This window comes from Vibrio sp. YT-19(2023) (assembly GCF_033337395.1).
Map to the genome: position 1 here is coordinate 57672 of NZ_JAWOQN010000008.1, position 57671 is coordinate 115342.

Genomic DNA, 57671 nt, shown 5'->3' on the forward strand with positions numbered 1-57671 from the left:
CAACAAGCCAAGTTCATCACAAAGGTTATAAAAGGTTTCACTCTCGTACTGACCACCGCCCCATACGCGAATCATGTTCATGTTGGCGTCAACCGCACTTTGCAAAAGGTTGCGATAACGTGTTTCGTACTCTCGCCCCGGCATTGCGTCAATAGGGATCCAGTTGGCACCTTTAGCATTAATCGGTACGCCATTGACGATAAATTCCATTGCAGAGCCGTGCTCATCAGCTTGGTTATTTAGGGTTAACTGACGCAAACCAATGTTGTGCGTTAACTTTTGCTCTCTGCAAGAAATGGTAATGGGATAGAGATACGCTTCGCCATAACCCGATGGCCACCAGCGTTGAGGCTCCAAAATGTGGAACTGGCAATGATAGTGACCACTTCCTTTTGTTTGAATACATTGACGCTCACCATTAAATTCAACCATCACTTCATGGCGTTGACTGTCCGTTTCCACTTCAACTACTACATCAAGAAACACACTCCCATCGGCTTGCCATTGCTGCTCTGTCGAGAAGCCTTTGAGCCAAAGCTCATTCACAATGTCGATTTGAATGGGGTCGTAAATACCCGATACCATCAAGCAAATGCCCCAGTCCCATCCGGAATGGCATTGTGTTTTGCGGATCAAGTTCATGTGTGGAATTTGGTTGTTGCCCATTGCCGATGGAATAGGAAATGGCAGTTTTTTTGCTCTTGCGATACCTTCTAAATCCACCCGAGCAAACTCAACCCGAATCGTGTTAGTACCTTGCTTTAAATGCGGTTTAATATCCACACGTTGCTGGGTAAACATGTTGCTGCAAGTTAGTGCTAACTCACCATTAACATAGAAGGTTGCCAATGTATCGACACGAGTTAGCGTCATCCAAATTTGCTTGGCAGACAACGTAAACGCGTCGACGTCAAACTCACGTGAGATATGCCACTCACACTCTTCAATCCATCGAACTTTGTTTTCATTATCGGCAAAATAAGGATCTGGAATCTGCTCTGCTTGTAAAAGCGCCGACACATTATCGCCCGGAATAAACATTGGAATTTCAAGATTGGGACGCTGTGGCGAGGTAAGCATCCACTGCCCGTTAAGTTCGAAGTGAGCCATCGAGTTAAACCTTAGCTTGGGAAAAACATGTTTTCTCAATGTAATCCTGACAATCCCATGCAAAAATAATGGAAATGTTAATTACATACGAAATGCGGTGCATTTCACGTAAAAACTCTTTCTTTTGATCTCTACCCAAAAATCAGCAACTTGGCTAACCTGTTAAAAATTAATCGAAATCTAAGGTTATATTTGCAACTTCGACATGTTAACATCATCGGCTTTTTGAACATCCTCACACTTTTCGTTGAAACGATGTGAGGGGAAATGCACGGCTTCATAGCCCTAAAAAGCGAAGTAATTATGTCAAATATGACGAATGCCGCCTCCCACACAGCGCCTATTCAGGATGCTGACTATTCTGCTATTCATCCCCCATCTTTACTCAAGCGCCTCGAACTCACCAATCCTGTCTTTTGGTTAAGTGGTAGCTTCCTCACTCTATTCGTTTTACTTGCTCTAACGAATACCGACTCTCTAACCGCAATGGTTAACACCGGCTTCGGCTTTGCTACTAAATATTTCGGAGCTTACTGGCAAGTACTGCTTCTTCTGAATTTCCTAATTGGTTTGGCTCTTGCGTTTGGTCGCACTGGTTATGTGCGCCTAGGTGGTCTAGCGAAACCTGATATTGATAACTTTAAGTGGTTGTCAATCGTACTCTGTACTCTACTTGCAGGTGGTGGTGTGTTCTGGGCCGCAGCTGAGCCTATCGCCCACTTTGTGACTGCTCCGCCTCTATACGGGGAAGCTTCACCGAAAACTGCCGCAATCAATGCCCTATCTCAGTCTTTTATGCACTGGGGCTTCTTAGCTTGGGCGATCCTTGGTGGTCTATCTTCCATTGTCTTAATGCACTTGCATTACGATAAAGGCCTGCCTCTTAAGCCGCGTACTCTGCTTTACCCTGTTTTTGGTGATAAAGCCATTAAAGGCTGGATTGGTGATGTTGCTGACGCATGTAGCATCATTGCAGTAGCAGCAGGAACCATCGGTCCTATCGGCTTCTTAGGTTTACAAATTAGCTACGCGCTAAACTCATTGTTTGGCCTGCCAGATACGTTCGTAACGCAAAGTATGGTTATTATGGCGGCGATCCTGATGTATACCCTTTCCGCACTGAGCGGTTTGAGCAAGGGTATTCAAATCGTCAGTCGTTACAACATCATTTTGTCTGTACTGTTAATTGGTTACATCCTGTTCTTCGGGCCGACAAGCTTTATCGTTGATGGCTACGTGCAAGGCGTTGGTCGTATGGTGGATAACTTCTTCCCTATGGCACTTTACCGTGGTGATACAGGCTGGCTAAGCTGGTGGACAGTATTCTTCTGGGGTTGGTTTATCGGTTATGGCCCAATGATGGCGATCTTTATTGCTCGTATCTCTCGTGGTCGTACAATTCGCCAATTAATCATGTCTATTAGCATCGCGGCACCGCTGATTACTTGCTTCTGGTTTAGTATCGTTGGTGGCAGTGGCCTTGCGTTTGAACTTGATAACCCTGGTTTGATTTCATCTGCGTTTGAAGGCTTTAACTTGCCTGCAGCACTGCTAGCGATTACTGGTGAATTACCTTACCCAATGATCATTTCGGTTCTGTTCCTGATCTTAACGACAACATTTATCGTGACGACGGGTGACTCGATGACTTACACAATCAGTGTAGTGATGACGGGCTCAACAGAACCAAACGCAGTGATTCGCTCGTTCTGGGGGCTGATTATGGGTATTGTCGCTATTGCGCTTATCTCAATGGGCTCTGGTGGTATTTCTGCATTGCAGTCTTTCATTGTAATTACTGCCGTGCCTGTGTCTTTCATTTTGCTGCCAAGCATTTGGAAAGCACCCGGCATCGCAAGCAGAATGGCAAAAGAGCAAGGCCTCGTTTAAACCGCCTCTCTAACCAATATGCGAAAAAGAGCCCTTCATTGGGCTCTTTTTAATTCTGCGCTTTATCCTACGCTATCAATGCGAATCATCACTGCGTCTGGACGCCAATACTCGAATTCGCAGTCCATTAAATGCCCATCTTGTTTGTAGTTTACCCGCCGAATTTTCAGAACGGGTTGTCCTTCAGCTAGGTTCAACGCCTTAGCGACATGAGCAGGAGCTGACGTGGGAATCACATCAAAACGAGAGCGCTTTGTCTCGTAACCATACTTCTCACGATAAATGCCCGTCAGGGACATTGTGAGGTTCTCAGACAATATCCCCTCAAACAGTGCCGCTTTGAGCACGTTCTCAACAAACAATACCGCTCGCCCATCAATAAAACGTAACCGTTCAATCACATAAATTGGGGTAATTCGCTCCACCTCTAACGATTTGGCATACTCACCTGCGGCCATTTCACTTCGCACGTTGAGTAGCTTAGTTTCTGCAATACGATGCTGCTCTCGAATCATCTGATGGAAGTGAGAACGAGACAACGGGTTGTAACAGATACGCTCAGGAGATACATACCAACCCCGGCGCTCTTCTCGATAAATAAGACCTTCCGTTTCCAAAGACACCAACGCATCTTTGATAGTGATTCGAGTCGTAGAAAACAGCTCACTGAGCTCTCTCTCTGACGGCAGTTTTTGTCCTTCCGACATGATGCCGGAAAGAATCTGCTGTTTTAAGCTGCTTCTAATTTTTCCTAATTGGGTACCAAATTGTCCGGTGCCTGTCGCTCTCATTCTGATCTAGTCCAAGGATAATTTGACGAATAACATAAGGCGTTTACGTAACAAAAATATGACATTAATCAACAGAACACATACTGAACGTATGAAATATAAGTGCCATATAAAATCAGTAAAACTGTCAAATTACTTGCGCTAAATCGTCACATTCCATCCATAGCATACAAAGCGAACTTACTGACCTAGTCCAGAAGGATGGAGACAATGAAAACTTTGCTAAGTCGTTCAATTACCGTACCAGCGGCAATCATTGCGGTAACACTCGCTACGCCAACAGTAGCGAAAGAAGCCGATATTGAATCTTTGGTAGCAGCAGCACAAAAAGAAGGGGCGGTTTACAGTGTGGGTATGCCTGACAGTTGGGCAAACTGGAAAGACACTTGGGCTGATTTAAAGTCAAATTACAACCTTAAGCACCAAGACACGGATATGAGCTCGGCTCAAGAAATCGCAAAATTCGAAGCTGAGAAGAAAAACGCGACCGCAGACATTGGTGACGTAGGCTTTGCCTTCGCACGTGTAGCGGTTAAAAAAGGCGTCACTCAGCCATATAAACCAACAACTTGGAATGACATCCCAGATTGGGCAAAAGACGAAGATGGTCATTGGGCACTTGCTTACACTGGCACTATTTCTTTTATCTCCAACAATAACCTCGTAAAAGACGCGCCAAAAACGTGGGATGACCTATTAAAAGGCGACTACAAAGTGACCGTAGGTGACGTAGGCGTAGCAGCACAGGCAAACAACGCGGTTCTCGCCGCAGCGTTCGCCAACGGTGGGGACGAATCCAACCTCAAGCCTGCGCTCAAATTCTTTTCTGAACTCGCGAAGCAAGGTCGTCTTTCATTTACCGATCCGAACATCGCCAACCTAGAAAAAGGCGAAGTGGAAGTGGCGATCATGTGGGACTTCAATGCATTGAACTACCGCGACAAAATTGACCGCGACCGCTTTACAGTGAGCATTCCTCAAGATGGCTCTGTGATTTCTGGTTATACAACCATAATCAATAAATACGCGAAGAACCCTAATGCAGCAAAGCTTGCTCGTGAATACATCTTCAGCGATCAAGGGCAAATCAACTTAGCAGAAGGTTATGCGCGTCCAATCCGCACCAACATCACACTGCCTCAAGCAGTGCAAGACAAGCTAATTGCTAATGACCAATACAGCAATGTTCACCCAGTGACTGACTTCTCAGCTTGGGAAAAGTCCGCACGTAAGCTGCCACGTCAATGGCAAGAAAGTGTCTTAATCCACCAGCAATAAGAGTAAGTCGTTATGAGCAATAAGGTCATCCTTGTTGTTCTAGATGGACTGAACTATCAGGTAGCCCGTGATTGCATGGGCTACCTCAATGGTCTTCTAGAACAAAGTCGTTCCCAACAAGAAACTCGCGCAACGCTTTATCCTGTGCAGTGTGAGCTACCCTCTATGTCTCGCCCACTTTATGAGTGCATTTTAACGGGCGTTCGCCCTGTAGAAAGCGGCATCGTAAACAACAATATCGTTCGTCTATCCAAACACGATTCCATTTTCAGTTTGGCAAAAGCCCAAGGAAAAGTGACCGCTGCGGCTGCCTACCACTGGGTAAGTGAGCTTTATAATCGCGCGCCATTTGAACCTGTTCGCGATCGTTTCACGCATGATGAAACCCTGAATATCCAGCACGGCTGCTTTTACCATTGGGATCATTATCCTGATGAAGCCTTGTTCCTGGACGCAGAGTATTTACGTCGAAACTATAAACCTGATTTCTTATTGATCCATCCGATGAATATCGACGATACAGGACATAAGTTTGGCCTAGACTCTCGCCAATACCGTAATTGTGCGCGAGGTGCAGATATTATTCTTTCCAACTACATCGATCAATGGCTTGCTGATGGGTATCAAATCATTGTGACCAGCGATCATGGCATGAACAACGATCTTTCTCACGGTGGGATTTTACCTGAAGAACGAGAAGTTCCCCTGTTTGTCATTGGTGATAAGTTTACCCATCAAGATTGTCATATTAAGCAAACTGATATTTGTGGCACCGTTTGTCAATTGCTAAACCTTGACCACACGAAGCCATACACTCAGGAATTGTTAGCACTATGAGCAGTTCAGTCCTCTCCCCAAGCTCTAGCGAATCACGCTCAAATTTGGCAAGTACTTGGTTAAAGCGCTTTAAGCCAGCCATTTGGTTGGTGCCTTTCGCGCTGTTTTTCTACCTATTTCAACTCGCACCGATGATTTGGGTGCTGTTAAACAGCTTTATCTACGATGGCGAGTTTGCCTTCGATAACTACATTGAAGTGCTCGACTCCGCCTTTATGATGCAGGCGTTTGGCAACAGTTTGTGGTTAGCCATATGGTCGAGCATTTTTGGCTTAGCCATTGCGACTCTGTTGGTCTCTTCTCTACGTAGAGTCGATTCTAAAGTCCGCGACGGTGTGATTGCGTTTACGAACATGAGCAGCAACTTTGCAGGCGTACCTCTGTCATTCGCTTTTATTATTATTTTGGGCACCAATGGGGCGATTACCCTTTTGCTCAAGCAGTATGGCTTACTCGGTGATTTCGACCTTTATGGTAAATGGGGCCTGCTGGCCATTTACATCTACTTCCAAATCCCGCTGGCGGTGTTGTTGCTCTACCCTGCGTTCGATGCGTTGAGTGATGATTGGCAAGCAGCTGCTGCGCTACTGGGAGCCAAAACATCACAGTATTGGGCGAAAATCGCGCTGCCAGTGCTCTCACCAGCCTTATTCGGTACCTTTATTATCTTAATAGCCAACGCAATTGGCGCATATGCGAGTGTTTATGCGCTGACCTCCGGTAACTATAACGTCATCACAATTCGAATTGCGAGTCTGGTATCGGGAGACCTGTTCCTTGAACCTAATCTCGCCGCTGCAATTTCGGTGATTCTAATGGCGTTACTTGCCTTTATCACAGTGATTAACCAATGGCTCATTTCGAAAAGCTATGCAGGTAGGAAGTAGTCATGAACAACGTTAATACTCGATTCCATAAAACGGTGGTTTATTCCATTGTTGGGATCATGCTCATCCCGATTTTAGCGACCTTTGTCTATTCGCTTTCATCACGCTGGGGTGCCACGGTGCTTCCAGATGGTTTCACTTTTGATTGGTACGTTAAATTGCTGACCGACCCACGCTTTTTGCAAGCGTTTGGGCGTTCGCTGTTTATTTGTATTGCTTCGCTAACCCTCAGTGTGCTTCTGGTTCTGCCAGCGATATTCGTGGTGTTTTACTACTTTCCGAAGCTCGATAAGCTCATGAACGTATTGATTTTGCTACCATTCGCTGTACCACCAGTGGTGTCCTCCGTCGGCTTGCTTCAACTTTATGCTGACAGTGAAATCTCCCTTATCGGTACTCCTTGGATTCTAGTAGGTACTTACTTCACCATAGCGTTACCGTTCATGTATCGTGCGATTTCTAATAGCTTCGAAGCAATTAACCTTAACGATTTAATGGACGCTGCACACTTGCTAGGAGCAAGCACAACCAAAGCGTTTTTGATGGTCATTTTACCTAACCTCAAAAAAGGACTGATGGCATCGCTTTTCCTTTCATTTTCATTTCTATTGGGAGAGTTTGTGTTCGCCAATATTTTAGTCGGCACACGTTATGAAACCCTGCAAATCTACTTGTATAACATGCGTCAGACGAGCGGCCACTTTACGTCTGCCTTAGTGATGACCTACTTCCTATTTATTTTTTTACTGACTTGGTTGGCAAGTCGTTTCAGCCGAGGAGTCAAACAATGAGCTACGTAACAGCGAAAAATCTAACTAAACGTTTTGGTGATAACACCGTATTTGAGGATATTCACTTTAACATCGAGCAAGGTGAATTCATTACGCTTTTGGGCCCTAGCGGTTGTGGTAAATCGACACTACTTCGCAGCCTTGCTGGGCTTAACCCTGTCGATGGAGGCGAGATTTGGGTAAACGGAGAAGATATCACGCATCAAGTCCCGCAAGAGCGTGGTATTGGGATGGTCTTTCAATCGTATGCGCTGTTTCCCAATATGACCGTCGAAGGCAACATTGCATTTGGCTTAAAAATGAAAAAGCTTGCGAATGATGATATTCGACGTGAAGTGGCTAAAGTCATCAAACTGGTGGATCTGGCAGGTAAAGAAAAACACTATCCGCATCAACTTTCTGGCGGTCAGCGCCAGCGTGTCGCACTCGCTCGAGCGTTGGTGGTGAAACCTCGCATATTATTGCTTGATGAGCCACTTTCTGCGCTTGATGCCAAAATACGCAAACACCTTCGTCAGCAAATCCGAGACATTCAGAAAGAGATGAATCTCACCACTATCTTCGTAACTCATGACCAAGAAGAGGCGATGATTATGTCTGATCGTATCTTCCTAATGAGTAAAGGGGAAATTGTTCAAGCAGGAACACCTGAAGAAATTTATACTCATCCTGCTAACGAGTTTGTGGCCGGTTTCATGGGGCACTACAACCTTGTAGAGGCCAATAAAGCCAAGCAACTCTTCAACATTGATACCGAATGGAAAGTAGCGATTCGCCCAGAGTCTATATATGTAAAAGAGCAAGGTCGTCAATATGATTGCCACATCTCAGCGCCACAAGTAGGTACGATCACCAACCACCAGCTTCTAGGTAATGTTATTCGCTATCAAGTGAACGTTGAAGAGTGTGAGCTCACTGTTGACTTGCTTAATCGCTCTTCAGAACGCTTACTAGCGAATGGCAGCCAACTAGAGCTACTCTTTAACCTAAACGAAATTCAACCAGTGAGAGCCTAAACATGTCCAAACCTTTGTATGTTTTTGATATGGATGAAACCCTAATAAACGGCGACTGCGCAATGATTTGGAACGAGTTTATGGTTGAGAGAGGCATCGCGACTGATCCTTTATTTATTATGGAAGATCAGCGTCTAATGGCCTTGTACTCTGAAGGCAAAATGGACATGGAAGATTACCTAGCGTTCTCCATGAAGCCACTAGAAAACATGCCGATTGAAGAAGTAAACGCCTTGGTTGAAGAATGTGTTGAAAGCCATATTTTGCCTAAACAGTTCCCTCAAGCCAAAACCCTGATTGAGCAACTGTCTCGTGATGGTATAGATATGGTTATCATCTCTGCCAGCGTCACTTTTTTGGTGGAAGCCGTTGGTCGCCGTCTTAATATTCCAACCGCACTCGGAATTGATTTAATCGAGAAAAACAACCGTTATACTGCTGAAATCGACGGTATCCCGAGTTATCGTGAAGGCAAAGTCACGCGATTAAAACAGTGGCTAGAAAATCAGCCTGAGCCTTATTCCGAAATCCATTTCTATACCGATTCAATCAACGATTTACCACTTTGTGAATACGCGAACTACGCTTATCTGGTAAATCCATGCCCACAACTAAAAGAACACGCCAACAGACCGAATTGGAGTGTGTTAAGTTGGGGGTGATATAGCCTCACAAGACCGTTCTTCCTAAGTAAATACTTTTCTATTTGTTCAAAGAGCAGTTCTTTCTGCTCTTTTTTACTTCTCTTCTTCACAAATTAATCACTTGATTAAATACTGATTAATTTTTCACATGTCGCATGAGAAATCAGCGTCTTATAATTAATCAAATGTTTAATATTTTGAGAGAAGATTGTGACGGAAGCGCATCGAAGGGCGGGAAGACCCACAGATAATATCGACGCAAGGGAAAAACTGATTTTCCACGCGCGCGAACTCTTCACCATTATGGCTTATGACAAGGTCTCTACTCGCCTAGTCGCGCAGAAAGCAGGCGTGAACGTGGCGATGATTCGTTACTACTTTGGCAACAAAGAAGGCTTGTTCGAGACCATGTTGCGCGAAACACTGTCACCGATGCAAAAGCAGATGCAGACGTTGGTATCCAACAGTAACGAGCAAAACTTTCTCGATCTAATGCGCACCTACTACCGCGAAATGATCAAGGTACCACAGTTCCCACGCTTAGTTGCCCAAGTTATGAATATGCCCCCATCGGAAACCCAACGCAAACTGCTCGAAAAAGTCTTCGCAGATATCAGTAAGCCAATGCAAGGCGTGATCTTTGATAAGTTGATCGACAGTGGCGTTTTACGAAAAGACGCCGACCCTCAACTTTGTCGCGTCTCTTACATCAGCTTGATGGTATTTCCTTTTATGGCACCACCAGCACTGCTCGCCATTCATGGCATTGAACTTTCTGAAGCCTTCTTGAACCGATTATTCGAACACAACATACAACTGATGAAACATGGATTTTTAGACTCGGGCGACCAATATGAAGATAAATAAAAAGCTGCTGTTCTTTCCTGCTCTTGCGGTGGGGGTCGTCATTCTGTTTTTGGCGATTAGCCTCAAACCAGATTTGCCCGTAAAACCCGCTGGAGATCGTGCACGGTTGGTCGAGACGATTCCACTTGAGCTCAAAGCCATTGCTCCAGTAGCCATAGGGTTTGGCAAGATCGCCCCAAAAGTGGAATGGAAAGCGATAGCCGAAGTGACGGGGAAAGTGGTCTACCGCCATCCGCAGCTGGAAAAAGGACAAGTGTTGCAAGCAGGGACAGAAATCTTGCGAATCGACCCACTCGATTACGAACTGAAACTGGTTCAAGCTCAAGCCGATCTCAAATCTGCTCAAACCTCTCTGGCTAAGCTGAACCAAGAAGAAGCGAATCTCAAAAGCACACTCAAGATAGAAGCCAACCGTCTGGTTATCGCCAACAAAGAGTTAGACCGTAAACAAAACCTACGTAAAAAAGGCCTAACCTCGCAATCGGATGTAGATCAGCAAGAGCAAAGCGCGCTCTCTCAACGTAAATTAGTGCTGGATATTGAAAATCAAATTGGTTTGATGCCGGATGAGAAACGAGTCGCGGAAGCCCTAGTTAAAGTTAATGCATCAAAAGTGGATGAGGCCGAACGCTCGCTTGATAAAACCATCATCACGCTTCCTTACGATTTGCGTATTGCTGACGTAGAAATTGAGAAAAAGCAAGTGGTTAACCTCCAACAAACCATGGTGACAGGACATGGTATTGATGTCATGGAAGTGGAAGCTCAACTATCCATTCATGACATGCAAACTTTGGCGGCGAGCATCGGTGAGTTTGTCCGCGATGAATCTGGTATTCCACAACCTGATATGAATGCGATTCATGCCAACATTGAACTCAGCAGCGGTAACCTCTCTGCAAGCTGGCCTGCGAAAGTTGCACGCATCAGTGAAACGGTTGATCCAAGCCAAGCGACTGCCGGTGTGATTCTGGAAATTGAACAAGACTACCGTGCATTAAACCCAACGTCTGCGCCTCCATTGGTGAACGGCATGTTTGTGCGTGCCTTGATTGAGGGACAAGAGAACCCGAGTTGGGTCATCCCAGAGCGTGCGCTTCATGGCGATAAGATTTACCTGATGGGAGATGACAACCGTCTGCAAGTCGTGACGGTTGAAGTGTTATATCGCCGCAATAACCAAGTGGTGATCGATGGTGAACTAGAGCAAGGTCAGAAGCTGATCATCAACGATTTGCTGCCCGCAATTAACGGCATGCTATTGAAAGAGTCACCTGAACAGTCAGAAGCCACTATTGAGGAGTCTGATTCATGATCCGATTCTTCGCCAAGCATCCAACAGCAGCCAACTTGCTGATGCTAACGCTGCTGATATTGGGGATTTCTTCACTTTCCACGATTAAGCGTGAAACTTTTCCTGAGTTTGATCCGCCCTACATCCTAGCTGGTGTAGTCTACCCAGGAGCTTCCCCGCAAGAAGTCGAAGAGAGTATCTGTGTCCGAATGGAAGATGCTGTTGATGGCCTTGCTAACATTGAAGAAACGCAATGTGAAGCGATTGAAGGCTCTGCGCGTCTTATCTTAAAACTGAATGAAGAAGCCGACATCGGCCGCATGCTGGTTGATGTTCAAACCCAGATCAACTCGATTAATGACTTCCCACAAGAAATTGAGTCTCCTGTGATCCAAGAGCTAGATTGGAATGAGCCAGTTGTGGATATCGCGATCACTGCAGACACCACATGGCCAGAGCTAAAAGCCTATGCAGAACAACTTAAACGCACATTAAAGCTCGATTATGATGTGTCTTTGGTTGAAGTTGCAGGCTTCTCTGACCACCAATACCGAGTAGAGTTAGACACTCAAGCCATTCGACAGCTTGGCTTAAGTGTTGGCGATATTGCTGAGCAGATTGGTCGTCAGAACGTCAAGTTGCCAAGTGGTAATGTCGAAACGCCAGATAAGAACTTTCTGATCCGCTTTGACGAACGACGCGTGACGCCAGAAGAGCTTGAGACTATCGTCGTGGGCTCTGGTCCAAATGGGTCAATCATCCGTCTAAGAGACATTGCGACGATTACCGACCGATTTGAATTGGACGAACAGAAAGTCCTCTTTGATGGTCACCCTTCTGCCCTACTAAAAGTCAGCAAAAACAAAGAAGACGATGCACTGCGCATTAAAGAACGTGTTGCTCAATTTGTCGAAGAACAACAAGCCATCGCGCCAGACGGTGTGATGCTACAAATGACCAATGACCTTTCATCCGTGCTTTGGGATCGCCTGACCATGATGGTCAAAAACGGTTGGCAAGGTATCATTCTGGTCTTCGCCACCATGTGGTTGTTCTTTAGTTTTCGCTACTCTTTTTGGGTCGCAGCTGGTTTACCTGTTGCCTTCTTAGGTGGGTTATTTTTGATGGCGCAACTTGGCCTGTCCATCAACATCATGTCTTTGGTCGGGTTACTCATGGCCATCGGTATCATGATGGATGACGCCATCGTTATTGCCGAATCGATTGCCGCTCACCTAGACCGAGGAGAAGAGATCGATGATGCCGTAACTAAAGGAGTGAAAAAGGTACTGCCGGGGGTCATCTCTTCCTTTTTAACTACGGTGTGTATTTTCGGTAGCTTGTTATTTTTGCAAGGTGAAATGGGTGCGGTACTTAAAGCGGTTCCTCAAGTTCTGATCCTCGTACTGAGTTTAAGTTTGGTGGAAGCCTTCTTGATTCTACCTAACCACCTTTCTCACTCACTACACAAACAAAAGCAAGAGCGAAAAACACCGAAGTTCAAACAAAAGCTGCTCGCTTCTTTTGAAAACTTTCGCAACACCACCTTGGTCAACGCAGTGGATAAAGTGGTCGAGTATCGCTATGCCTTTATGGGTGGTGTGGTTGCCTTGCTTCTTATCTCCGCAGCCACGTTAGTAGGTGGTTTACTCAAGTTTCAACCCTTCCCTGAACTGGATGGCGACATTGCAGAAGCGCGCATTATTCTTCCTCCGGGTTCTTCTCTGTCTCAAACGGAAGCCGTCGTCGATAAGATCGTCGCTTCCGCTCAAAAGCTAGATAAAGAATGGACAGAGAAAGTGGAAGACGGCAATCCATTGGTTCTACACATCACCAGTCAATTCAACGCTAACGCCGATGCGAATGAATCTGGCCCTCATATTGCCACGGTGCGTCTGGATTTGCTGGGTGCAGAGAGTCGTAACACACTCATCGATGAATTTATCGATGCATGGCGCGAAGACATCGGTGAACTTGCCGATCCTATCTCGCTGGTATTTAAACAACCGACCATGGGGCCGGGTGGACGAGCGATTGAAATTCGAGCGAAGCATGATGATCTGGATGCGCTCAAAGCTGCCTCTATCGACATTCAGCAATACTTGAATGAGTTTGACGGTGTCCATGGCGTGTTGGATGACATGCGTATGGGTAAAGAAGAAGTTTTAGTTAAACTGCGTCCGGGGGCAGAAGCTTATGGGGTTAACGGCCAACTCATCGCCAATCAGTTACGTGCGGCTTTCTTTGGCCAAACCGCAGACGAAATCCAAGTTGGGGTAGAAAACATTTCCATCGAAGTTCGCCTCGATAAAGCACAAGCTGGTGACTTACAGCAATTGGCAAACTTCCCAATTATCTTGTCCGATGGCAGTCAAATCCCACTCGCGACCATTGCGACTTTGGATTTCCAACGTAATTACGTAAGAATCCAGCGCATTGATGGCTTGCGCACAGTGAGTGTATTCGGCGATATCGACAATACGAAAGCCAACTCAACCGCCATTATTCGTCAGTTCCAACAAGATGAAGCGCCAAAGCTTATGCAAAAGTATCCTGGTCTTCGCTTTGATTTTGAAGGCGAAGCCAAAGATACCGCTGAAACTGGCGCATCAATGGGTAAAGGCTTCTTGCTTGGTTTGTTTGGCGTGTTTGCGATTCTGAGTTACCAATTCCGCAGTTATTTGGAACCATTCGTGGTCATGCTTGCGATTCCACTCGCCTTTATTGGCGTGGTATGGGGACACATCCTACTCGGTCACTCATTAAGTATGCCGAGTATGATGGGCTTTGTCTCACTAGCGGGGATTGTGGTGAATGACTCGATTCTGTTAGTTCAGTACATACGCCATCATGTCGATGAAGGGGATAATGTGCACGACTCAGTAGTCAAAGCCAGTCGGGAACGCTTTAGAGCAGTATTCCTAACATCAATGACCACTGCAGCAGGTTTGCTTCCGTTACTGACTGAAACCAGTTTGCAAGCACAGGTTATCCAACCACTGGTTATCTCCATCGTGTTTGGTATCTTTGCATCCACTCTTCTGGTGTTGTTTATGATCCCTGCCGCGTATGCCATTTTAGCTGACTTCGGCCTAGTCCATAAGCATGAAGAGATCTAAAACGACTGATAAGTAAACTTATCAAAATGAACAAGAGCGGCTTAGGTCGCTTTTTGTTCAACACCAACACGTTAAAAAACACAATCACTTAACAAACAGAGAGTTATTGTGTCTCATTAAGTGTGAATATGAACAGTTAAGAATTAAGTATGTTGAGTTTTATATAACCAAATCAAATAACCAACACAAGATTTATAATATGTCTTATTGTCAAAAACGGAATTTTACAGAGTAAAAATACACGTAGGCAACACATTCACAATTTAAACTCACGATAATGAAAACATTGATTGAAGAATTAACATTTTAACAATCATTACAACAATGTTAACTTTAGCCTCGTTGGTCGCGCTGGTGGTAAGCCTCTCACCAAGCCTATTGTCAGTTTTATATGGACGTTCGACCACCTCCAAAATGAATAGACACCCAATTTGGTGCCCTTTTTTCGCCCGTGAAAGCATTCTTCGCGGGCTTTTTTCTTCCCACTGAAATGGGCTTAATCTGCGTTAGTTTCTTTGCTCAATCTCTCTGTTTTTCCAGCCGTATACGAGTCGATGAGCGGAGACAAATCCAGTAATTCCAATACTTTTTTTTCAAAGGTTTCATCCGCACTTCTCACCCAATCTAAAAACTTCTGCTTAGCAAACATCGATTCGTACTTATACCAAAACTCGATGCTCAGGTAGAATTCATTTTTTATGGGTAAATTGTATACTCTTCGTAATTCACTCTTATACTTAAGATTACCTTCTGAGTATTTTGAGTATTTGTTTTTTCCAACTTCAACTATCTCACACTTTATTGGTGGATAACCACTTAAGAAACCTCTAATTAAATATTCTTCTTTTTCTCTTTTTCGGTTTTCACTTTCTGGAATTTCTCCCCATTGTTTATTCGCACGCTTAGTCAATTCTTTCATCAAGTCTGTATGATACCCCCTCATAGAGCCTTCACTTTGCTCCGGGGCATGATAAAAATCATAATATTCTCTCTCTAAAAATGAGGACAATTGACTAATATTATCAATATCTTCTCCAGTAGATTTAACCCGTAGCCTAATATATAATCCACCTTGTTTGTTAATAGGAAGCAAAGGGTTTAATATTTTCTTCTGAAACAAAAAATATACCGTAGCTAACTTTACAAACCTTTCATGCCTCTCTATTTTTGATTCAACATCGAACTGTTCTAAATTAACAAGATCCTGGTATACATGTCCTTCATATATGTTGTTCGGACACTCAAATGACAGCACTAAGTCATCTATCTGGAACGCATTATGTAATAAGTCAGAGAAATCCGGCTTTCCTCTAAAACCATCTTTACACATTTTAATAAAACTCATATGTCTATCTCTTACTCTTCAAATATGCATCAATACCTTTAAACGAGAGCCTGCAATATGAGTTCTAATTCAAGTAAAGGTAAGCCACATACTAAGGTATTATGAAGGTCAAAAAGGAGAGCGGATCTTTTCTAAATTTTAAATATCTAACATCACCTCCACTTTACTGAAATCTACACTTTTGAAAGTTACATCCGCTCCATCCAGCAATAGCTCATCAAACACGCCAACTATTGATAATAAGCTTGAGGATCTGATCTCCACCCATGAAATGAGAAACAAAAAAGCCAGCCTTAAAAGGCTGGCAAGTAGAGCAACAAGGTCAGTGCTTACTGCTAACTAACACCGAACTCGTATTGGATTCATTTTCGTCTGTTAGTCTCTTTTATCGGCGTTTATGACTTGCTTGCTTTCTCTTTGTGGCACGTTACCTTTACTAACTGTTCTTGCTCATCTTTAATGTTTTTCACGATACGCTCATCACGTGCGTGAATGGCATCCATGTTCATTTGCTGAATATCTGCTATAGCTTCATGTTTCATTTCAGAAAAGTCCTGACGTAAATCTGAGCTCCACTCCTCTTTGTCTAAAGTGTTAGCAGCAGCGATTGGTGATGACATTACAGCAATAAGACTTAGAGTAGATAGAAATACGCTTTTCATAATAAGCTCCTTGAGGATTAGCAGTTAATTTTAATTACAATTCATATATTGCACATACGATGCCAACTTTTATTTTGTTATTTTTCAACAACTTAAACAAAACCTCATATTCAACGTTATCTTCGTCTGGTAAATTTCGCTAACCAAGTGTCAAATTAACCATGCGAATTTAAAACATTAGAAACATACATATTAGAAATTCTTTGTCAGGCAGTTTTCTCATCAGATAATTACGTAACTGCCCACTAAAAAATCACTTTGAATCAAAATGCGGAAACAAAAAAGCAGCCCGAAGGCTGCTCCTAATCGTTAACATCAAGCTTGTTAACTCGATACGCTTGCTTCAACGCTCGACGTCACTGGCGACTTTCTGAAACGATTAATCAAACGATGGATAAACCTCTTAATGGATCTGAAAATATTTTTAATATCTTCAAGCATTAAATACAAACAAGGCACCAACACTAAAGTCAGAACCGTTGCGTACAACACCGCAAAGCCCAAAGCGACAGCCATCGGTATGACAAAACGCGCCTGCAAACTCGTTTCAAACATTATCGGCAATACACCCGCAAACGTCGTTATTGAGGTGAGCGTGATAGCTCGAAAACGAGCACAACCCGCCTCAACAACCGCTTGTTTGATGTTCATACCCCTTTCTCTCACTTGGTTTACGTAATCTGTCATAACCAGAGAGTCGTTGATAACCACGCCAGCAGCGGCGATCAAACCAAATGTCGACATCATACTGATGTCTAAACCTAGCCAGAAATGGCCCCAAATCGCCCCCGTCAGACTAAACGGAATGACGGACATTACAATCAAAGGTTGGGTATAACTTTTTAACGGTACAGCTAACAAGATGTAGACGATGATCATGCCTGCAATAAAGAACAAAATCTGTTCATTACGCTGCGCAGCCTGCTCTTCAATATCACCGCCCAATTCTGTTTTCACAGTTGGGAAGGCTTGCTTCATGTCCGGTAAGATATTGTCGTCAATGACCTTAACGATTTCTTGAGGTTCAACCAATTCTTCGTCTATGGAACCATAAACATAAACGGTTTGATACCCGCCTTCACGTCGAATGCTACTCACGCCCGGCTGCTCGTTGATCTTCACCACATCACCTAGCATGACCTTCTTACCTGCTGGTGTTGTAATCACAGCGTAACGCAATGATGAGAATGCTTCACGCGTCAGTTGCGGGTAACGCACCATAACTTTAATTTCTTCACCATCACGAATAATGCGCTGTGCTTCGCCACCATAAAAGCTGCCACCAACTTGCTCTGCGATCATGGTGAGATCCAGACCGAGATCGTACGCTACAGGCGCAAGAGACAGGAGTACTTCTTTGCTTCCAGAATCAATAGAAGATGAAATATCATATAACCCTTCTTCCTGCTGTAAACGCTCTATCAAGTAACGCCCAGCCTCGTTGAGCTCATTGATGTTAGAACCAAACAACAAGTAACCAAACTCATCTCTGTCACCACCACCCGCACTCTGCTCGCGGATTTTGATGCTCTTCATACCTGGAATAACAGGCATAGCTTCACGCCAACGTCGAGCCAGCTCAAATGTATTGAACGGGCGTAACTCTTCATCAACCAAAGGTACTAATACACGACCTTCGGTGCGGCTTCTGTTGTACGACAGCACATCACGAATCATTCCTTGACCATGTTCTGCAATGGTCTCAGATTCGATCTTTTGCATGACACGTTCAATAGTCTTGAGTGCACTGATTGTCTGCTCACTTGAAACGGTATCATTCATTTCAATAGTGATCGCAGGATAGTCGGTCGGCACTTTAGGGTTAGGGATCATCCGAACATAATTCGCGTTGATCAAAGCCGCGCTGATCAGCAGTAAACCACAGAACACCGCAAACACTGTCCAGCGCCAATGGGTGCATGTTGTTACAAAGTTACGATACGGACCGTTTACAAAGCCGAAGAAACGTTGGTTGAAACGATCTCGCCATCCACCAGGTTTGACTGGTTTAAAATGGGTATGCGCAAGGTGTGCAGGAAGGATCAGCTTCGATTCAATCAAACTGAAGATCAAACAAAGAATCACGACCCCCGCGATACCATAAAAGAAGGCACTATCAATACCGCTAGACAACAAGAAAGGGGCAAACACAGCAATTGTGGTTAACACACCGAAAGTGGCTGGTGTGGCAACACGTTTTACACCACGAACCACGTTTTCGACGCCACCACCTTTTTCTTCAATTTCGCTGTAAGCGCTCTCTCCCATCACGATGGCGTCATCAACTACAATACCGAGCACCATAATGAAAGCGAACAGCGAGACGATGTTCACTGTAATACCCAAAGCTGGCATCATCATCACCGCACCAAGGAAACACACTGGTAAGCCGATCATTACCCACATAGCCAAGCGGAAACGTAGGAAAATGGTCAGCATAATCGCGACTAATGCAGCGCCTTGCAGCAAGTTTTTCAACATCATGTCGAGACGCCCATTTAAATAATAAGTCGTATCAACTAAGACTTTGAGCTTAACATCCTGCGGCAATGTCTTGTTTTTTGCTTCAATATAGTTACGAACGGACTGTGCAACAGGGATAATGTTCTGGTCACGAGTTGCTTCAACAGACATGTAGATCGCATTTTGCCCTGAGTATTCAAAATAGCGCTCTTCTTCCGTAAAGCCATCTTTTATCGTGGCAATATCTTGCAACAGAACCTTTGCTCCATTTGCGCCAAGCTTTACTGGAATATTTCTAAACTCATCACCACGGTAGTATTGGTTTTCAATCCTTACTGCAATCATCCCTGAATTTGTTTTTACTTCGCCCGCAGAAAAGTTAGCTGAATAACGGCTGATCGCGCTGCTGATATCGCTCAACGTAAGGTCGTATTTACGAAGAACAAGTGGGTCAACTTCAATCGCTATTTCTTCTTCTGGCGCACTCAGATACACCAGCATGACGTTTTCTAACTGAAGTAATTCATCTTCGATTTGCTTAGCAAGCGGTTTAAGCTCCTCGAGCGGTCGGTCCCCAACTAACCCCATTTCGATTACATCTTGGCGCCATTCAACTTGGTAGACATTGATTGGTTCCATACCCGCTGGTAAGTTAGACAAGGTATCAATACGTTGGTTTACATCATCTAAGACACGCTTGATATCGGCATTAACGTCTACCTCGATGGAAACATACGCGCTACCTCTAGAGGCCGTTGAGACTGCTTTTTTAATCCCGGTGACGTCTTTAATCGATTCCTCGACCTTAACGAGAATACTCTCTTCTATCTCTTGAGGAGAAGCGCCAGGATAAGTCGCACGAACATCAATGTAGTTCACCTCAATATTCGGAAACATCTGCCTTTGAATAAAGAGAAAACTCACCACACCCATGATAATGATGAACACCATCAAAAGGTTGGCAGCGACGGGGTTATTCGCAAAATAGGCAATCAAGCCCTTTTGTTTAGTATCTTCCATGACAAACTCCTACTTACTGTACGACGGTTTCGGAGTCGTCACTCTTTTTTGCGATTTGTACCGCCATGCCTTTTTGAGGGTACTCTGGTAAGGTCAGTACCAACTTATCACTTTGCTCTAAACCTTCGCCCACCAGCAAAAACTCACCTTCTGCTCTCAAAACCGTGACAGTTCTGGGTTGAAGTTGATTATCGCCATTCACCACCCACACGGTACGGTTTTTAACTAATTCCTGTGGTAAGCGATAGATATGCTTAAGTTCCTTACCAGTGAAGCTCACTTCAACGTAGGAGCCGAATTTAATTGGAGGCTGCTGGTTATCGACACCGTATGGGTCCGCGATTTGAATGACCATGTTAATCATTCGGGTAGCACTATCAATCATGCCTAAATCACGAACTACTCGACCTTCTCTAGTGGTAGAAAACACACCTTGCTGCGTCACTGTCGCAGTGAGTTCACCAATGGATTCGGGTAAAAATGCACTATCAAAACCTGCAATGGGTACGTGCACCTCTGCCACTTCGATGTTGTTTAACGTGGCAACTCGAGAACCAGATGTAACAAATTGACCAACACCAATATCACGCTCAACAACCAGCGCATCGTAAGGTGCAACGACTTTGCAATTTTCTAACTCTCTTTTTGCTCGTTTGAGTGCCGCTTGAGCCGACTTCACTTGGGCTTGTGCGCTCAAAACGTGAGGTTTGCGTAAATACAGATCCGTCACTTGCTTATCGCTCAGTCTCTTTGCCTGACGTTTTGCCACTTCGGCTTTCGCTTGTTCCTCAATCAAGTTTGCGCGTGCACTAGCTAAATCGGCTTCAGCTTGTAAAACCGACGCTTCATAGTTGTCGCTTTCAATTGTGAAAAGAACCTCTCCTCGTTTCACGATGCCACCCGTTACAAAATTCGGGTGCCAACTTATCACTTCACCACTGACTTGCGCGGAAAGGTGTGTTTTTTCAAAAGGGACTAATTCACCGTGACTGGTAATCACCACTTTGTGATCAGTAGGAAAAAGAGAAGAAGCCTGAACAGTAGGTTCTGTAATTGCATCTTTGGTTGACTCTTTTTCCGGCGCAGTTGCGGCAATTGCAGCATATCCTGCATAAGAGCCTCCAACGACGACGAAGGGTAAAAGCCAACGTAATATGGGTTTTGCTAACATCGAAAATCCTTTTTTATTGTTGTTTTCAACACCACACTTTTATTCAGTCCATTGCTCCCGGTAAGCATGGTGGTGAGAGAATTGAATTTGAATAAACATCAAAGCGGCGCTTGCCTAGTCTTTTAAGCAGCGAACTAGATAGTTATTGCCAATTCAAAGTTAATAAAATTAACAAAAAATTAACCAACTGCGCAAGTTGCTCTGACTTAACTTTTATTCTAAATGGCAAATGACATGCCAAGCATTTATTTATTAAAAATCATATGGTTATATAAAAATCATTATTTTATCCAGTGCGCTATTGGTCATAATCACCAGATATTAGTGATTATGACCAATACGGCCATAATGATAATTAAAATAAATGATTATCTGCGCTTTAAAAGTTGAACTTAGTTCAGGCTCTATGGCAATTCATCGATTAATCGCTCGTTATCAAACGGTTCTGGGTGCATGTGGCGTCAGCTTAAGTCTATAATTTGGAGTAGGTAACACTCTGTAAGACAAGGAAATGTGCTTTGTTACAAACGCTCGCCAAGTTGCTCTTCCCCTCGCTGCTCACTATTTTATCGGCATGCTCATCCGTATCGTTGAATGACGCCAGTGAAAAGTCCACCAGCTTTCAGCTCGGTTATCAAAAGGATTCTGTTCTTGCGCAGTACTTTGAAGCTTACGGGAGAGACCCCAAGTCCATAACTGGCTTTGCACCGTTAAATCAGGGACACGATGCCCTTCTTGCTCGAACCTCTTTGATCGAGTCCGCCCAGAAAAGCCTTGACCTTCAATACTATATTTACCGTGGTGACGAAACGAGTCAGCTAATAACGTGGCGCTTGTATGAAGCGGCAAAGCGTGGTGTTCGAGTAAGACTGTTGCTTGACGATATGCAAAAGCGAAACGACGATGTGATGGCAGCCCTCTATGCACATCCTAATATAGAAATCCGCTTATTTAACCCGCATCAGTATCGCGACTCCCGTTGGTTCGCTCTTGCTAGCGATTTTGAACGCCTTAATCGTCGTATGCACAATAAGTCTCTGATTGCAGACAGTGTTTCCGCCATTGTCGGAGGTAGAAATATCGGCAATGAATACTTCTCTTTTGAATCGCAAGTTGAGTTTGGTGATTTTGATCTTCTGCTCTATGGTGAGGCGGTACAACAAACTGCCGATCAGTTCGACCTCTACTGGAATAGCGCCTATTCGATACCAATGGAATGGATTACACCGAATTCACAGCAAATTACCGACCAAGCGATTCAAAAGCAGGTCAATAAACTCCGGTTAGAGGAAAAGTTTTCAACCGGCCGCTATGACTTCACTCAACTGGATATGTACCAAGATCTAAAACAAGGCAAACTCAAGCTCTACTGGGGAGAAGCGAAAGTATGGTTTGACCTGCCCGATAAAGTCGCGACCCGAGAGAGCCAACTTATTGATAATTTAACGGAACTGGTTAAAAGTGTTGAGGATTCATTTGTGCTCATTTCTCCCTATTTCGTTCCAACTGAAGCAGGTACTCAAGCATTAAGTAACGCGGCCAAGCGAGGCGTTGATATCACGATTGTGACCAATAGCCTCGCGTCTAACGATGTGTTTGCCGTGCATGGTTGGTACGCAAAATATCGAAAAGATCTACTCGAAGCTGGAATCAAGCTTTGGGAAGTAAAAGCGAGCGCGAAACTCAAAAGTAAGTGGAGCCTCACGGGGAGTAGCAGAGCAAGTTTACACGCTAAAGCAATGACAATTGATAACAAAACACTTTTCGTTGGTTCGATGAACTGGGACCCACGTTCGGCCGCTTTGAATACCGAAATGGCCGTTGTTATCGAACAGCCAGAATATGTGCAAATGTTTCTAGAACAACTGCCAAATCAACTGTCGAGTAACGCCTACGCCTTAACTCTGCGCGACGGGGACATTGTCTGGACCGACGTAAAAACAGGCGAAGAATACGACTCCGAACCAGAAGCAGGAGTATGGCGAAAAATGGGCGCTTGGTTCTCCGGAATATTACCGATTGAAGATCAGCTATAACAGCTGCCAATACTGCAAACCTCCCCAGTCAAGCAAAACAAAATGGACGCTAGTTTTGGGCAGGGGACACAACCAACATAAGGAAGTTCAATGCCAGCGCAATGGAATGAATACTATCAGAAAATTTTAAGCCAACCTCACCGCCCAAACGTGGAAAATGCCCTGAACCTACTTAAGATAGAAGGCAAAGTCGCTCTCGATATTGGCTGCGGAATAGGTCGAGACAGCCACTTTCTCCTCGAACAGGGATTTAAGGTTCACGCATGTGATAGCAATGAAAATGCAGTAAAAACTTGTTTAACACGCTTTGAAGGTAATAAACGATTTTCGGTTTCGCAGTGCTGTTTTACTGAATTTAATTACCCTAAGTGCAGCTTGGTTATCGCAAATGCCAGTTTGTTCTTTTGCCCTGACACAGGCTTCAAACAAGTCTGGACAAAAATAGACAGCGCATTACAACCGGGCGGTATCTTCTCCGGCGATTTCTTGGGAGTGAAAGACTCCTGGGTTACCTCCGAAATGCACCCAAACATTACCGCATTAACAAAAAAGGAAGTGGAAAGCTTATTCGAAGGTTACGACCTCATTTCATTGCATGAAAGAGATGAAGACGGGACCACTGTAGTAGGAAGCCAAAAACATTGGCACATGTTTAGTGTGACCGCTCGAAAGCGCTAAAAATGGTCTCTCAGTAAAGAAAGCAGCACTTCAAATCAGTGCTGCTATCAGAGATTAATTGACGGGATACACCACTTCAAAACGCTCTAAAACCAGCGTACGTTTCTCATGCCAATCGATGTTCAACTCATCGCATTCAGCTTTAAAAAATGCAGTATGAGCATCACGCCACCAGTTTAAGGTTCTATCACCTTCGCCTTCTGCGAAGGCAAACTCTGCGGTTACATCCTCATATTTGCATGTACTTACGTCAGTAATTCGTATCACGCAAACCGGGTCCCCATCCCAATTCGTCACTACTTGTAAATGACCGACTTGGGGCATGATTTCACCATGCTCTCGATACCAAAGCTCCAAACTGCACGATGCAGTTTTCTGTCCAATACGAACCAAATCTGCGCATACATTCGCGTTGTATTCATCGGCACAATAATAGTCAGCACTGACTGATGGTACAGCTTCCCTTTGTTCTGGTGACAATAATTCTAGGAATTGTTCTAAGTAATCCTTAGCTCGCGCGTCCATGCTCACTCCATTAATCATAAATTCGCAAGGAGGATAAAAGATATCACAACAAATAACCATCAGGAACAAACTGAAAAACAACAAGAATATGACTTCTACGAAGACGACTGTTATTTCTTTTGTAATAACTTTGCTAAACGTTTGTGCTATTTGCTATTGTTGCATGGTCTATCTGTACTCTTCTCGTGAAAGGACGTTATATGCGCTTATTTATTGGTATTTTTTTCTCGCTGATACTTGCCTTGCCAACAATGGCATCGGAGGAAAAGTATTCAGAATCGGATCTGTTAGATAGACCATTAATGGAACGCTATATTTTAGATGAACTAAAAGCGCTGCGTCAGGACTATCAAAGCCTAGAAAAGCGAATGATCACAGAGATCACCGATCGCGAGCTAACGGTCGCAGATAAATCGTTGAACTATGCCAACGTGACCGTTACATACTTCTTCTACATCATTGCTGGTGTCGCATCGCTGATTGCCTTTGTCGGATGGCAATCTCTGCGCGAGTTTAAACACAACACCAAAGAGATGGCTGATAAACGATTGGAGAAGATCGCCCAAGAATACGAGAAAAAGTTTGTCGCCCTTGAGCGAGATTTAAAACGCAAAACTCGCATTATCAGCGAAAACAACAAAGAGATTGAGAAAATCAACGAGATCCATAACTTATGGCTACGTGCACAAAGCTCTCAAACTCCAGAACAACGTATTGAGATCTATGATGAAATCTTATTAATTCGTCCAGGTGATTTAGAAGCGTTGACGTACAAAGCCGACGCAGCGATGGAAATCAACGAATACCATTGGGCACTTAGCATTTGTAACCGCGTACTTGAAGTCGATTACACCAACGGCCCTGCACTGTATCAACGCGCGTGTGCATACTCTCGCCTTGGTATCGAAGAGCAAGCTATTGAAGACTTGGAACGCGCAATTGAATACAGCCCATCCATTCGTGATTTACTTGCCGAAGAACGAGACCTCGAATTGCTGCACGGTAATGAGCGTTTTGAAAAGCTCTTACATCTAGCAAGCGAATAATGGAATAAACAGCATGAGCAGCCACTTTAATCTAGAAGACGCTAGCCAAGTATTGGTTGGCGCTTTTGCCCTAGCAGTCCCGATCTCATTTTCGGAGGAAGCGTGGCGATTGGGTGAGAGCCTACCAATGGCAAACTTGCTCATGCTGTTAAGTCTTTCTGTCATTTTCCTCAGTTTTTTCGCGTATCAAAGCGTGTTTCAAAGCCACATCAAGAATCGCGTATCCATCTTTATTTTTCGTGTGGTTATCGCGTACCTCATTGCGGCAGTTGTGGTAGCGTTAGTTCTTTTCTGTCTTGATAAGCTGCCACTCATGAATGAGCCTTTGGTTGCGATAAAGCGCGTTATCGTCATCACAATGCCTGCTTCGATGGGCGCGATCGTAGTCGACAGTTTCGACAAAGAATAGAGATAATCGCTACTCTTCTTCTAACGTTAAGTTCGACCCCGAGTGGTCTTTCCCTAATACATCTTCTGGGTTTCGCAGTGCGCAGGTTTCTAACGACAAGCACCCGCAGCCAATGCATCCGCCTAAATCGTTTTGCAACGCTTTAAGTTTTTGAATCTTTTGTTCTAACTGTTCATGCCAATGGCTTGCCATTTCTTCCCATTGCGCTTTGTTAGGGGCTTGGTGTTTCGGCAGTTCATCTAACGCATGTTTAATTTCTTCTAACGACAACCCAACTTGCTGCGCTGCTTTGATCACCGCAACACGGCGCAACACACTGCGATGGTAGCGACGCTGATTACCTTGATTTCTCCAACTCGAAATCAGTCCTTTTTGCTCGTAAAAATGTAGGGCAGATACTTTCACTCCAGAACGTTTTGCCACTTCTCCTACGCTGATTTCCATCCTTGACTCCCTGTATATCAATTTTGTTAAAAAAACGCTTTACCTCAAGTTTACTTGAGGTTTTAAAGTTGCACCATCTTAATTAACGCTAAACCCCGGCGAGCTCAAGATAATGTGTTCAGCGCGAACGACTTGGTTGTTAAACACAAGACAGTTGGACATCAACCTTTTGAAATCCATCGGGAGTTAGAGGCAAACATAATGAAAAATAAAACTCAGCCGTACTTAGCTGGCCGCTTCTTCGACAGTATCTCCTCTGGCTTATTCATGATGGCGCTGCCATGGGTCATGCTTTCCGAACCTAACATGGGTACATTCGTCGCTTTAGTTTCTCTGAGCTGCACCGCGATTTCTTTTCTAGCAACGCCTTTCTTTTCCACTTTAATTGACCGACATTCACGCAAAGTACTACTCGTGCTCAATCAATGGATTCAATCGGGTATGGCTTTGGTGGTGTTCATTGCTTATTGGTTAGGGTTTGAGTCACACTGGTTACTGGCTTTTGCACAATTGGTGTATTGGGTTTCGAGTAATTTTGCATGGACGACCAACAACGCCTTCACCCAAGAAAATTATCAGCACCATGAGTATGCGAAAATTTCGGGTCAGCAAGAAATTGTAATGCAATCCACAACCCTCGGAGCTGGCGCGTTGGGTATTGTTTTGCTTGAAATGTGGGGTATGAAAGAGTTTGCTTTGTTTGCGGCCAGCGCCTCTGCGTTAGCAGCGATGTTCTATATTCTGACGCCTTATACCCAACAATTAAGGGCATCAAAATCCGTTGCTTTCATTGCGCAACTCAAAGAGAGCAAACAAATATTCCGTCTCGCACCCCGATTTTATGGCTTTATTCTGCTCTCTTGCCTCTCTTATCCTGCATTGACGTATTTGAGCAAACTGGTGCCGATTTGGTTTTCTGAACAAGGCATCTCTGGCGATTGGTTTGCAGGGTTCAACATCAGTTTTGGCCTCGGCTCGTTGCTAACCGGCTTTATTGTCACCAAAGTGCTAAGCCGTGCCTCCCATAGCCACATTATGTTCGCTTCGATGGTTATGGTCTCTTTTGCGCTTATCGGGATGAGTTTTGCGATGAGCCCGCTAACCATCTTATTGTTTACGGCGCTGTTTGGCGTATTTAACGCGCTAAATCGCATTGCGAGAGTCAACTGGATGCATCACACCGTAGCGGTTCATCAACGAGGTCGCGTCGATGGCGGCATCAGCATGTTTGCCACCACCATTCAATCTCTCAGTTACGTCCTGATTGCAATGTTGAGTCATTACGAACTAACACAATACGGTTTTGCAATCGCAGCTGCTGTCATGGTGTTAGCAGTGATTTTGATGGGATTACTCAGTCAAGACGTCGAGCCGTTTAACGACCTGCCCCTTCATGCAGCAGCAAAGTGAAGCATAGAAATTGAGAAGTTGAGAAATTGAAAAAGCGAGATAGGAAGGCAACCAACATCGTCTTCCTATTTTTTACGCCAGCACTTTTGCCTCTATCGCTTATCAGCAAGGTTGGGTATTCTGAGGTGACCAACATGAGCAGGGGGAAATCGCAGTGAACTTAAGGCAATTAGAAGTCTTTTACGCCATTATGCAAGCAGGAACGGTGTCAGGCGCGGCTCGCTTACTGCACGTTTCCCAACCTAATGTCACTCGAGTTCTCGCCCATACAGAACAACAACTGAGCTTCGCTTTATTTGAGCGTGTAAAAGGTCGCCTCGTTCCCACTCAAGAAGCCAAAGCCTTATTGCCAGAGGCTGAAAAAGTCTATCAACAACTCGGACAATTTCGCTCTCTGACCAACAAAGTCAAACAGGGAACTCAACATTTGCGAGTCGGTGCTCCGCCTGTTTTGGCCGCACACTTGTTAGCGCCGACTGTCGCGTTGCTGTCGAAAGAGCATGGCATCTCCTTTGAGCTCTCAACGGCTAATCGCGATGAGCTGTGCTCAGGTTTACTGAAACATGAATTGGATGTCGCCATTGCGTTCGGTGAAGAAACGCCACCAGCGATCATGGGACACATGTTATTAAAAGAAAACTTGGCGCTAATTGCCCCTAAAAGCGCAGCGATACCCGCAGAAAAAACCGTCATTTTAGAAGAACTCATCAGTCACGATTTACCCATTATCGGTTTAGATAGCCGAGATCCTCTGGGCTTATTGCTGCATCAAACCTTATCGGCGCGTGACGAGCATTATCAACATGCCATTACCGTCCGCAGCTACTCCGCGGCGGCTGAACTGGTGAAAAACGAAGCAGGATTCGCGATTGTAGACCCTTGGACTGCAAAACAATATCGCCAAGATAATGCCGTTTCCGTGCATGCTTTGGAGCCAAATATGTCCTTCTCCGTCTCTATTTTATTCGCAGAGCACACACCTCAATCCATTGCGACAAAGCAATTTATCACCGCCCTAAAACAACAGATGGTTTAAAGGTATAACCTGAAGTTATACCTGCCTAACAAATAAGCATTCGGTTTTCTAAATCAGTCTGGCTACATTAATGAGCAATAACGATGACGAAGGGAACCATCATGCAAATTGCTCAACCTTACCTACTCTTTCTTGGCGACGTAACCGATCCACTCGCAGCAAAAACCGCGCGTGGCATATATCAATGGCGACCTGAGATTTGTCTTGGCCAAATCCGCCTGACGCCAGAAACCGTATCGCTTGGTTTAACCGACATGACACTACAACAAGCGCAGCAGCAAGGAGCAAAAACGCTGGTGCTTGGCACGGCAAATCCAGGAGGCGTCATTCCCGAAGCTTGGCAAGCAACCTTACTTGAAGCGGCAGAGATGGGATTTGAAATTGCATCGGGCATGCACCAACGTTTGGCGGAATTTGCTCCTCTTGCCGATCTAGAACAACGCGGATTAACCAAACTGTATGATGTTCGCCATTATGATGCCCCGCTCAAGGTCGGCAATGGCAAAGCTCGCGCAGGCAAGCGAGTACTTACTGTAGGGACAGATTGCTCCGTTGGCAAAATGTACTCTGCCCTTGCCATTGAGCATGCATTGAAGCGTAAAAACTGTCGTGCAGAGTTCAAAGCAACGGGTCAAACCGGAATTCTCATCGCAGGCAGTGGCATTTCGATTGATGCCGTAGTTGCCGATTTTATCTCCGGCGCAGTAGAAGCGATCAGCCCTGAGTTCACCGATCACGATTGGGACATCATCGAAGGGCAAGGTTCATTGTTTAACCCTTCGTTTGCTGGCGTAAGTTTGGGCTTACTTCACGGCGCACAAGCTGACGCTCTGATACTGTGCCATGAGATTGGTCGCCCGCACATCCGCAACTTACCACATGCGAGCTTGCCAACCATTGAACAAACGATAGAAGCGAATCTGGCCGCTGCTCGCCTAACAAATCCAAACGCTCAATTAGTGGGTATTTGCTTAAACACTTCGGCGCTCAGCGAAGAAGATGCAGCCCAGTTATGCCAGGATTGGAGCGACAAATACCAAGTGCCCGTCACCGACCCTGTACGTTTTGGCGTTGATGCGGTTGCAGATAGGCTCCTTACGATTTAAGAAACATTTACGGTTTAGAAAATAACTGCGGTTTAGGGAAAACTAGTGAGATGAAAATTCATGTAGAACCTGTCACGATTGCCATGGCGACACCATTTCGCATCTCTCGCGGCAGTCGGACAGAGTGCCACGTAGTCCGCGTGACAATTGAACATCGAGGCATGACCGCCCAAGGTGAATGCACGCCATACCCTCGTTATGGTGAATCGGTTGAATCGGTGATTAAGGCGATTTCTCACGCCGCACATGAACTGCAAAGTTTGTATGCCAAAGGCGAAGCTGATGTCATGGTTCTCAAAAGCCAGCTTCAATCGTTATTGCCCGCGGGGGCGGCAAGAAATGCATTGGATTGCGCCCTTTGGCATCTTCACGCGCTTTTGAGCCACAAGCAACAGGTTCACGACCTCTTTACGTTACCAGAGGCGATTGTGACGGCGATGACGGTTTCTATCGACACGCCGCAAGCGATGGCAAAACAGGCGCAAGCTTACGTTAGTCAAGGCGCAAAACTGCTAAAGGTAAAACTGGATGGTGAACACGTACTTGATCGCGTTGCAGCAGTACGCGATGCTGCGCCGCACGCGCAAATTGTTTTAGATGCGAATGAAGCATGGCAAGGCCTCGACCTCGCGACGGTATTTGCTCAACTCGAACCGCTAGACATCACCATGATCGAACAACCGTTGCCACAAGACTGCGATGACGTACTCGCCAGCATTCCGCACCCCATTCCACTTTGCGCCGATGAAAGTTGTCACACCAGAGAGCAATTGCATCAGTTGGTTGGCAAATATGAAATGGTGAATATTAAGCTAGATAAAACTGGCGGGCTCACTGAAGCACTATTATTAGCCGACGATGCCCAAAAACTCGGTTTTAGCCTCATGTCCGGTTGTATGTTGGGGACGTCGCTTGCGATGCGTGCTGCCTTACCCATTGCTGCTCAGGCAAGCGTTGTCGATCTTGATGGCCCGGTGCTGCTCGGACAAGATGTAACGCCAAGCTTGGTTTATCGCGACGGCGAAATCGTTCTTTCCAAATAGCCTAAACAATCCAGAGGTTTTGCTCCAAAAGTCAGAACCTCTGAGTTTATGATCTCGATTAAAAAACAATCAGCCCCATCATGAAATAAGTCACATAAATTATACGGTTATTACGGCATGCTAAGATTACAGTGGTCCAAGAAGGTGGTCTTATGCATCGAGTCATCCGAAAAATGACATGGAAGACGAATAGGCGGTAATCCCGCCCTACTCCAATGCAGTGCGTGGGTTTCTATAGCAACCCACTTCCTAGCAATTCGTAGGTTTTTCACGCCATCTTGCAAGGAGGCTCTATGCCTATCAATAAAATACGCAATATCGCTTTTGTCGGCCAAACCGGGACCGGTAAAACCACGCTGATAGAAAAACTGCTCTTCACCTGTGATGCCACGCACCATTTAGGCAGCGTAGAAAAAGGCGATACCGTTACCGACTTCGATCCTCAATCCATCCAATATCAACACAGTATTGAAGCAACGCCAGTCGCACTGCGCTGGAATAAACACCGGCTCAATATCATCGACACTCCGGGACAAAACGAGTTACTTGGCCGTACTATCAGCGTTTTTCCTGCCGTTGAAACATCCGCCCTTGTCATCGACCCTCAAACACCGCTTAACCAAACTTCCGATCGCTTATTCACCTTTGCAAAAGAGCAGCAAAAATGCCAGATGATCATCATCAATAAGCTCGATAACCACGGTAATCAGTTAGAGAGATTGATGGAGAACATCGTTGAGCATTTTGGTGACCACTGCTTGCCGATCAACTTACCTTCGACTGACGGGGAATCTGTAGTTGACTGCTATTTCGAACCAGAATTGGGACGAGAAACCTTACTTGCAACGGTAGATGAAGCTCATGAGACCTTGATTGACCAAGTTATCGAAGTCGATGAAGAACTAATGGAACTGTATCTGGAACAAGGCTCCGAACTCACCGCAGAGCAACTGCATGATCCGTTTGAAGAAGCACTGAGAACTGGACATGTGATTCCTGTCTGTTTTGTCTCAGCACAAACCGGTACGGGCGTCGAGCTGCTGCTACGCACCTTGGCGGAGATCATGCCCATGCCAAACGAGGGTAACCCTCCTCAACTGGAAAAGAACGGCAAAAAAATCAAAGTAAATTGCGAAACCTTAGAGCACACCGTCGCACACGTGTACAAAGTCAGCGTCGACCCATATATGGGAAAACTTGCCTACTTACGTGTGTATCAGGGTGAAATCAATGCGGGCAGCCAGCTTTATATTGGCGAAAGCAACAAGGCATTTAAAGTTGGGCACTTATATCAACTGCAGGGCAAAGATAGAACCGAGATCCCTCGCGCGCTTGCAGGCGACTTCTGCGTTTTAGCCAAAGTGGATGATCTCGAATTCGATTCAATCGTTCATGACTCTCACGAAGAAGATGGAGTTCAACTCAAAACGTTGGACCTTCCTGACTCCATGTATTCTTTGTGCTTGAAGCCTCTTAAGCGTGGAGATGAGCAAAAATTAGGAGATGTGCTGAATAAAATTGCCAGTGAAGATCCTTCGCTGCGCATCGAACATCGCGCTCGCACCAACGAAACCATCATCAGCGGCCAAGGGGAGTTTCACCTCAAAGTCGCATTAGAAAAGATGGCGAACGTGTACAAACTGGACGTCGAAACCTGCCAACCAAGCGTCGAATACTTTGAAACCATCACCAAACCTGCCGAAGGGCATTATCGACACAAAAAACAAAGTGGCGGTGCAGGCCAATTTGGTGAAGTGCAATTGAAGGTTCGTCCACTCGAACGTGGTGCCGGATTTAAGTTCATCAACAAAGTGGTGGGTGGCGCCATTCCAACCGCGCTCATTCCTGCTGTTGAAAAAGGTATTTTGCAAGCGTTAGAGGAAGGCGCGATTTCTGGCAACCCAATTAAGGATGTGGAAGTCACCGTTTATGACGGTAAATATCACTCCGTCGATTCGAAAGAAATATCGTTTGTCATCGCAGGTAAGAAAGCCTTTTTAGATGCGATTAACAACGCAGATCCTATTGTGCTAGAACCCATTGTCCAGATGGAACTGCACATCCCAACCGCGAATGTTGGCGATGTTTCTGGTGATTTATCTGGAAACCGAGGCTTAATCGAAGGCTCCGAGCCAATAGACAGCAGCTTCACTTTACTCAGAGCCAAGTCACCAGTAAATGAGCTGCAAGATTACGCTCGTCGATTGCGCTCCATCACGGGTGGTGAAGGCAGTTTTAGTATGACTTTAAGCCATTACGAGCCCGCGCCACCAGCAGTGCAAAAACAGGTCTGCCAAGGCAGTGCACAACAAGGTTAATTCCCTAAGATTCAAATCAATCACATAAACAAAAAAGCGCCCTCATTTTGAGGGCGCTTTTAGGTAAAAGAAAAATTATTTATCGAGAGACAAACCTATCTGACTGATTTTGCTTTCAAACTCTTCGATGCTGTTCGCTTTGTAAGTCGGAGCACCGTTAAAGTAGCGCGGTTTCTCTGGCAGCATCGCATTTTTCAGCTCTTGTTCTTGATCGATATTGTCATGGTAAACCGTTACACGATTTGGAATATCCTGCTTCATTACAGCCATTTTGGTTCTCCTTTATTAAGACGAATAGTAAGCGTAGAACGAATTTATCGGAGTACAGGCGAGACTGTGTAAAATTTAGACACTCACAGCAAAATCATATTTAAACGGTTGCATTTAATATTTTTGAGGCACTTTGTCGTGGCTATTGGCAAACGTGAGTGCAGCGATTAAGGTGAGATTTCTCTACATGAAGACAGGAAGTCCGGTGTCGCAACAAGAACTCAACCAAATGGGCAGTGCCAAAGTTTTTCTCATCGAAAAAGATGGCGTCCAAGTAATAGAAAAACGTAACCCTACTCAAATAGAAGTGGCGTTTTATCAACGCTATGCCGAGCAGTTTAAGGCGCTTGGAATACACGTACCGCGCTTGATTCAACTCGACGACCAGAAAAACGTTCTGCACATTGAATACGTTCCCCACGCAGTCGAGCAAGCATTCTTACTTGAAGATGATCGAGTCATTGAACAACTCGTCAAACTGCACCGACTTCCACCAACATCAGATGGTGTTTATCACCGCCACCAGTGGACACCACAAGCGACTCAACAAGCACTCACTACACTTAAACTGGGCTCAGAGACAGAACAGTTCTTCCACCAGCTACAACAACGATCGGCGCACCTTTTTGATAGGCAGAACTTGATCTCCGGAGACACCAATGCAGGAAACTGGGGACAGCGCGAAAATGGCGAGCTGGTGCTGTTCGACTGGGAGCGCTTTTCTACAGGGCATGTCGCGATAGATTTAGCACCGCTCATCGAGGGCATGGGCACATTTGATGATTACTTGAACGTAGCAGACAAATATATAAAGTGCGCAGAGAAAGGTGAAACAACAGAATTGGCGCGCGATATCGGACTAGCAAAAGCGTGGATCGTTGTCGAGGTAGTCAACATACTGGTCTCCAGAGAGAATCCGCAGACCAGCAAGTATTTGGACTGGTTTCGGCAAACCTTGCCGCAATGGGCCAAAAGCCTTAGCGCTCAGGTGATGAGTTAGGCTCTGAGATTTGATATAAACGCCTTTCAGGTTCTGCGCATGAGGTTTCGCAGTTGCATACTTTATCAACACCGACGTTGTTTAAACCGCCGCAACTTCCTTGAATACGCTTGTTATGAAAAATGACGCCAAGTGACATCAACAAAATGATTGCGAGAAAACCAAGAAAGGTAAATAACCAAACCATATTAACCTGCCTTATTAGCCATCGACTCTAGCTTAAGTATAGCAGGGCTAGATGTTGCTTTGAGTAGCGCTTTAGGTCTTGCCAACAAGGAGGGTTTTGATTTTTGGCCACCACAACCACAGGAGCCGCAGCCGCCTTTTTCTTTGTGAACACTTTTCTTATGATTGTTTGATGGACGTCCTTGAGAGGGCTCAATCAAAGGCTCTCTTGGAACCGCAAGCACATCTTCCAAGGAACTACGAGTAGACAGCCTAAATACTGGCGTGCCACTGCTAAGTAGCTTTGCCAATACACGTTCACCGATATTTCGCACAAGAACAGCATCCACATTGTACCCTTTTAGAGACTGAATCAACTGAGACTTCGCATTACAACCCGCTTGTGGCATAGAAGCTATGTTCGCTAAGTTTTTTAGCATACCGTCAGTATCAGAATAAATAGCAATGTATGGTGCTTTTACAAAGTGGTTTGCCACCCGCTCACCATCATTAGGAATAGCATAAATCATAAGTTTGACTCCTCATTCGGAAAAACTAATGCATGACCTTCAACTAAACTTTTTGCGACTTTCAACCTTGCACTTTTTACTGTGTTACCAAAAGTTTGTCTAGAAACGCCCATCTGCTCCGCAGCTTGCTGCTGGCTAAGCCCCTCTAAGTCGGCTAAACGTAGCGCTTCTAACTCTTCTGGTAATATGGCGACTTGCTCCAACTGATTAAATGGAATGCCATTGGGCTTAAAGCAATGGTGAGCCGCACGTCCGCATATTCGTCTTTCTATCTTTGGTCTTGCCATCATTGTCCCTCAAAAACACAGAGTCAAATTACGCCTTAAACTGGCATATGCCAATAACATTTTTAGCATATGCCAATAAACTAAGTTTGCAAAAATCAACACGACAAATACGTAATACATCAGCATTAATTAGACATCTAATAATTTAGGAATTTTGATGACAAACGAACAAAAAGATCAATTCTAATTAACCGGATAATAAAAACGTTAGTTTGCGCAGATTTTTCATACAAATACACGCTAATGTGTTCATTTTATTGAAGAAGAAAAACTATAATCCAAGCAAATCATTAGTTTGAACACTAATGATTGTTTTATTTAAAGGATGTATACCTAAGGAACGAAAAAGAGAAGTTTGACGACATTGGCCTGAGCTTAAAGGGTAATACTTTCGATACAGAACCTGTCGAACGACCATTACTTGGCCTAGATGCCCTACTCTTCTTGCCAAATTAAGTTTCTTGAAAGCGCTTAGGTATATCAGAAAAAGGAAGTACATATGTCTGACTCAAATTGGCTCAGCGAATTCCCGGAAATGGATGCCTCTGATCTCAGGGCGATTCGCAAAACACTCGACGGCGCCTACAGAGATTTCTCTCGCGAGTATGGTGAACTCATTGAGTCTCTGTTTGATCCGCTCCTGGCGTTTCTTGTCTGGTTTGAAAAGCTTCTGATTTCTACACCTTGGTTCATTATTTTAGGTGTCTGCACCACTCTCGTTTATGCCGCTAGCCGCTCTTGGAAACTGGCCGCTGCATGTTTTGGTTCGCTGATTCTGATTGGCTATTTTGGAATGTGGGAAGACACTATGCGCACGCTCAGTATCATCACTGTATGTACTATGCTTGCCATCGCAATTGGTATCCCTATCGGCATTGCTATGGCGCGCTCTAATCGCATTCAGTCGGTGGTAACACCATTACTCGACGTCATGCAGACCATGCCAGCATTTGTGTATCTCATTCCAGTTGTGATGTTATTGGGCATCGGGAAAATTCCTGGCCTTATCGCAGTAGTGATCTACGCGATTCCACCGGTTATTCGTTTAACCAATTTGGGCATTCGTCTAGTTGATAAAGAAGTATTGGAAGCCGCAACCGCATTTGGTGCCAGCACTCGGCAACGGCTTTTTGGAGTTCAGCTTCCGCTTGCAATGCCAACCATCATGGCGGGAATTAACCAAACGATCATGATGGCACTGTCAATGGTGGTCATCGCATCAATGATTGGGGTAAAAGGTTTAGGTCAGCCTGTTCTAAAGTCTATTACCAATCAATATTTCACTCTTGGTCTTCTCAATGGTTTAGCAATTGTCGCCCTAGCAATCCTTTTTGATCGTGCTTCACAAGCGTATGCGAAACGCACTCAAGCTCATTTAAGAGATTCAAAACATGACTAGTCCACTTATCGAAATCAGCGGTCTTTATAAAATCTTCGGTACCAGACCCAATAGCGTGATTGAGCGCGTTAAGTCGGGACATAGTAAAGAGCAGGTTTTAGCGGAAACGGGCCACACGGTCGGACTAAAAGACATCAACCTGCAAATTCAAAAGGGTGAAATTTTTGTCATTATGGGATTATCCGGTTCTGGAAAATCCACCATGATTCGCCACTTCAATAGATTAATCGATCCAACCATGGGGCAGATCTTGGTAGAAGGGGTGGATGTCATGCAACTTTCTAACAAAGAACTTGAACAGTTTCGCCGTCACAAGATGTCTATGGTGTTCCAACGCTTTGGCTTGCTGCCTCATCGCACTGTTATCGACAACATCGCATATGGTTTGGAAGTTCAGGGAATGAGTAAAGAGGAGCGCTTAGAAAAAGCAAATGAATGGTTAGAAACCGTTGGACTGACGGGTTATGAGCACCAGTATCCTGCTCAACTATCGGGTGGACAGCAACAGCGTGTGGGCCTTGCACGGGCACTGGCTACCGACGCCGAAATACTGTTGATGGACGAGGCTTTCTCAGCATTGGACCCTCTGATTCGGAGCGAAATGCAAGATCAGTTGGTAGAGCTGCAACAGAAGTTGCACAAAACCATTATTTTCATTACTCATGATTTAGATGAAGCGCTTCGACTTGGCGATCGCATCGCGATTCTTAAAGACGGTGAACTTGTCCAACAAGGTTCACCAGACGAAATTTTACTGCATCCTGCCGATGAGTACGTTGAAGCCTTTGTAAAAGACGTCAATAGAGCGCGAGCACTGACGGTCGAAACGCTGATGCAGCCACCTTCGTACTGTGTTCGCGCTGAAACCATTGAAGATGCGCTGAGTGAAATGAAACGTGTTAAACGTGATTATGCCTACCATGAGACCAATGCAGGCTATCAAGGCGTGATAACACAGCAAGGATTGCTAAACGCAGCGAAGTTAACTCACCTATCAGATTGGCGTGATGATATCTATGAAGAGGTGCCTATCATCTCTCCACATTTAGCCATTGAGCAAGTGCTGACTGAAGTCATGTCGTGTGAACATTCACTGCCCGTCATCGATGAGCACGGCCATTTGAAAGGCGAATTAAATCGTCAGGTTATTGCGGAGCTGTTTTCTGATCAACGAAGCACAAAACGAGGCACTTCACACTCAAGCTTCAATAACGTTTCTTAGATGATGTTGATAATACAGCTCACAACAATGTGAGCTGTTATCAATTAACTCGCTCACAATCCCCTTTTAGATATTTGTCTGTGGGCTCAAGCTTGATACCCAAAGCAACATTTACATTGTTCTGATTTTCCTGACAATTTCATGCTCATATCCGGTTTTATTGACATAGTTAGATCATTCTATTGCTTTTTGATGACGCAAATCCTCGATAAATGTCTACTATTACTCTCATACAAAATCTTGATTTAAAGAGGGATAAAATGAAAAAGACAATGTTGGCACTAACAGGCGCGGTAATCATTCTTGCAGGCTGTCAAGATGAGAAACCTGCCGAAACAAGCGCAGTTGAAGTACCTCAGGCAACGGAAACTGAAGTCACCACCAGTGCAGACGTTACGACTGAGACAATTGACACGTTACCAGTAGAAGAAGAACAGGTAATTACTGAAGAGACATTTGTAGACTCTGAACACAACGCACAAAGTGCTCTGGACTGGAACGGCACCTACAAAGGAACACTACCTTGCGCGGATTGTGCTGGTATCGATATGACCATCACACTAAATCAAGATGGCACTTACGTACTTGAAGAAAGCTACCAAGACAAAGAAGACGGTCAATCAAAATCTGAAGGTCAATTCACTTGGGACGCAAATGGCAGCATCGTAACGTTGACAAATGAAGATGCACCAAACCAATACTTTGTTGGTGAAAACGTACTTATGAAGCTAGACATGAATGGCGAAAAAGTAACGGGTGACCTAGCACCACTATACAACTTAACGAAACAGTAAGAAGCTAGTATCAATACCTGATAAATACCCAAAATCCGAGCCACCCCAGCTCGGATTTTTTCGCTGTTTTAACGAAAGCTATTCCAGCAACCTTTCTATTCTGAAGCAACATTCTGCTTCTTACCCTGATTGTTCATTACATTTCCATACGCTTTGCCGATAGATGCTTACAACGTCATTTTGTACAGTGTTCAAAACAAAACAGAACAACTCGGAAAAATGATGAAAAAAACATTAATTGCACTACTTACTCTGACAGCTGCTGGCTCAGCTTTCGCTGGCGATACTTACATTCGTAACGGTAACATCTACAACAACGAAGGCGGTTGGAACGTAGAAGCTGGTGTGGCTCAAGGCAGCGATCTTTTCAAAGATCAAAAGCATAATACAGCACCAATTCTCAACGGTGGTTACCATGGTGACGACTTTAATGCCGACCTAAGTGGCATTAACTACCGCTTCTTCGGTAACACCAATGAGTTAATCAACATGAGTGCCTACCTTGTAGGTAGCGGTGTAATGCGCGACGGTGATACAGCGAAAAGCCTGAAAGGCACAGATAAACGCCGTTTCGCCGTCGATCTAGGTTTAAACGCAGACTTTACACTGGATCAAAACAACGTCATTTCTACATACCTTCAGCACGATATCAGCGGTGCTTACAAAGGTTACTTAGCGGGCGCGACTTACTTCCACATAATGAAATTCGGTAGTGTTGATTTTGTTCCTTTTGCTAACCTAACTTATCAAAGTGAAGACTACGTAGATTACTACTTTGGTGTAAAACAACGCGAAGCAAACGCAAACCGCAAAGCATACAAAGGTGATTCAACGGTAAGCTATGGTGTGGGCTACAAACTTGTTATGCCAATCAACGACAACTGGCAAGTAAGCCAAATGACACAATACACGCGCCTAGGCAGCGGTATCAGCGACTCTTCTATCGTTGATAGTGCAAACCAATGGGTTGTTGGCGCAAGTGTGTCGTACAACTTCTAATCCGACACGCCCTTATAAAGCCATCATTTCGATGGCTTTATGCGTTGGACATTTGCATCATCTTGCACACAGACGTTAGTGTGAATGAGCAATCCATAACCTATGTAAGTCGCTATAGCCTGTATTCTTCACCTGCACACCTCGCACTTGCTGTGTTTTTGTCACTTCTTCGTAGCCAACAAACAAAGGCAAATATAGGTACTGATCGCGCAGCGCTTTCTCTAGGTTTAATAAAGACTGCAGCGAGTGATCATCAGCCATCGCCCTGCGAACCTTTTCTCTGTGGCTTAACATCTGGCTTTGATCAAAACTAAAACGCAGTCCAGTTGCTATCGACAGCCATTCGAAGATGCCATATTCAAATGGTGCTTCCATGACTTCCTCAATGAAGAGCAAATCTGCTTGGTGAGACACTACCTCAGGAAAACTAATGTCATCAATAACGACGATCTCCAACTCCAATCCCGTCGCACGAATCACACTGTGCAACCATTCGGAATGACGAATTAAACTCGGTATCGTCCAGACAGGTTCAGCTAATACCACTTTACCTTTCAGTTTAGGTATCACACCACCATCTGTTATTGATAAATCTTGCTCATGAGTCTCTAACTGAATGCTGTCAACGGCACTTGGCGCATCATAAATTCGCTTTTGCACATGGATGTAATCAGCGAGTTGATACCAAGTTTCTTTTGTGAGTTGGGATTCCACGCGTTCGCGGTAGGTCAGATATGAAAATGCGCTAATTTTTTCCACTTCAACGTGATCGGAGCTTTGGTTAAAGCTCAACATATTTAAGGTTTTAACATCACCATGAGACAGCGTTATTTGATCTAACAATGCGCGTGCTGAAAAATACTCTTTGTGCGCTTCAAGAGTCATACTCTCCTGGTTCCAGCCGCTGATTTTAAATGGCCCAGTCCCTATGTGGTAGGAATAACTAGAACCGAAAGAGACGACATCTCGACACAGAATAGACGCATGAGGAGTTGCTAGCATGTATGGAAACAACTTGTTCGGATGCTTCAATATAATTTTTAAGCAGTTAGATGTTTCTGCAACCACACTATCAATGCATTGCCAGAGCTCGTGAACTGGTCCTTTTATCTCCCTGAGTCTTTCTATACTCCAAACCACATCCTGTATGTTAAGGGGCTCGCCATCATGGCGATATATGCCTGGCCGCAACCATAACGTCATTACCTTGCCTTCCATTTTCCATTCGTGTGCTAACGATGGCTCGATACCACCATTGGAATTTTGGGTCAGCAATACGTCATAAACGCTTTTCGCGACGTGTAATTCAGTGTGACGGTAAGTATTCGCAGGGTCGATTTTGGATACCCAAGGGTAAGAAGAAATCAAAATAGCGTTATTTGATTCATTCAATCGATTCACTTTTTCAGAAGCGATGGTTAGTGCTCTAACCGCGGTTTGACCGAACCAATCAATAAGTTTCGTTATTGAGTTCATTCTTCCTCTGCCAAGCTCCTCAACCAAAAACTCGGTCATCGCTTGTTGGAGGGAAATATTAATACTGAGACGGCTAGCGTTACTTCGGCCAATCGCAGGTTGCCAATCGACCCAATCGTAAGTGGCAAGCTTTTTCATCACAATAGAAACATTGCGCCTCGACGTGCAAATCACCGCTTCTAGCTCAGAAAGCGTAACAAGGTGATACTGGTGAGGTTCAAAGTGCTTTAACAGTAGATCCAGATACCTAAGATTGACATCGTTCACAAAGATTCCTAAGAGTTATTCCAAAGCAAAAAAATAGCACAGGACGCTTAGCAACTAAACTTCCTGTGCTATATCTAAACAAATTCAAAGCTTGGACTCAGCTCGACCAACAGAAGTCAAAAACGTTTACTAAGCCAAGAGGTAACTTGAATAAGTATTCTTAGAAACGGTAGCTCATACCTACAGAGAATACATTGATGTCTGCATCAACCGTTACTTTTTCATTGCCAAATTTCGCAATGTCTAGCTCAGGCATCATGTATTCCCATTCAACTTGTAGAGCAAAGTTTTCAGTAATAGCGAACTCTGCGCCTAAACCGTACATGCCTGTTACAGTGCTGTCAGAAATGGTGGTATGGCCTGCGCTACCGTCAATCACAGAGTTGCTAATTTTGAATTCAGCATTGAAGTAAGAAAGACCAGCTTTAGCAAAAAGGTTGAAACGATCGCCAATCGGTAGAGTCGCTTTTGGCTGAATCGATAGATACTTCATATCACCAACAGTAACAACTTTGCCGTCTAAAGCATCGTAGCCACCAATGGCCGCTTCTAGAGAAATGTATTCGTTGAATTTGTAACCACCGAATACTTTGCCTGAAAGGCTTGAGTCATCTTCAAGTTTAAGTTTAGTGCTAGCGTTAGTACCACCACCATTGATAGAGCCATTAACATCACCAAACGATGCTTGACCTACAGATGCACCAACGTAAGGAGCTGCGTTTGCAACAGAACATGTTGCTAGAAGGGCTGTCATTAGCCATGTTTTTTTAAACATTGTATTTCACTGCCTGTTAATTATTGAGGTTGTGTTTTGCCCATCCTTAAGCATGCCATGCTATCCATTTCACTTGGTTTCAAAACCAAGTGGATGTTAATGAATAAAAACTCAATAAAACATGAAATATTTAGACACAACTTTGCCACTTTCTTTCTTAATTTTGACAATTTAGTCATTTCACAAGCATTGCTGCTTCAACCAGTTAGTGAGCTTGATGATTTCCGCTTGCTTGGCTCGACTCTTTTTATGAATAAAATAAAAGCTGTCTCCGGTTTCCAATCCATGAGAAGGGATGTACACCAAATCGTGCGCTTTATCTCTTTCATTGAGCATAAAATCATTCGCAAATGCGATGCCTTGGTCATAACGCGCCGCCTCTATTGCCAACAACATATGACTAAAATGTTGAACATCGACATCTTTCGGCAAGGTGTAACCGCCCGCTCTGCACCACTCAGCCCAGTCTTTTCCTCTCTCACGATAAATTGAGTCTGTCGACAAAATAGGGTATCGCCAAAGCGCTTCTGGAATCGGTTGATCTTGCAACTCTTTCCAAATTTTATGGCTGCAGACCGGATACAGCGTCTCCGCGTATAACTTTACCGACATGTAGTTTCGCTTTGGCTTTTCTACCGTGATAAAACAATCGCCAACGCTGTCTGTCTGTTCAGGATCACCAACGACCATATTGAGTGTCAGATCGATTTCTGGATGTAAGCGCTTAAAATCAGACAAACGCGGAATAAGCCACTTTACGGCAAGCGAGCTATAAATCGCCAACCGTATGCTGCCTTTGTCCCCTTCTCGCACCTTTTGGCTGGCCATCGCAATTGAGCTAATTGCTGGGCTAATATCCTCTAAATAGCGAGTGCCCGTATCGGACAAAGAGAGCTTTCTGCCTTGACGGATAAATAATGATTCACCCAAATAATCTTCTAATAATCGTATCTGGTGACTAACGGCACTTTGTGTCACATTGAGTTCTTCAGCAGCAAGCGAAAAGCTAGAGTTTCTGGCAACAGATTCAAAACAGTGAACCGCTCTGAGTGGTGGCAATTTCATTATCTAAAAATCTCATACTTAAACTAATAAATATCACTTCACTTCATCCTATGACATCACCTACTCTTTGGCAAAGAAAGAGGAGAGGAAAAAGTGAAAGTTACATCGGTCGGAGCAGCGATGCTGCTATTAATTGTTGGAAATCTCATTGCGGTGCTTTCGGACTCTTTAATTAAAAGTGTCGGAAATGAAGTGCCTATTTTTCAATTTGTCTTTTTCCGACAAATTTCAGCGGTGCTTTTCCTGCTGCCAGTCTACCTGCTAACAAAAAATGCGCCTTTTCTTGAAGGGTTTAAGTGGCATGCTGTTCGCGCTCACGTATGGTTACTTGGTGCAATATTCATGGTTTTGGCGATCTCATCTTTACCGCTCGCAACTGCGAACGCGATCTTTTACGCCGCGCCATTGATCATGTTGCCGCTTGCAGCAATCTTTTTTGGAGAACAGTTGTCTAAGCAATCGGTCGCCGCAGCGATAATGGGCTTTGCCGGTGTATTGGTCATCATTCGTCCAGACCAAATCGATTGGGCAGCGATTTCAGCTTTAGTTGTTGCAATTACTTTAGCAATCAATAACTTGCTCATTCGAAAACTGCCAAAAAATCAGTCTGTGATGCAAACATTATTGATGACAAACTTGGCAGGTATTCCAGTAGCCTTCTTGCTTGTTCTGATCGAAGCAGAACCTTGGGACTGGAGTGCTTTCCCTGTTGCTGCTGGCTCAAGTTTGTTCATCATGATTTATGCAGCAACATGTGTCATCGCTTACCGCTCGATCGATAGCAACAAAATTGCTAGCGCTGAATACAGTGGCTTAATTGGTGCCGTGTTTGTGGGATTGATTTGGTTTGGAGAAGTGCCAGATATATTTATGGCAATAGGAACCATTATGATTGTTGTGCCTCTGGTTTGGCTTTCTAAACGAGAACGTCGCAAGAAAAAGTTGCAAGAGCAACAAGAAGCGCACGTTACTTAAAGTTGTGCTCTAGCCCAAAGACTAAAAAACCGAGCCGTAAGTGCTCGGTTTTTTTATGTGGCTCTAATCGGTTTTTACGTAAGCGACTACGTGAGATAAAAACTGCCTTGCAAAGCGATCATTAAACCGGATGCGATATTCATGCTCGGCTTCCGACACTAGACGCCAGCCTTCAGCAAAGTATTCTTTGATATCATCAACCGCCTCTTCTTTATTTTTGATGTGTTTCGCGTTCCACTGATAAGTGCAAGAGACAACGATCAGCCCACCCACCTTGGTGGTTTTTTTTAGAGCATTGATCACGCTAAGTGGCGACTCACATTGATCAATCACATTTAAACATACGACTAAATCAAAGCGAGATTGGAGAGTATCGAGCTCAAAAGGCTGGTTAATTAGCGTCAAATCAACATGAGCACATTTATGTACGATATCTCTATTCTCTACCTCTAAAGTGTTTAAGGTGTTCACATCGTGAAGGTAAGTAAGCTCGACGCGTTGTTCTTCTATTAATAGTTGCTTCAAGCCATCCATTAACCTTTTTGAAGGCTCCACAAGCGTCGCTTCTTTAAGGTTAGGTAAGCGTTGCACTAACTCATAATAATTTCTTCCCAGCGCCGCCCCAACCTCAAGTAGGGAATACGGCTGAACGCTGCTTTCGATTACCGCCTGCGCAATAAAATCAGCAACTTGGGAGCAGTGAGATGATGACAAAAAAGAAAGTGGGACTTGTTTTGAGCGACTGGTTATCATCTCAATCTGTTGATCCTCAATGAACTTGTCGAACCATTGCGCTTCGAAATAACCAGCCAAACCGTGCTCGGTCAGGTAAAAATCTTCCATGTTTTTTCCGTTCGTACTTTAAGAAAAGTGATTGTATCGAACGCGGAAATTAACGGGTATTTCTGGCCGCACATTCCAATGGGAAAACAGATGAAAACGCCGCTTATGTGAAAAAGCCCTTTCATCTCAAAGATAAAAGGGCTTGTTAATCGCTTCGGTTAAGTCGCTAACTATTGTGGTAGAACAACGTTACCATCTTGAATTGGGAACGTTTTTGTCGCTGGCTTGCTCGCCAAACGAACCGTCGTTGGTGCACCTGAAACTTCGTAAGTGACGTCGTAACCCACTACTTTATCAGATGTCGTATATTCTGTATGACACTGTTTTTTCGTCGTTGTTACTACATCACCTTTTTGCACATTCTCCTGGATCTTACGACCTGTCAGTGCACCAGCAATCGTACCAGCTGCAGTTGCAATCACTTTGCCTGAGCCACCACCGATTTGGTTGCCCAGCGCTGCTCCAGCTGCTGCGCCACCAACCGTACCAATAATTTTATTGTCATCCGAAGGGGCAACTTGCTCGGTTACTACCACGTCTTTACATACTTGGTGCGGCTTTTTCACCGTTTCAGTCACCGCTTCAACCAAAGTAATGTTTGCTTGAGTTGGAGCTGGTGGCGTTTTGTCTTTACAGCCTGCTAGTACAGCAACAACTGCCGTTGCAATTGCGATAGATTTCATATTCATGATTTACATCCCAGTATGGTTTGCTTTGATGAGCGTTATGGTAAATCGCAAAAGGGAAATCACATCAGACGAAAACAAACCCTCTGTCATTAACAAGTAAAGAAACACTGTTTTATAAAAGATACGTCAAGAAACACTCAGCAGCGTGTCAACAGAGCTAAAACTGTATCACTACTGATTATGATTGGGCTGGACTAGTCTATGAGATTTATTTTTAAGCCAAGCTCAAAAATAGTTCGTCATCCGTTAAATACTTATGACGGTGGCTTAGATTACGCACGTGCATAAACATAAAATCAGGGAAACCAGGCGCTATAATGTTATTTGGTTCCCAGCATACACCACCAACAAACACATATCGCCCCTGCTTGTCATCTTCGTGAAGGGGGTTATTAAGAGGAGAAGAAAACTCTGCTCGGCAACCTTCAACCACACAAACAATTTGTCCTTTAAAAAGGCCAATCACGCGCTTTACAAGATTTGCCTTGATACCACACTTCCATGCTTGGCGAGTGGCCATCTCATAGCCATATTTTCGGATCGCTTTCTTTTGCAAATGTACTACTAGGTTCATTTTGACTCCTGATTCAAGCAACTACGTGAAGCCCAAAGTCATAAAAGCAGATAGACGTCTATACCCGAGTGAGCTCATGGTACGTGGGAGTAAACTACGTGATTAGACTGAGTTTAGTATCGGATGAGATACACCGTCCACGATGCTGTAACGTATCGATTTACACCAATCAAAGGCAGATAACACATCAACTTTTGAGTGCTTTCCTGCGCTGTATCTGGTTACTTCTGTATATTACTATAACGAAATCACCCTCCACGTTTACCTATATAAATTTGTCGTAACGATAGAGGGTGCTTATCATGGAGAGAGGATAACGCCTAAGCGTCAATGAGATAATTTTGACCTTCAGTTTCTAAACGATCGATCATTTTACGACACTCATTTAAATCAAGAGGTTGTTCAAAGCGGCGCTTGAGATTCATCAAAAAGAAGATATCTTCACACATGGCTTTCTCAGGTTCGTCACTGATTTTGGCGACCGGTGAACCATTGCACGTGACCATTTTTATCACGATAGAAAGTGGCTGGTAGGCTTCACCATCTTTATTGACATAATCACCCATATCATTGGCAAGAAAAGTACCGATACCAAAACTCACCTGAATACGTCCTTGGAAATACTCGCAAATATCTAACGCTTGTTCGAAGTTAAGTCCGTCGGTAAACACCAGTGTTTTTGTTAATGGGTCTATATTCAGCGACTGGTAGTGTGCAATCATTTTTTCACCCCAGCTATAAGGGCAACCACTATCGTGACGTACACCGAAGTACGCGTTACTTAGTTCTTCATCAAAGTCTTTAAGGAAAGCATCGATACCAATCGTATCGGTTAACGCAATACCTAGTGCACCATTAAACATTTTTTGCCAACGTTGCAACGCCACTTTTTGCGAATCTCGCACATTCACCAGAGCTTGGTGTCCCATAAACCATTCATGAGCAACGGTGCCGATAGGCGTCAAATTCAGCTCTTTTGCTAAGTGATAGTTACTTGTTCCTGTCAAGCATTCCGGCACTTCCTGGCACAAATATTCCAGCATAGTGCGCTGAGCTTGGAAGGAAAAACGTCGACGCGTCGACATGTCAGAAAATTTAAAGTTAGTAATGTTACGACGTTTTAGTTCCGACTTTAGGTGCCGAACTTTCTCTTCTAAAACAGTGGTAAATTGCGCAACAGGGATATCTGACCAACGCTGACGGCTACGAACTTCAGACACGATACTCATGATGATCGTTTCGTACAAGATGGTATCTCGCCACCAACCGTTAATGGTAATTCTTAACTGGCTTGAGCCATCAGCCATGGCTTTATTATGGAAAGAGACATCACTTTGTGGGTTGAAACGGAAATGGCGCAGTGCATCAACAAAGTCAGGATTCAGGTAAGGCGCGACACGCTTAATATATTCAATTTCTTCTTGCGTAAATTGAATATCTTGCAGTTTAAGGACTTCGGCTTTTACCTCGGGCAAAAGCTCAGAGAGGTCTTCCTCACTGCGCACGATAAACTTATATGACACCATCGCATCAGGGTAAAGCGCTGTTACAGCGCTCATCATATTGACTTTGTAGACATCGAAATCCAAAGCGCTTTGAATGATGCGGGAAGAAAATAGTTTGGTGGTCATTAGGTGCCCTTCTACATGCCCTTCCTGGGTATATAACTTTTTGTTACTAACTAATTTGCGTAAACAATAAACACCCATCTATAGTTTGTCAACTTTTGTTACTAACCACTCATTTTTATAAGGTTTTTTTGTCTAGAATTCGAGCAAGCATTGTGAATAAGTCAGAGTCATCCGTAAATTTATGCTCAAACCGTATTAAGAACACTACCGAAAACGTTTCTAACAACTCGTTACTTACCCATTGATTGACCACTTGTTATGCGCTAGATTACTTACAAATCAATATTAGGACCCAACCATGATCGTATCTGTCGACATTATTCCATTCAGGCTATCTGGCTGTGCCGATAAGGGATTGGAAGTGTTGTTGATTAAACGTTCAAATCCAAATCGGCCATACCATGGAGTCTGGGCACTACCGGGCGGATTTGTCTTTGATAAAGACTTAACCAGTGAAGGCGGACGCCCGGCCGATGAAAACTTTGAAGCGGCGCGTCGCCGAATTTGCCGTGAGAAAATCCATACCTACCCTCGCCATTTTAGCGAAGCGTTTATCGACGGTGATCCAAAGCGCGATCCAGAAGACTGGAGCTTAAACATTACGCACTACGCCTTAGTTGATCGTAACAATGTAGAGCAAATAAATAATGCAGGTGTACCGGAATGCCAACTTAAATGGTTTTCGCTACAGGCTATTCTCAATGGAGAAGAAACCCTCGCATTTGATCATCAAAAAACCATTGAAAAAGCGTGGCAAAAGCTTCGTGCATCCATTGAATACACATCGGTTCTTTTGTTTGCATTAGACAAAGAGTTTTTGGTTGCGGACATCATTTCTGCTTATCAAGAGTTTGGTATTGATATCAGCCGAATGACGATTAAGCGCCGCTTGATAGATTCAGGCGTACTAAAACCCACTAATAAAGTCGCTTCAACCAACAAAGGCAAAGGTGGAAAACCCGCAATGGTATATACGCTGACTAGCGACGAAGTAACCTTTTTTCAAAACTGTTTGCGTGGATAAACGCAGACAATCAGACAGACAAGGAGTCTGCCATGACTGTTCGAGTAAACTATCAAACTACAGCAGTGATCGACGTTGATCCAGAGAAAGGCTTTAGTGAGTTATGTCCAAATGAACTGCCCGTTGCAGGTGCGTTGGAAATCGTACCGGAACTTTTGAACAATCATGCCAAAGGCCGATTAAAACTGGTCAGTCGTGACTTACACCCACCAAAAGCAAAGTGGGATGCAGAATCGCCATCCAATATGCTTGAGCCCGTTGGTTTACCGAATGTGGATATAAAGTGGAACCGTCACTGTGTGCTTGGCACAACAGGTTCTGAGCTGCTAGATGGCTTACCACCCGTGTTGGACTATGATTTTCAAGTTAATAAAGGTATGGATCCTGACGCACACCCTTACGGTATTTTTTTCCATGATATTGCCGACACCAAAACGACAGGCGCGCATGAATTTCTAAAGTTCAACGGGATTGATACCTTAGTTATCGGTGGCCTTGCCTTAGACTTTTGCGTGAAAAAATCCGTCATGCAAGCGCTGGAACTTGGCTACAATGTGGTAGTTAATCTTGCTTCAACTCGTGCGGTGCTGCCTGATAATGTAGAGAATGTGCTGACAGAGCTCAGAGATAATGGCGCATTATTTGTCGAAAAAGCGGACGACATCATCGTAGAAAAGTTCGCCTAGAAACGATAGTAACCGAGAAGGATTTCACCATGCATCAACATGAAAAATTGAATTACGTTGAATTTGGTTCCACTAATGTCAGTGCGACCAAACAATTTTTTGAGCGTGCTTTTGACTGGAGCTTTACCGATTATGGTCCAGAATATTCTGCATTTTCAGGACAAGGGTTGGATGGCGGATTCTTCAAATCTGAGTTTATAAACCAAACCGCAAATGGTGGCGCACTTTTAGTATTTTATAGCTCAGACATTCAGGCCACTCAGACAAAAGTAGAGCTGCATGGTGGAAAAGTTATCCGCCCTATTTTCGAATTCCCCGGCGGCTGTCGATTCCACTTCACTGAACCGAGTGGAAATGAATTCGCAGTATGGTCAGAGAGCCATTAAGTCATCACAAATCAACAACACACCATCAACGTGAGCCCAAGCTAGCCAGATCCGGAACTGGCATTACATTTCTGGTTGACCTCATCCTTGGTTTAATTCACTGTTAGCGCAACAATTAATCGATGAGGCGCTAGACCTCGACCAAGGATGTCAAATGACTGCCGTCAGTTTTTTTCGCTTACTCTGCCTCGCTGCTATTTGGGGTGGCTCGTTTCTGTTTATGCGAGTCGCCGCCAACACATTCGGGCCGGCTTACTTAATCGAATTTCGAGTTACATTTGCCGCCGTCGCTTTGTTATTGATCGCCGTATATTTGAAGAAGAAACTCACGTTAACTGCGCATACTAAACACTTCTTTATTATTGGCTTATTCAATAGCGCAGTTCCATTTTTACTCTTTGCGTACGCAGCCCAGACACTGAATGCATCAACTTTAGCAATATTGAACTCAACCGCCCCAATATGGGGAGCACTAGTTGGCTTTGTTTGGTACCGCAGCCCACTCACAGCGAAATCTGTTCTCGGTATGCTAATAGGCATTGGAGGCGTTGCAGTCTTGGTCGGCTTAGATACTTCAACCATAGGTGAAGAAACCATGCTCCCTATTGCCGCCAGTTTGATGGCTTCTTTCAGCTATGGCATTGCTACCAACTACACTAAAAATGCGCCACAAGTACCTGCTTTTGACAATGCTCACGGCAGCATGTGGGCGGCGGTTATTTGGGTACTGCCGCTGCTACCATTCTTACCAATGCGTGCAGAACCAAGTCATTTCGAATGGAGCTCTGTTGTCACGCTCGGCGTTGTATGCACAGGGTTCGCTTATTTGCTCTATTTCCGCTTAGTTTCTGATATCGGCCCAGCGTCAGCACTGACTGTCACTTTTCTTGTTCCTGTTTTTGGTATCTTATGGGGCTACTTGGTGCTAGATGAGCCCGTCGGCTCTAACACCATCATAGGAACAATTCTAGTGCTTAGCGGCACTATGCTAGTCACCGGTTTCTCCCCAACAGCAATGCTCGCGAAGCGAAAACGAAGCGTGGCTTAATCAGCCTAATATAACTTCCACACCTCGCTTTTTGATTTGTTCAAGGTCGCTTTTCGGAGCGGATTTGTCAGTCAGCAGCACTGATATTTCGTCAGTCTTACCAATTGATGAGGGATAAATTTGCCCAAATTTACTAGAATCCGTTAGAACAATATTGCGCCTTTTTTTCGCAATGATGGTTTCTGCGATCTCAGCGCGCATCATGTCGCGGCTAGTAAAGCCAGTGTCTTGATGGAAGCCGTCAATACCCAAGAAGGCCGTGCTGAAATGAATGTTCTCAATACACAACTTAGTCAGCGGTCCGACCAAGCTCTCGCCTTGGTGCTGATACACGCCACCAAGCAAGATAATGTTGGCAGAAGTGTTACGGATGAGATGGGCGATATACGCCGATGGCGTAATGATGGTCACATCGCCGCGCTCAGCCAATGTCCGAGCCAACAACGCATTGGCACTGCCTCCTTCAATCAGCACTGTCTCATTCGGTGCGACCAAATCCGCAGCTTGGTTTGCGAGCGATTGTTTAATATCGAAACGTACTTCTAGGCGGGCATCAATGTCATCACTTTGCAACGCGGTAGCTGCGCCGTGAACGCGCTTTAGGTAGCCCTGTTGCTCCAGAAAGTTCAAATCCTGTCTGATGGTCACACCCGACACGCCAATGATGTCAGAAAGCTCTGTGACTTGAACGCGTTTACGGTCGTTCACTAATTGCAGGATTTCATTTTGTCTTGGGTTCACAGGTTCGCTCCTTATTGATGAGCTTACAGTATACTCACCTGATGTTTCATATGAAAAGAACTTGAAAGTAAAAAGGAAAAAACGCGTGGTCTGATTAGCCAAGCTGTACCTTGCGAATATCGCTCCCATCAACAGATAATAGGGCAACGAAAATGGGATGGAAGAAGAGGGGTTAACTCCCTACATCCCAACAACGATAGAGACTAGGATAAAAGTAATGGAAGAAATTTACTTCGCAGGCGGTTGCCTTTGGGGCGTGCAAGAATTTATGCGCCACCTTCCGGGCGTAATCAACACAGAAGCCGGGCGAGCAAATGGCACAACGGATAACACTCAATCCGAATACGATGGCTACGCAGAGTGCGTGAAAACCCAGTTCGACCCTGAGCAAGTTTCGGTTGAAACTTTAATGGGGTATTTGTTTGAGATAATCGACCCTTACAGCGTTAACAAGCAAGGTGAAGACGTTGGTGAGAAGTACCGTACTGGTGTTTATAGCCAAAACGAACAGCATCTCACCATCGCGAAAGCGTTTATCGCAGCACGACGGGACGCCGACAAGATCGCCGTAGAAGTACTGCCACTCACAAATTATGTACCAAGTGATGATGAGCACCAAGACAGACTCACAAACTTTCCGAATGATTACTGCCACATCCCATTAGATTTACTACATAAATACAGGGATAACTCGTAACCATTCAGTCAGCATCGCTTTAAAAGGCAAGACGCACATCAGTTTAAATCGATGCCTTCCACTAATGACAATGTCATTTCTGCCGCCGATATTTCTTTACAACCCGACGAGTTTTGTCCGCACCACAACGGAGTGAATTCATCTCGGTTTTGCTTTTCCATCAGCGCTCTTAGTTGAGCCATTTCAATGGAGGCGTATGGGAATTTCGGCGCAAACTCACTGATGTAGCCTAGCTCCGACATCGCGCGATTCACAATGCCTCTCGCTGGTCGGCCCGAGAAAACATTGGTCACAGCGGTATGTTGCGCGCGTTCACTGGCAATGGCATATCGATGTAAAGACGATGTTTTCGCCTCATCACACAACAAATAGGCGCTGCCAACTTGAACGGCACTCGCTCCTAATCTCAACGCGGCTTCCACCCCACTTCTATCAGCGATTCCGCCTGCAGCAATAACAGGCAAATTCACCCGTTTGGCGATTTGTGGTAATAACGCAATCAAACTTAATTGAGTAGTTAAATCATCCGATAAAAACATACCTCGGTGTCCACCAGCCTCCAAGCCTTGGGCGATAATACCGTCAACGCCTTTTGCTTCTAGCCAAAGTGCTTCGTCCACCGTAGTCGCTGACGAAAGGATCTTCCCTCCCCACCCTCTAATTCGAGCTAACAGATCATCATCTGGCAAACCAAAGTGGAAACTGATCACTGGCGGTGCAAATGGTTCAATCGCGTCAGCAATATCATGATTGAAAGGCATCCTTGTCGGAGCGTTTGGCTGAGCCTGAACGGTTGCATCAACCTCGGAAAAATACGGTTGCAGCATTTTTTGCCACTTTTCGTGCTTGTTGGCGTCATACTCCGGCATTTCATGGCAAAAGAAATTGAGGTTAAACGGTCGGTTAGTTGCCTGCTTGATAAGTTGAAGTTCTTTTACGATGGCGTCTTTGTTCAGCATTCCACAAGGTAACGAGCCAAGCCCGCCAACATTACTGACGGCTATGGTCATTTGGCTGTCTTGCACACCGGCCATTGGCGCTTGAATAATCGGTAACTCTGTTCCCAAAAGTGTATTAAATGCGTTGTTTTTCATCGTTCTTCCTTGAGTTCGTCCAACTGAATTGTTGTTTTATGCGCATTTTCACTGATACGCTCAATATGTCCACTATCTCATATCGACTAATTTTCACCCAACTGCGTTGTTATTTCTGTGCACTCGACGCCCACTTGAAATGACATTCCGCGTCAATTGGCGATTACTGACATGAATTTATGTGATCCAATTCAATCGCCTGAGTTACGTGCTTTTTTAAAGTTGCTCTGTTTCGCGAAACCTTACTTCTTACTCAACTTTTACCGGATCAACTATGAAGACATTTTCTAAAAAGCCGTTGCTGTATGCGTTAGCGGCGTTCTCTATCGGCGTCTCATTTTCTTCCTTTGCGGAAATTCGCAACGTCACGTTGCTGCACACCAATGACATTGAAAGCGTTTATGAGCCTGTTGACGCATTTTGGAATCCAGACATTAGCCATATCGGCGGTATTCCTTACCTTGCCACGCTAATCAAACAAACTCGTGCGCAAGAGGAAACCAGTTTCTTGTTCGATGCTGGGGACATTTTTACTGGGTCACTCGCGAAAAAAACGCAAGGCAAGCTCTCTTTCGATTTGTACAGTGCGATGGGCTACGACGCGATAACACTCGGTAACCACGAGTTTGAATATGGCTGGCAAACCTTGAAAGAGAACATGCCAAGAGCCGCCTACCCCGTACTCAATGCCAACATTAAGTTTGAGCAAAACAATGCGCCATTTTCTTCTCCATATACCATTGTTGAACGTGATGGCATTCGTGTCGGTGTAATTGGGGTAATGGGCGTTGATGCCTTCTACAACACCATGTGGAAAGGGAATCGCAAAGGCTTGACTATCGACGATCCAATCAAAACCACTCAGTTCTGGGTTGATAAGATCCGCAACGAAGTGGACATGATTGTCGTGCTCACACACCAAAATAAAACGGCACCAATGCAAACCGACAAAGAAGCCGATCCCGAAGTGCAACGCGGTTTTGATGAAGATTACGACATGGCTGGCAAGCTAAATGGGGTCGATGTGATTTTTGGCGGCCACTCGGACCATGGTTTATGGAAGCCTGTCGTGCACCCAAAAACGGGCACAGTTATCGGTCTCACTTTCGGCCAAGGCAAATACTTGGGCTACACTAAATTCGCCGTAGACACCGAAAAGCACGACGTAAAACTGCTAGACGGAAAATTGATTCCTGTCGAGTCAGACAAGCTTGAACGCGACAAAAAAACGAGCGATCTTATTACCAATGCTCGCAAGCAACACCCAGAGCTTGGTCAGCAGTTGGCGACCATTAATGACACGGCGTACCGACGTTATTACCGCGAATCCAACGTAGGCAATTTAGTAGCAGATATGATGCGCGAAGCCGCTAATGCAGATGTGGGTATGATCAGCTCGGGCAGTATTCGCGTTGATCTTAACAAGGGCCCAATAACGATGGAAAACGTAATGGATCTTTTCCCATTCACAGATAAACTTTCCGTCGTAAAACTCAATGGCGCACAGTTGAAAGAACTGTTGGAGTACAGCTACACATTGCCTTACGGTCTGGCACAATTCTCCGGTATTGAAGCGCGCTACGACAACGCAAAATCGCAAGGTAAACGCCTGCTCAGCCTAAATGTAAATGGCAAACCAGTGAACGACTCGCAATCATACAAAGTGGCCACTTACTCTTACGCAGCGAGCGGGGGCGACGGTTATCATGTATTTGAAAAAGGCACGTTAGAATCGCAAGGCGATTCAGTCACCCAAGTATTGATTGACCAATTTAAAACCAAGAAAGACGTTATCGTTCCGGCGCTGGGTCGCCAAGTGGATGTCAGCGTCAAAGAGTGAGTCTCTGACAAATAACCTCAAAGGATAAGCATCATGACTTTTCGTCAAGAATGCAATGGCTGTAAGTCATTTGGCTGCCCTAATTGCGGCGTGCCTGATCTCAGTTTGTATTCTCGCTCAAATCGGCTCGGCTACGATGCGTGGCATTGCCCTGAGTGTGGTGCTTATCCTCCAGTTTTGATTAACGAGCCGATACTCGCATTGGCTCATCAACTTCAAAAGCAAACCTTTGAGTTGAAGCTATTGCCTCATTGCGAGTGCCGATTACCTGCTTGGCAACGTTACGGGAGAACAGCCGTCGGTAGCCCAAGAGTAAAGTGTCGATACTGTCAAAAAACCGCCACGCTGCTGAACCCGATCAAAGAACCTCACACACTCCAACCACTGCTTGATGCTCTGCTGGCCGAAGTTTCACCCAAAGATTTACAGTATAAACTGGGCTTGAATCATCGCCGTTTTTCACAATCTCTTGAGCGTTTGGCAAGTATGCTGGACACTTTTAGTCGCTTATACGAACGTCATTTATCATTCTCTAATATCCAAACTCGCTCCTTTGTTCAAGTGGCGCGCTCTGGTTTTCGCCACCATGGCCGAGAACAAAGTGCAGCGCATGTTTGGACACTATGCAGCGCCGATGCCCAAACGGGTTACATGCTTTTGCTCAGTGACAACGCTTGGTTTCCTCAGACCGAAATGTCAGAGCTCGTTATTCCTCAACCGCTTTGGGAGCAAAGTCGTTACCAATTAACGCAGCAAGAAGAAGTGCCAAACGAATCAGATGTATTTCTCCAAGCGCAGCGCACTTACGACAAAATTCTTAGCCGCAGCCAATTTGACCAACTCGCTTACTGCGATGGTTCGCATGCTAAATCAAAAGAAGTACTACTCACTCGCCCTGTTTTTGCCGCTCACGCGCACATGCAAAACTTGGCGAAATACTTTGCTAACAAAGTACCGAAACGCTTTGTCCTCGAACATGAAAGCTTTTTACGAGGTGCAGCAATCACCGCTTTCACCTCCGCAATTAAGCGGGGCAAGACGCAACTCTATTATTGCCATACTGAACAGAGTGAGGAAAATCTCAGCTTAAATAATGCAAAGCAAAAGATGAGTTGGTGGGATGAAACCTGGCGTCGTGGAAACATTCAAAATCAATATGGGAGTTGGCAAGTGGGGGTGGGTTGGCTGATTCAAAAAAGCGTAAGACCATCGGAATCGATAGACGAATTAATCCCGACACACCCGAATTGGAACAGCGAGTTTTGGAACCGTTATACCCAATGGTTACCGCCAAGCTACGCTGCCCGCTTGAGTTTACAGCGCATTAAACAGTGGCAAGCGATTTATCGATTTCTCTATAACTACTCAGCCATGCTATCACCACCTAAAGTTGGGGTGAATGAGATCGACCTGTCTCGCGTCGATAGCATAGCCGAATCAATCAACCACTCGGTAAACGTTCTTCACACGTTTGAAGGCTCGAGCAAGCACACTTCACCATAATCGATGTTATTTGAAGCTCTCAGGTTCGACTTTTAGCCTGGTGATTAAATCGCAATGATTTGCTGAAACTTAGCATGAAGCTCTTCAAGTGCCGCTTCAACATCCGGTTCTGCACGGCTCAAGTGCGAGATTAACGTCATAAAATAGCAGTCAAAAATCAGCGGTATTTTTCCCTCAAGGACGGAGCTTCCGTTTACAGATTGAAACAAAGCTTGGTTAAACGACTGATAATAATCCAAATCCCAAATCACTTCTTTCAACAAAGCTCGGCTCAGCTCAACGTTCGCAAAATAGTAGCGATAGTATTTCTCCGTCAGCGCCAAACCAATGTCGATATCGGTTTTACCTTCCACACTGACTAGCGTTTCTTGGCTGATCTGTTGCAGTTGCGCCAGCATCCCTTCGCGCAAAATCGACAGTTTAGTCGGGAAATGGCTAAACACTGTGCCATCGGC

Annotated in this window: 54 protein-coding genes (2 of these 54 cut by a window edge); 32 read left to right on the forward strand and 22 right to left on the reverse strand. The window is 44.7% G+C overall.

What is annotated here, in order from left to right; translation table 11 throughout:
* Positions 1-1110, reverse strand: the 5' end (the start) of a protein-coding gene (locus tag R7E78_RS07840) for a beta-mannosidase (protein WP_318057804.1). The gene continues 1299 nt to the left of window position 1, outside the view; only the first 1110 of its 2409 coding nucleotides appear in the window; it begins with the start codon at positions 1108-1110; the stop codon falls past the left edge of the window.
* Positions 1111-1413: 303 nt separating this feature from the next.
* Between R7E78_RS07840 and R7E78_RS07845 the strand changes: the two genes are divergently transcribed.
* Complete coding sequence (locus tag R7E78_RS07845; protein WP_005373846.1) at positions 1414-3000, forward strand: BCCT family transporter; 1587 nt, start codon at positions 1414-1416, stop codon at positions 2998-3000.
* Between the two features lie 62 nt (positions 3001-3062).
* On the opposite strand, the gene R7E78_RS07850 is transcribed toward R7E78_RS07845, so the two are convergent.
* The gene (locus tag R7E78_RS07850; protein WP_005387087.1) at positions 3063-3791 is read right to left on the reverse strand and encodes a UTRA domain-containing protein; all 729 of its coding nucleotides are present in this window, start codon (positions 3789-3791) and stop codon (positions 3063-3065) included.
* Between the two features lie 210 nt (positions 3792-4001).
* Here R7E78_RS07850 and R7E78_RS07855 point away from each other — a divergent pair, with 210 nt between their 5' ends.
* From R7E78_RS07855 to R7E78_RS07895, 9 genes are all read left to right on the forward strand, one after another.
* Positions 4002-5069 carry an ABC transporter substrate-binding protein gene (locus R7E78_RS07855; RefSeq protein ID WP_318057805.1) on the forward strand — a complete coding sequence of 356 codons (1068 nt, stop codon included), beginning with the start codon at positions 4002-4004 and terminating at the stop codon, positions 5067-5069.
* Positions 5070-5081: 12 nt separating this feature from the next.
* Complete coding sequence (locus R7E78_RS07860) at positions 5082-5906, forward strand: alkaline phosphatase family protein (RefSeq protein ID WP_318057806.1); 825 nt, start codon at positions 5082-5084, stop codon at positions 5904-5906.
* Positions 5903-6793, forward strand: coding sequence for an ABC transporter permease (locus R7E78_RS07865; protein ID WP_033906313.1), 891 nt, complete (start codon positions 5903-5905; stop codon positions 6791-6793). The genes R7E78_RS07860 and R7E78_RS07865 overlap by 4 nt, the downstream gene beginning before the upstream one ends.
* A 2-nt stretch (positions 6794-6795) precedes the next feature.
* A complete protein-coding gene (locus R7E78_RS07870; RefSeq protein ID WP_017633567.1) occupies positions 6796-7584 on the forward strand; it encodes an ABC transporter permease in 789 nt (262 codons plus the stop codon).
* On the forward strand, positions 7581-8600 hold the full coding sequence (locus tag R7E78_RS07875; protein ID WP_318057807.1) for an ABC transporter ATP-binding protein: 1020 nt from the start codon (positions 7581-7583) through the stop codon (positions 8598-8600). Before R7E78_RS07870 ends, R7E78_RS07875 begins: the two co-directional genes overlap by 4 nt.
* 2 nt (positions 8601-8602) lie before the next feature.
* Positions 8603-9262, forward strand: a complete 660-nt coding sequence (locus R7E78_RS07880; protein WP_017819801.1) for an HAD family hydrolase — start codon at positions 8603-8605, stop codon at positions 9260-9262.
* Between the two features lie 192 nt (positions 9263-9454).
* Positions 9455-10111, forward strand: a complete 657-nt coding sequence (locus R7E78_RS07885) for a TetR/AcrR family transcriptional regulator (RefSeq protein ID WP_021707693.1) — start codon at positions 9455-9457, stop codon at positions 10109-10111.
* Positions 10098-11426, forward strand: coding sequence for an efflux RND transporter periplasmic adaptor subunit (locus R7E78_RS07890; RefSeq protein ID WP_017633564.1), 1329 nt, complete (start codon positions 10098-10100; stop codon positions 11424-11426). The genes R7E78_RS07885 and R7E78_RS07890 overlap by 14 nt, the downstream gene beginning before the upstream one ends.
* Positions 11423-14524, forward strand: a complete 3102-nt coding sequence (locus tag R7E78_RS07895) for an efflux RND transporter permease subunit (protein ID WP_318057808.1) — start codon at positions 11423-11425, stop codon at positions 14522-14524. Before R7E78_RS07890 ends, R7E78_RS07895 begins: the two co-directional genes overlap by 4 nt.
* Before the next feature lie 496 nt (positions 14525-15020).
* On the opposite strand, the gene R7E78_RS07900 is transcribed toward R7E78_RS07895, so the two are convergent.
* The 4 genes from R7E78_RS07900 to R7E78_RS07915 all read right to left on the reverse strand — a co-directional run bounded on the left by R7E78_RS07900 (position 15021) and on the right by R7E78_RS07915 (position 21185).
* The gene (locus R7E78_RS07900) at positions 15021-15869 is read right to left on the reverse strand and encodes a DNAase (RefSeq protein WP_318057809.1); all 849 of its coding nucleotides are present in this window, start codon (positions 15867-15869) and stop codon (positions 15021-15023) included.
* Between the two features lie 395 nt (positions 15870-16264).
* Complete coding sequence (locus tag R7E78_RS07905; RefSeq protein WP_005373876.1) at positions 16265-16531, reverse strand: hypothetical protein; 267 nt, start codon at positions 16529-16531, stop codon at positions 16265-16267.
* Between the two features lie 324 nt (positions 16532-16855).
* Entirely contained in the window at positions 16856-20014 is a 3159-nt protein-coding gene (locus R7E78_RS07910) for an efflux RND transporter permease subunit (protein WP_213891526.1), read from the reverse strand.
* A 13-nt stretch (positions 20015-20027) separates the two neighbouring features.
* Entirely contained in the window at positions 20028-21185 is a 1158-nt protein-coding gene (locus R7E78_RS07915; protein WP_025767993.1) for an efflux RND transporter periplasmic adaptor subunit, read from the reverse strand.
* Positions 21186-21703: 518 nt separating this feature from the next.
* Here R7E78_RS07915 and R7E78_RS07920 point away from each other — a divergent pair.
* Both R7E78_RS07920 and R7E78_RS07925 read left to right on the forward strand, forming a co-directional pair.
* Positions 21704-23221, forward strand: a complete 1518-nt coding sequence (locus R7E78_RS07920; RefSeq protein ID WP_318057810.1) for a phospholipase D family protein — start codon at positions 21704-21706, stop codon at positions 23219-23221.
* Between the two features lie 90 nt (positions 23222-23311).
* Positions 23312-23899 (forward strand): class I SAM-dependent methyltransferase, encoded by a 588-nt coding sequence (locus tag R7E78_RS07925; RefSeq protein ID WP_017635142.1) that lies wholly within the window; start codon positions 23312-23314, stop codon positions 23897-23899.
* 54 nt (positions 23900-23953) lie between these two features.
* Here the strand turns inward: R7E78_RS07925 and R7E78_RS07930 are convergent, their stop codons facing one another.
* Positions 23954-24424 carry an ASCH domain-containing protein gene (locus R7E78_RS07930; protein WP_017635141.1) on the reverse strand — a complete coding sequence of 157 codons (471 nt, stop codon included), beginning with the start codon at positions 24422-24424 and terminating at the stop codon, positions 23954-23956.
* A 200-nt stretch (positions 24425-24624) separates the two neighbouring features.
* On the opposite strand from R7E78_RS07930, the gene R7E78_RS07935 reads away from it, so the two are divergent.
* Positions 24625-25470, forward strand: a complete 846-nt coding sequence (locus R7E78_RS07935; protein ID WP_005373890.1) for a tetratricopeptide repeat protein — start codon at positions 24625-24627, stop codon at positions 25468-25470.
* Positions 25471-25483: 13 nt separating this feature from the next.
* Positions 25484-25879 (forward strand): DUF2391 family protein, encoded by a 396-nt coding sequence (locus tag R7E78_RS07940; RefSeq protein WP_005373896.1) that lies wholly within the window; start codon positions 25484-25486, stop codon positions 25877-25879.
* A 9-nt stretch (positions 25880-25888) separates the two neighbouring features.
* Here R7E78_RS07940 and soxR read toward each other — a convergent pair whose 3' ends face one another.
* Positions 25889-26323, reverse strand: a complete 435-nt coding sequence (gene soxR, locus R7E78_RS07945) for a redox-sensitive transcriptional activator SoxR (RefSeq protein WP_005373898.1) — start codon at positions 26321-26323, stop codon at positions 25889-25891.
* Positions 26324-26524: 201 nt separating this feature from the next.
* Between soxR and R7E78_RS07950 the strand changes: the two genes are divergently transcribed.
* The 5 genes from R7E78_RS07950 (at position 26525) to fusA (ending at position 33236) form a co-directional block, all read left to right on the forward strand.
* Complete coding sequence (locus R7E78_RS07950; protein WP_176311431.1) at positions 26525-27733, forward strand: MFS transporter; 1209 nt, start codon at positions 26525-26527, stop codon at positions 27731-27733.
* Positions 27734-27887: 154 nt separating this feature from the next.
* Positions 27888-28769, forward strand: a complete 882-nt coding sequence (locus R7E78_RS07955; protein WP_176311430.1) for a LysR family transcriptional regulator — start codon at positions 27888-27890, stop codon at positions 28767-28769.
* 101 nt (positions 28770-28870) lie between these two features.
* A complete protein-coding gene (dgcN, locus tag R7E78_RS07960) occupies positions 28871-29875 on the forward strand; it encodes an N-acetyltransferase DgcN (RefSeq protein WP_139059311.1) in 1005 nt (334 codons plus the stop codon).
* Between the two features lie 50 nt (positions 29876-29925).
* Entirely contained in the window at positions 29926-30918 is a 993-nt protein-coding gene (gene dgcA, locus R7E78_RS07965; RefSeq protein ID WP_170890209.1) for an N-acetyl-D-Glu racemase DgcA, read from the forward strand.
* Positions 30919-31211: 293 nt separating this feature from the next.
* Positions 31212-33236 carry an elongation factor G gene (fusA, locus tag R7E78_RS07970; RefSeq protein WP_318057811.1) on the forward strand — a complete coding sequence of 675 codons (2025 nt, stop codon included), beginning with the start codon at positions 31212-31214 and terminating at the stop codon, positions 33234-33236.
* A gap of 75 nt (positions 33237-33311) precedes the next feature.
* Here fusA and R7E78_RS07975 read toward each other — a convergent pair whose 3' ends face one another.
* The gene (locus R7E78_RS07975; protein ID WP_005373920.1) at positions 33312-33506 is read right to left on the reverse strand and encodes a hypothetical protein; all 195 of its coding nucleotides are present in this window, start codon (positions 33504-33506) and stop codon (positions 33312-33314) included.
* 187 nt (positions 33507-33693) lie between these two features.
* Between R7E78_RS07975 and R7E78_RS07980 the strand changes: the two genes are divergently transcribed.
* A complete protein-coding gene (locus R7E78_RS07980; RefSeq protein WP_318057812.1) occupies positions 33694-34506 on the forward strand; it encodes an aminoglycoside phosphotransferase family protein in 813 nt (270 codons plus the stop codon).
* Here the strand turns inward: R7E78_RS07980 and nqrM are convergent.
* The 3 genes from nqrM to R7E78_RS07995 are packed head-to-tail and all read right to left on the reverse strand — an operon-like array spanning position 34484 to position 35488.
* Positions 34484-34693, reverse strand: coding sequence for a (Na+)-NQR maturation NqrM (gene nqrM / locus R7E78_RS07985; protein ID WP_017635136.1), 210 nt, complete (start codon positions 34691-34693; stop codon positions 34484-34486). The two genes, R7E78_RS07980 and nqrM, sit on opposite strands and share 23 nt — an antisense overlap.
* Position 34694: 1 nt before the next feature.
* Positions 34695-35201, reverse strand: coding sequence for a NifB/NifX family molybdenum-iron cluster-binding protein (locus R7E78_RS07990; RefSeq protein ID WP_053349334.1), 507 nt, complete (start codon positions 35199-35201; stop codon positions 34695-34697).
* On the reverse strand, positions 35198-35488 hold the full coding sequence (locus tag R7E78_RS07995) for a DUF134 domain-containing protein (RefSeq protein WP_005373924.1): 291 nt from the start codon (positions 35486-35488) through the stop codon (positions 35198-35200). Before R7E78_RS07995 ends, R7E78_RS07990 begins: the two co-directional genes overlap by 4 nt.
* Before the next feature lie 499 nt (positions 35489-35987).
* Here R7E78_RS07995 and R7E78_RS08000 point away from each other — a divergent pair, with 499 nt between their 5' ends.
* From R7E78_RS08000 to ompV, 4 genes are all read left to right on the forward strand, one after another.
* Complete coding sequence (locus tag R7E78_RS08000) at positions 35988-36887, forward strand: ABC transporter permease (RefSeq protein ID WP_053349335.1); 900 nt, start codon at positions 35988-35990, stop codon at positions 36885-36887.
* Positions 36880-38109, forward strand: a complete 1230-nt coding sequence (locus R7E78_RS08005; RefSeq protein ID WP_318057813.1) for a glycine betaine/L-proline ABC transporter ATP-binding protein — start codon at positions 36880-36882, stop codon at positions 38107-38109. The genes R7E78_RS08000 and R7E78_RS08005 overlap by 8 nt, the downstream gene beginning before the upstream one ends.
* A gap of 260 nt (positions 38110-38369) precedes the next feature.
* Complete coding sequence (locus R7E78_RS08010) at positions 38370-38903, forward strand: copper resistance protein NlpE (protein ID WP_005373930.1); 534 nt, start codon at positions 38370-38372, stop codon at positions 38901-38903.
* A gap of 222 nt (positions 38904-39125) precedes the next feature.
* Positions 39126-39902: an outer membrane protein OmpV gene (gene ompV / locus R7E78_RS08015; RefSeq protein ID WP_017635134.1), complete on the forward strand. Its 777-nt coding sequence runs from the start codon at positions 39126-39128 to the stop codon at positions 39900-39902.
* Positions 39903-39977: 75 nt separating this feature from the next.
* On the opposite strand, the gene R7E78_RS08020 is transcribed toward ompV, so the two are convergent.
* The 3 genes from R7E78_RS08020 to R7E78_RS08030 all read right to left on the reverse strand — a co-directional run bounded on the left by R7E78_RS08020 (position 39978) and on the right by R7E78_RS08030 (position 43485).
* Positions 39978-41645: an ABC transporter substrate-binding protein gene (locus R7E78_RS08020; protein ID WP_130546440.1), complete on the reverse strand. Its 1668-nt coding sequence runs from the start codon at positions 41643-41645 to the stop codon at positions 39978-39980.
* A gap of 160 nt (positions 41646-41805) precedes the next feature.
* Positions 41806-42420, reverse strand: coding sequence for an outer membrane beta-barrel protein (locus tag R7E78_RS08025; protein WP_005373936.1), 615 nt, complete (start codon positions 42418-42420; stop codon positions 41806-41808).
* A 180-nt stretch (positions 42421-42600) separates the two neighbouring features.
* On the reverse strand, positions 42601-43485 hold the full coding sequence (locus R7E78_RS08030) for a LysR family transcriptional regulator (protein WP_005387224.1): 885 nt from the start codon (positions 43483-43485) through the stop codon (positions 42601-42603).
* A gap of 93 nt (positions 43486-43578) precedes the next feature.
* Here R7E78_RS08030 and R7E78_RS08035 point away from each other — a divergent pair, with 93 nt between their 5' ends.
* Entirely contained in the window at positions 43579-44460 is an 882-nt protein-coding gene (locus tag R7E78_RS08035) for a DMT family transporter (RefSeq protein ID WP_005373940.1), read from the forward strand.
* Positions 44461-44523: 63 nt separating this feature from the next.
* On the opposite strand, the gene R7E78_RS08040 is transcribed toward R7E78_RS08035, so the two are convergent.
* The 4 genes from R7E78_RS08040 to pncB all read right to left on the reverse strand — a co-directional run bounded on the left by R7E78_RS08040 (position 44524) and on the right by pncB (position 48197).
* Positions 44524-45303, reverse strand: a complete 780-nt coding sequence (locus R7E78_RS08040) for a class I SAM-dependent methyltransferase (RefSeq protein ID WP_318057814.1) — start codon at positions 45301-45303, stop codon at positions 44524-44526.
* Positions 45304-45473: 170 nt separating this feature from the next.
* On the reverse strand, positions 45474-45992 hold the full coding sequence (locus tag R7E78_RS08045; protein WP_213911845.1) for a glycine zipper 2TM domain-containing protein: 519 nt from the start codon (positions 45990-45992) through the stop codon (positions 45474-45476).
* Positions 45993-46206: 214 nt separating this feature from the next.
* Entirely contained in the window at positions 46207-46566 is a 360-nt protein-coding gene (locus R7E78_RS08050; protein ID WP_005373947.1) for a hypothetical protein, read from the reverse strand.
* A gap of 320 nt (positions 46567-46886) precedes the next feature.
* On the reverse strand, positions 46887-48197 hold the full coding sequence (gene pncB / locus R7E78_RS08055; RefSeq protein ID WP_318057815.1) for a nicotinate phosphoribosyltransferase: 1311 nt from the start codon (positions 48195-48197) through the stop codon (positions 46887-46889).
* Between the two features lie 298 nt (positions 48198-48495).
* Between pncB and R7E78_RS08060 the strand changes: the two genes are divergently transcribed.
* From R7E78_RS08060 to R7E78_RS08075, 4 genes are all read left to right on the forward strand, one after another.
* The gene (locus R7E78_RS08060; RefSeq protein WP_005373953.1) at positions 48496-49221 is read left to right on the forward strand and encodes an NUDIX domain-containing protein; all 726 of its coding nucleotides are present in this window, start codon (positions 48496-48498) and stop codon (positions 49219-49221) included.
* A gap of 32 nt (positions 49222-49253) precedes the next feature.
* The gene (locus R7E78_RS08065; RefSeq protein ID WP_017635129.1) at positions 49254-49907 is read left to right on the forward strand and encodes an isochorismatase family protein; all 654 of its coding nucleotides are present in this window, start codon (positions 49254-49256) and stop codon (positions 49905-49907) included.
* 29 nt (positions 49908-49936) lie between these two features.
* Positions 49937-50293, forward strand: coding sequence for a VOC family protein (locus R7E78_RS08070; RefSeq protein WP_025768007.1), 357 nt, complete (start codon positions 49937-49939; stop codon positions 50291-50293).
* A gap of 154 nt (positions 50294-50447) precedes the next feature.
* The gene (locus R7E78_RS08075; protein ID WP_318057816.1) at positions 50448-51341 is read left to right on the forward strand and encodes a DMT family transporter; all 894 of its coding nucleotides are present in this window, start codon (positions 50448-50450) and stop codon (positions 51339-51341) included.
* On the opposite strand, the gene R7E78_RS08080 is transcribed toward R7E78_RS08075, so the two are convergent.
* A complete protein-coding gene (locus R7E78_RS08080; RefSeq protein WP_182015808.1) occupies positions 51342-52082 on the reverse strand; it encodes a DNA-binding transcriptional regulator YciT in 741 nt (246 codons plus the stop codon). It abuts the gene before it with no gap.
* A gap of 217 nt (positions 52083-52299) precedes the next feature.
* Here R7E78_RS08080 and R7E78_RS08085 point away from each other — a divergent pair, with 217 nt between their 5' ends.
* Positions 52300-52779 (forward strand): peptide-methionine (S)-S-oxide reductase, encoded by a 480-nt coding sequence (locus R7E78_RS08085; protein ID WP_132936985.1) that lies wholly within the window; start codon positions 52300-52302, stop codon positions 52777-52779.
* A 38-nt stretch (positions 52780-52817) separates the two neighbouring features.
* Here R7E78_RS08085 and R7E78_RS08090 read toward each other — a convergent pair whose 3' ends face one another.
* A complete protein-coding gene (locus R7E78_RS08090) occupies positions 52818-53873 on the reverse strand; it encodes a nitronate monooxygenase (protein WP_318057817.1) in 1056 nt (351 codons plus the stop codon).
* A gap of 274 nt (positions 53874-54147) precedes the next feature.
* Between R7E78_RS08090 and R7E78_RS08095 the strand changes: the two genes are divergently transcribed.
* Positions 54148-55713: a bifunctional UDP-sugar hydrolase/5'-nucleotidase gene (locus tag R7E78_RS08095; RefSeq protein ID WP_318057818.1), complete on the forward strand. Its 1566-nt coding sequence runs from the start codon at positions 54148-54150 to the stop codon at positions 55711-55713.
* Between the two features lie 33 nt (positions 55714-55746).
* On the forward strand, positions 55747-57216 hold the full coding sequence (locus tag R7E78_RS08100; protein ID WP_318057819.1) for a hypothetical protein: 1470 nt from the start codon (positions 55747-55749) through the stop codon (positions 57214-57216).
* Positions 57217-57260: 44 nt separating this feature from the next.
* Here R7E78_RS08100 and R7E78_RS08105 read toward each other — a convergent pair whose 3' ends face one another.
* Positions 57261-57671, reverse strand: the 3' portion of a protein-coding gene (locus R7E78_RS08105) for a TetR/AcrR family transcriptional regulator (protein WP_130546449.1). The gene runs 114 nt beyond the window's last position; the window shows 411 of its 525 coding nt (coding positions 115-525); the start codon falls outside the window, past its right edge — the gene reads right to left on this strand; its stop codon occupies positions 57261-57263.

Bases quoted from the DNA above. Each gene is read 5' to 3' on its own strand.
- R7E78_RS07845 (WP_005373846.1), top strand. From the start codon at position 1,414: ATGTCAAATATGACGAATGCCGCCTCCCACACAGCGCCTATTCAGGAT.
- R7E78_RS07850 (WP_005387087.1), bottom strand. From the start codon at position 3,791: ATGAGAGCGACAGGCACCGGACAATTTGGTACCCAATTAGGAAAAATT.
- R7E78_RS07855 (WP_318057805.1), top strand. From the start codon at position 4,002: ATGAAAACTTTGCTAAGTCGTTCAATTACCGTACCAGCGGCAATCATT.
- R7E78_RS07860 (WP_318057806.1), top strand. From the start codon at position 5,082: ATGAGCAATAAGGTCATCCTTGTTGTTCTAGATGGACTGAACTATCAG.
- R7E78_RS07865 (WP_033906313.1), top strand. From the start codon at position 5,903: ATGAGCAGTTCAGTCCTCTCCCCAAGCTCTAGCGAATCACGCTCAAAT.
- R7E78_RS07870 (WP_017633567.1), top strand. From the start codon at position 6,796: ATGAACAACGTTAATACTCGATTCCATAAAACGGTGGTTTATTCCATT.
- R7E78_RS07875 (WP_318057807.1), top strand. From the start codon at position 7,581: ATGAGCTACGTAACAGCGAAAAATCTAACTAAACGTTTTGGTGATAAC.
- R7E78_RS07880 (WP_017819801.1), top strand. From the start codon at position 8,603: ATGTCCAAACCTTTGTATGTTTTTGATATGGATGAAACCCTAATAAAC.
- R7E78_RS07890 (WP_017633564.1), top strand. From the start codon at position 10,098: ATGAAGATAAATAAAAAGCTGCTGTTCTTTCCTGCTCTTGCGGTGGGG.
- R7E78_RS07895 (WP_318057808.1), top strand. From the start codon at position 11,423: ATGATCCGATTCTTCGCCAAGCATCCAACAGCAGCCAACTTGCTGATG.
- R7E78_RS07900 (WP_318057809.1), bottom strand. From the start codon at position 15,869: ATGAGTTTTATTAAAATGTGTAAAGATGGTTTTAGAGGAAAGCCGGAT.
- R7E78_RS07905 (WP_005373876.1), bottom strand. From the start codon at position 16,531: ATGAAAAGCGTATTTCTATCTACTCTAAGTCTTATTGCTGTAATGTCA.
- R7E78_RS07910 (WP_213891526.1), bottom strand. From the start codon at position 20,014: ATGGAAGATACTAAACAAAAGGGCTTGATTGCCTATTTTGCGAATAAC.
- R7E78_RS07915 (WP_025767993.1), bottom strand. From the start codon at position 21,185: ATGTTAGCAAAACCCATATTACGTTGGCTTTTACCCTTCGTCGTCGTT.
- R7E78_RS07925 (WP_017635142.1), top strand. From the start codon at position 23,312: ATGCCAGCGCAATGGAATGAATACTATCAGAAAATTTTAAGCCAACCT.
- R7E78_RS07930 (WP_017635141.1), bottom strand. From the start codon at position 24,424: ATGGACGCGCGAGCTAAGGATTACTTAGAACAATTCCTAGAATTATTG.
- R7E78_RS07935 (WP_005373890.1), top strand. From the start codon at position 24,625: ATGCGCTTATTTATTGGTATTTTTTTCTCGCTGATACTTGCCTTGCCA.
- R7E78_RS07940 (WP_005373896.1), top strand. From the start codon at position 25,484: ATGAGCAGCCACTTTAATCTAGAAGACGCTAGCCAAGTATTGGTTGGC.
- soxR (WP_005373898.1), bottom strand. From the start codon at position 26,323: ATGGAAATCAGCGTAGGAGAAGTGGCAAAACGTTCTGGAGTGAAAGTA.
- R7E78_RS07950 (WP_176311431.1), top strand. From the start codon at position 26,525: ATGAAAAATAAAACTCAGCCGTACTTAGCTGGCCGCTTCTTCGACAGT.
- dgcN (WP_139059311.1), top strand. From the start codon at position 28,871: ATGCAAATTGCTCAACCTTACCTACTCTTTCTTGGCGACGTAACCGAT.
- dgcA (WP_170890209.1), top strand. From the start codon at position 29,926: ATGAAAATTCATGTAGAACCTGTCACGATTGCCATGGCGACACCATTT.
- fusA (WP_318057811.1), top strand. From the start codon at position 31,212: ATGCCTATCAATAAAATACGCAATATCGCTTTTGTCGGCCAAACCGGG.
- R7E78_RS07975 (WP_005373920.1), bottom strand. From the start codon at position 33,506: ATGGCTGTAATGAAGCAGGATATTCCAAATCGTGTAACGGTTTACCAT.
- R7E78_RS07980 (WP_318057812.1), top strand. From the start codon at position 33,694: ATGAAGACAGGAAGTCCGGTGTCGCAACAAGAACTCAACCAAATGGGC.
- nqrM (WP_017635136.1), bottom strand. From the start codon at position 34,693: ATGGTTTGGTTATTTACCTTTCTTGGTTTTCTCGCAATCATTTTGTTG.
- R7E78_RS07990 (WP_053349334.1), bottom strand. From the start codon at position 35,201: ATGATTTATGCTATTCCTAATGATGGTGAGCGGGTGGCAAACCACTTT.
- R7E78_RS07995 (WP_005373924.1), bottom strand. From the start codon at position 35,488: ATGGCAAGACCAAAGATAGAAAGACGAATATGCGGACGTGCGGCTCAC.
- R7E78_RS08000 (WP_053349335.1), top strand. From the start codon at position 35,988: ATGTCTGACTCAAATTGGCTCAGCGAATTCCCGGAAATGGATGCCTCT.
- R7E78_RS08005 (WP_318057813.1), top strand. From the start codon at position 36,880: ATGACTAGTCCACTTATCGAAATCAGCGGTCTTTATAAAATCTTCGGT.
- R7E78_RS08010 (WP_005373930.1), top strand. From the start codon at position 38,370: ATGAAAAAGACAATGTTGGCACTAACAGGCGCGGTAATCATTCTTGCA.
- ompV (WP_017635134.1), top strand. From the start codon at position 39,126: ATGAAAAAAACATTAATTGCACTACTTACTCTGACAGCTGCTGGCTCA.
- R7E78_RS08025 (WP_005373936.1), bottom strand. From the start codon at position 42,420: ATGTTTAAAAAAACATGGCTAATGACAGCCCTTCTAGCAACATGTTCT.
- R7E78_RS08030 (WP_005387224.1), bottom strand. From the start codon at position 43,485: ATGAAATTGCCACCACTCAGAGCGGTTCACTGTTTTGAATCTGTTGCC.
- R7E78_RS08040 (WP_318057814.1), bottom strand. From the start codon at position 45,303: ATGGAAGATTTTTACCTGACCGAGCACGGTTTGGCTGGTTATTTCGAA.
- R7E78_RS08045 (WP_213911845.1), bottom strand. From the start codon at position 45,992: ATGAATATGAAATCTATCGCAATTGCAACGGCAGTTGTTGCTGTACTA.
- R7E78_RS08050 (WP_005373947.1), bottom strand. From the start codon at position 46,566: ATGAACCTAGTAGTACATTTGCAAAAGAAAGCGATCCGAAAATATGGC.
- pncB (WP_318057815.1), bottom strand. From the start codon at position 48,197: ATGACCACCAAACTATTTTCTTCCCGCATCATTCAAAGCGCTTTGGAT.
- R7E78_RS08060 (WP_005373953.1), top strand. From the start codon at position 48,496: ATGATCGTATCTGTCGACATTATTCCATTCAGGCTATCTGGCTGTGCC.
- R7E78_RS08065 (WP_017635129.1), top strand. From the start codon at position 49,254: ATGACTGTTCGAGTAAACTATCAAACTACAGCAGTGATCGACGTTGAT.
- R7E78_RS08070 (WP_025768007.1), top strand. From the start codon at position 49,937: ATGCATCAACATGAAAAATTGAATTACGTTGAATTTGGTTCCACTAAT.
- R7E78_RS08075 (WP_318057816.1), top strand. From the start codon at position 50,448: ATGACTGCCGTCAGTTTTTTTCGCTTACTCTGCCTCGCTGCTATTTGG.
- R7E78_RS08085 (WP_132936985.1), top strand. From the start codon at position 52,300: ATGGAAGAAATTTACTTCGCAGGCGGTTGCCTTTGGGGCGTGCAAGAA.
- R7E78_RS08090 (WP_318057817.1), bottom strand. From the start codon at position 53,873: ATGAAAAACAACGCATTTAATACACTTTTGGGAACAGAGTTACCGATT.
- R7E78_RS08095 (WP_318057818.1), top strand. From the start codon at position 54,148: ATGAAGACATTTTCTAAAAAGCCGTTGCTGTATGCGTTAGCGGCGTTC.
- R7E78_RS08100 (WP_318057819.1), top strand. From the start codon at position 55,747: ATGACTTTTCGTCAAGAATGCAATGGCTGTAAGTCATTTGGCTGCCCT.